42 protein-coding genes (1 of these 42 running past the window's edge) are annotated in these 57,671 nt (G+C 54.7%); 27 read left to right on the top strand and 15 right to left on the bottom strand.

Annotated elements, in window-relative coordinates:
* Both RID21_RS24895 and RID21_RS24900 read left to right on the top strand, forming a co-directional pair.
* The coding region (locus RID21_RS24895) for a hypothetical protein (RefSeq protein WP_350193644.1) at positions 1-252 on the top strand (252 nt) is incomplete at its 5' end.
* A gap of 73 nt (positions 253-325) precedes the next feature.
* Positions 326-538 (top strand): hypothetical protein, encoded by a 213-nt coding sequence (locus RID21_RS24900; RefSeq protein WP_350193646.1) that lies wholly within the window; start codon positions 326-328, stop codon positions 536-538.
* Between the two features lie 89 nt (positions 539-627).
* Here RID21_RS24900 and RID21_RS24905 read toward each other — a convergent pair whose 3' ends face one another.
* The 3 genes from RID21_RS24905 to RID21_RS24915 all read right to left on the bottom strand — a co-directional run bounded on the left by RID21_RS24905 (position 628) and on the right by RID21_RS24915 (position 6,142).
* Positions 628-1,443, bottom strand: coding sequence for a hypothetical protein (locus tag RID21_RS24905; RefSeq protein WP_350193648.1), 816 nt, complete (start codon positions 1,441-1,443; stop codon positions 628-630).
* 457 nt (positions 1,444-1,900) lie between these two features.
* Positions 1,901-3,247 carry a DUF1501 domain-containing protein gene (locus RID21_RS24910; protein ID WP_350193650.1) on the bottom strand — a complete coding sequence of 449 codons (1,347 nt, stop codon included), beginning with the start codon at positions 3,245-3,247 and terminating at the stop codon, positions 1,901-1,903.
* Positions 3,248-3,448: 201 nt separating this feature from the next.
* Complete coding sequence (locus RID21_RS24915) at positions 3,449-6,142, bottom strand: arylsulfatase (protein ID WP_350193652.1); 2,694 nt, start codon at positions 6,140-6,142, stop codon at positions 3,449-3,451.
* A gap of 854 nt (positions 6,143-6,996) precedes the next feature.
* Here RID21_RS24915 and RID21_RS24920 point away from each other — a divergent pair.
* Both RID21_RS24920 and RID21_RS24925 read left to right on the top strand, forming a co-directional pair.
* Positions 6,997-7,839 (top strand): YybH family protein, encoded by an 843-nt coding sequence (locus RID21_RS24920; protein WP_350193654.1) that lies wholly within the window; start codon positions 6,997-6,999, stop codon positions 7,837-7,839.
* Between the two features lie 57 nt (positions 7,840-7,896).
* Positions 7,897-9,420, top strand: coding sequence for a protocadherin (locus RID21_RS24925; RefSeq protein ID WP_350193656.1), 1,524 nt, complete (start codon positions 7,897-7,899; stop codon positions 9,418-9,420).
* A 72-nt stretch (positions 9,421-9,492) separates the two neighbouring features.
* Here RID21_RS24925 and RID21_RS24930 read toward each other — a convergent pair whose 3' ends face one another.
* Positions 9,493-10,923: a carbohydrate porin gene (locus RID21_RS24930; protein ID WP_350193658.1), complete on the bottom strand. Its 1,431-nt coding sequence runs from the start codon at positions 10,921-10,923 to the stop codon at positions 9,493-9,495.
* 404 nt (positions 10,924-11,327) lie between these two features.
* On the opposite strand from RID21_RS24930, the gene RID21_RS24935 reads away from it, so the two are divergent.
* The 6 genes from RID21_RS24935 to RID21_RS24960 all read left to right on the top strand — a co-directional run bounded on the left by RID21_RS24935 (position 11,328) and on the right by RID21_RS24960 (position 20,697).
* Entirely contained in the window at positions 11,328-12,299 is a 972-nt protein-coding gene (locus RID21_RS24935; RefSeq protein ID WP_350193660.1) for a magnesium transporter CorA family protein, read from the top strand.
* Between the two features lie 313 nt (positions 12,300-12,612).
* A complete protein-coding gene (locus RID21_RS24940; protein WP_350193662.1) occupies positions 12,613-13,866 on the top strand; it encodes a sodium-dependent bicarbonate transport family permease in 1,254 nt (417 codons plus the stop codon).
* Positions 13,867-13,942: 76 nt separating this feature from the next.
* On the top strand, positions 13,943-14,254 hold the full coding sequence (locus tag RID21_RS24945; RefSeq protein ID WP_350193664.1) for a P-II family nitrogen regulator: 312 nt from the start codon (positions 13,943-13,945) through the stop codon (positions 14,252-14,254).
* 327 nt (positions 14,255-14,581) lie between these two features.
* Positions 14,582-15,985, top strand: a complete 1,404-nt coding sequence (locus tag RID21_RS24950) for a DUF1501 domain-containing protein (RefSeq protein WP_350193666.1) — start codon at positions 14,582-14,584, stop codon at positions 15,983-15,985.
* A gap of 366 nt (positions 15,986-16,351) precedes the next feature.
* Positions 16,352-19,072, top strand: a complete 2,721-nt coding sequence (locus RID21_RS24955) for an MGH1-like glycoside hydrolase domain-containing protein (RefSeq protein WP_350193668.1) — start codon at positions 16,352-16,354, stop codon at positions 19,070-19,072.
* A gap of 215 nt (positions 19,073-19,287) precedes the next feature.
* Positions 19,288-20,697, top strand: coding sequence for a carbohydrate porin (locus RID21_RS24960; protein ID WP_350193670.1), 1,410 nt, complete (start codon positions 19,288-19,290; stop codon positions 20,695-20,697).
* 41 nt (positions 20,698-20,738) lie between these two features.
* Here the strand turns inward: RID21_RS24960 and RID21_RS24965 are convergent, their stop codons facing one another.
* Both RID21_RS24965 and RID21_RS24970 read right to left on the bottom strand, forming a co-directional pair.
* Positions 20,739-21,776 (bottom strand): sodium:calcium antiporter, encoded by a 1,038-nt coding sequence (locus RID21_RS24965; protein WP_350193672.1) that lies wholly within the window; start codon positions 21,774-21,776, stop codon positions 20,739-20,741.
* A gap of 139 nt (positions 21,777-21,915) precedes the next feature.
* Complete coding sequence (locus tag RID21_RS24970; RefSeq protein ID WP_350193674.1) at positions 21,916-23,355, bottom strand: sigma-54-dependent transcriptional regulator; 1,440 nt, start codon at positions 23,353-23,355, stop codon at positions 21,916-21,918.
* Between the two features lie 310 nt (positions 23,356-23,665).
* Between RID21_RS24970 and RID21_RS24975 the strand changes: the two genes are divergently transcribed.
* From RID21_RS24975 to RID21_RS24990, 4 genes are all read left to right on the top strand, one after another.
* On the top strand, positions 23,666-24,769 hold the full coding sequence (locus RID21_RS24975; protein WP_350193676.1) for an NAD-dependent epimerase/dehydratase family protein: 1,104 nt from the start codon (positions 23,666-23,668) through the stop codon (positions 24,767-24,769).
* Positions 24,766-25,407 carry a vitamin K epoxide reductase family protein gene (locus tag RID21_RS24980; RefSeq protein ID WP_145188651.1) on the top strand — a complete coding sequence of 214 codons (642 nt, stop codon included), beginning with the start codon at positions 24,766-24,768 and terminating at the stop codon, positions 25,405-25,407. Before RID21_RS24975 ends, RID21_RS24980 begins: the two co-directional genes overlap by 4 nt.
* A gap of 19 nt (positions 25,408-25,426) precedes the next feature.
* Positions 25,427-25,783: a hypothetical protein gene (locus tag RID21_RS24985; protein ID WP_350193678.1), complete on the top strand. Its 357-nt coding sequence runs from the start codon at positions 25,427-25,429 to the stop codon at positions 25,781-25,783.
* A 179-nt stretch (positions 25,784-25,962) separates the two neighbouring features.
* Positions 25,963-27,915, top strand: coding sequence for an aconitate hydratase (locus tag RID21_RS24990; protein ID WP_350193680.1), 1,953 nt, complete (start codon positions 25,963-25,965; stop codon positions 27,913-27,915).
* Positions 27,916-27,936: 21 nt separating this feature from the next.
* On the opposite strand, the gene RID21_RS24995 is transcribed toward RID21_RS24990, so the two are convergent.
* Positions 27,937-29,001 (bottom strand): sodium:calcium antiporter, encoded by a 1,065-nt coding sequence (locus tag RID21_RS24995; RefSeq protein WP_350193682.1) that lies wholly within the window; start codon positions 28,999-29,001, stop codon positions 27,937-27,939.
* A gap of 321 nt (positions 29,002-29,322) precedes the next feature.
* Here RID21_RS24995 and RID21_RS25000 point away from each other — a divergent pair, with 321 nt between their 5' ends.
* Positions 29,323-29,658 (top strand): rhodanese-like domain-containing protein, encoded by a 336-nt coding sequence (locus tag RID21_RS25000; protein WP_145441834.1) that lies wholly within the window; start codon positions 29,323-29,325, stop codon positions 29,656-29,658.
* 171 nt (positions 29,659-29,829) lie between these two features.
* Positions 29,830-30,342, top strand: coding sequence for a pyridoxamine 5'-phosphate oxidase family protein (locus RID21_RS25005; RefSeq protein WP_350193684.1), 513 nt, complete (start codon positions 29,830-29,832; stop codon positions 30,340-30,342).
* A 106-nt stretch (positions 30,343-30,448) separates the two neighbouring features.
* Here the strand turns inward: RID21_RS25005 and RID21_RS25010 are convergent, their stop codons facing one another.
* On the bottom strand, positions 30,449-30,937 hold the full coding sequence (locus RID21_RS25010; RefSeq protein WP_145188670.1) for a hypothetical protein: 489 nt from the start codon (positions 30,935-30,937) through the stop codon (positions 30,449-30,451).
* Between the two features lie 822 nt (positions 30,938-31,759).
* On the opposite strand from RID21_RS25010, the gene RID21_RS25015 reads away from it, so the two are divergent.
* The 11 genes from RID21_RS25015 (at position 31,760) to RID21_RS25065 (ending at position 50,013) form a co-directional block, all read left to right on the top strand.
* Positions 31,760-33,400, top strand: coding sequence for an SPFH domain-containing protein (locus RID21_RS25015; RefSeq protein ID WP_350193686.1), 1,641 nt, complete (start codon positions 31,760-31,762; stop codon positions 33,398-33,400).
* 59 nt (positions 33,401-33,459) lie between these two features.
* Positions 33,460-35,088 (top strand): SPFH domain-containing protein, encoded by a 1,629-nt coding sequence (locus RID21_RS25020; RefSeq protein WP_350193688.1) that lies wholly within the window; start codon positions 33,460-33,462, stop codon positions 35,086-35,088.
* Positions 35,089-35,313: 225 nt separating this feature from the next.
* Entirely contained in the window at positions 35,314-35,733 is a 420-nt protein-coding gene (locus tag RID21_RS25025; RefSeq protein WP_350193690.1) for an Hsp20/alpha crystallin family protein, read from the top strand.
* Between the two features lie 26 nt (positions 35,734-35,759).
* Positions 35,760-38,234, top strand: a complete 2,475-nt coding sequence (locus RID21_RS25030) for a Lon protease family protein (RefSeq protein WP_350193692.1) — start codon at positions 35,760-35,762, stop codon at positions 38,232-38,234.
* A 376-nt stretch (positions 38,235-38,610) separates the two neighbouring features.
* Positions 38,611-39,612, top strand: coding sequence for a DUF1559 domain-containing protein (locus tag RID21_RS25035; RefSeq protein ID WP_350193694.1), 1,002 nt, complete (start codon positions 38,611-38,613; stop codon positions 39,610-39,612).
* A gap of 93 nt (positions 39,613-39,705) precedes the next feature.
* Entirely contained in the window at positions 39,706-40,155 is a 450-nt protein-coding gene (locus tag RID21_RS25040; protein ID WP_350193696.1) for a hypothetical protein, read from the top strand.
* Between the two features lie 384 nt (positions 40,156-40,539).
* Positions 40,540-42,024 (top strand): circularly permuted type 2 ATP-grasp protein, encoded by a 1,485-nt coding sequence (locus RID21_RS25045; protein ID WP_350193698.1) that lies wholly within the window; start codon positions 40,540-40,542, stop codon positions 42,022-42,024.
* Entirely contained in the window at positions 42,024-43,013 is a 990-nt protein-coding gene (locus RID21_RS25050; protein WP_350193700.1) for an alpha-E domain-containing protein, read from the top strand. The genes RID21_RS25045 and RID21_RS25050 overlap by 1 nt, the downstream gene beginning before the upstream one ends.
* A 56-nt stretch (positions 43,014-43,069) precedes the next feature.
* Positions 43,070-46,447: a transglutaminase family protein gene (locus RID21_RS25055; protein ID WP_350193702.1), complete on the top strand. Its 3,378-nt coding sequence runs from the start codon at positions 43,070-43,072 to the stop codon at positions 46,445-46,447.
* A 132-nt stretch (positions 46,448-46,579) separates the two neighbouring features.
* Positions 46,580-49,117: a circularly permuted type 2 ATP-grasp protein gene (locus tag RID21_RS25060; RefSeq protein ID WP_350193704.1), complete on the top strand. Its 2,538-nt coding sequence runs from the start codon at positions 46,580-46,582 to the stop codon at positions 49,115-49,117.
* A complete protein-coding gene (locus RID21_RS25065) occupies positions 49,114-50,013 on the top strand; it encodes a transglutaminase family protein (RefSeq protein WP_350193706.1) in 900 nt (299 codons plus the stop codon). The genes RID21_RS25060 and RID21_RS25065 overlap by 4 nt, the downstream gene beginning before the upstream one ends.
* Before the next feature lie 27 nt (positions 50,014-50,040).
* Here the strand turns inward: RID21_RS25065 and RID21_RS25070 are convergent, their stop codons facing one another.
* The 7 genes from RID21_RS25070 to RID21_RS25100 form a co-directional block, all read right to left on the bottom strand.
* Positions 50,041-51,354: a DUF1552 domain-containing protein gene (locus RID21_RS25070; RefSeq protein ID WP_350193708.1), complete on the bottom strand. Its 1,314-nt coding sequence runs from the start codon at positions 51,352-51,354 to the stop codon at positions 50,041-50,043.
* Complete coding sequence (locus RID21_RS25075; protein ID WP_350193710.1) at positions 51,351-53,951, bottom strand: DUF1588 domain-containing protein; 2,601 nt, start codon at positions 53,949-53,951, stop codon at positions 51,351-51,353. Before RID21_RS25075 ends, RID21_RS25070 begins: the two co-directional genes overlap by 4 nt.
* Positions 53,952-54,059: 108 nt before the next feature.
* Positions 54,060-54,377 carry a hypothetical protein gene (locus tag RID21_RS25080; protein WP_145188713.1) on the bottom strand — a complete coding sequence of 106 codons (318 nt, stop codon included), beginning with the start codon at positions 54,375-54,377 and terminating at the stop codon, positions 54,060-54,062.
* 150 nt (positions 54,378-54,527) lie between these two features.
* Positions 54,528-55,472 carry a DUF1559 domain-containing protein gene (locus RID21_RS25085; protein WP_350193712.1) on the bottom strand — a complete coding sequence of 315 codons (945 nt, stop codon included), beginning with the start codon at positions 55,470-55,472 and terminating at the stop codon, positions 54,528-54,530.
* Between the two features lie 126 nt (positions 55,473-55,598).
* Positions 55,599-56,309, bottom strand: a complete 711-nt coding sequence (locus tag RID21_RS25090) for a GntR family transcriptional regulator (RefSeq protein ID WP_350193714.1) — start codon at positions 56,307-56,309, stop codon at positions 55,599-55,601.
* 323 nt (positions 56,310-56,632) lie between these two features.
* Positions 56,633-57,511 (bottom strand): SDR family NAD(P)-dependent oxidoreductase, encoded by an 879-nt coding sequence (locus RID21_RS25095; RefSeq protein WP_350193716.1) that lies wholly within the window; start codon positions 57,509-57,511, stop codon positions 56,633-56,635.
* Positions 57,512-57,624: 113 nt separating this feature from the next.
* Positions 57,625-57,671, bottom strand: the final stretch of a protein-coding gene (locus RID21_RS25100) for a hypothetical protein (RefSeq protein WP_145046390.1). 160 nt of this gene lie beyond the right edge of the window; only the last 47 of its 207 coding nucleotides appear in the window; its start codon lies beyond the right edge, outside the window; it ends in the stop codon at positions 57,625-57,627.

The raw sequence follows: 57,671 nt of genomic DNA on the forward strand, positions 1-57,671 counted from the left end.
CTGGTGGGTGAGGTGAGATTCCTCATCAGACCTCGGAAGAGCATTTTTGTCACCAGTAATCTGGTGGTCTACAAAAAACAGGAAGACGGCGTAAATATTCTTTCTGGTGAGAACGAACTTAAGAGCGGAGTTACTAGCGCCATTCCGCTCACAAAAACGGAGTACCAAAGAGGAACAGGCCCTGGTTTCCCTTCCTGTTTACAAACCACGAACGTCACGAAAGACACGAAAATCCCCTGTGCACAGTATTAATCAACAGGTAGTATTTAAAGGATTGAACCGGACTCCAGGTACCTCACCAGTTCTTTAACAAGGCCCGCTTAAGATGAAACAGCTCAAAGTAATTTATGAGTGTATGATGGGCTGTCTCATTGTCGTGGGTGGCGGTTTCATCATCTATCACCTGGACACAACGAATTATGCAGTTTCGCGCATCGAGAAACTGGGGGGAGGGGTTCGTTCCGACACCGCTTGGGGATCAACCCTCTACGAAATCGTCAATCTCAACGGGTGGAGTAAAAGGTGTCAGGAACCTTAAATCCATTTACATTGTAAATCCGCTCTTCTTCTAAATTCATTTTTAGTTCTATGACCTTCTTCTGCTCATATTATCAAAACCCTCTGCAGCTACTCTTTTTCTTCGTCAGCAGGTTTGATTGCCATCAGAGAAACAAGTGCGAGCACAAGCCCAATCAAACACGATGCACTGACATGCCAAAACAGGGTCAGGAGAGTATTATCAGAGAAGATCAACACGGGAGTCTCCCCAAAGAGCACCCGCCTGATTTCCAATTCATACCAGTTACCCAGTGAGCAAGCGACAAAGCAGGCGACAGGAAACGAATTATAAAGGTGGTATGAAAACCACAGAATGCAAAAAGTGATCAATGAACACAATAGCCAAACCGCGCGAAAACGTCTGGTTTTAATGACCATCAGCGTAACAGGTGCGAAAACAAGGCCCACTAAACACGCTGCAATGACATGCCAGAACAGGACCAGGAGAGTATTATCAGGTGCGATAAACACGGGAGTATCCCCATAGAGAACACGCCTGATTTCCAATTCATACCAGTTACCCAATATGTAACTGTCACTTCCGATAACCGATCTGCCATCTTCAGTTTTATACTCCGATGGAAACGAAGCAGTAATCATGTAGGAATACAACAGAGTGTAAAAAGCGATCATTGAACACATCAGCCAAACCACGCGAAAACGTTTGGTTTCGATCGCCAGCAGCGTAACAAGTGCAAGCACAAATCCCATTAAACTCGCTGCACTGAGATGCCAGAACAGGCTCAGGCGAGTACCATCATAACCGAACGACCCTTTAGCAACCCCAAAGAGAGCCCCCCTTACTTCCAGGACATACAAAGTGATCAGGGCACACAATATCCAGATCACGCTGAAACGTCTGGTTTTGACGAGACTCAAAATCATCTGTACGCCACTCTTGTTAATGAGAACTGCTCCCTTTATTAATTCCAAGGACTTGAAGAAGAATGAACGCTTCCGATTATGGTGACTGGCGAATCACCGGACAGGAAAAATACCTTAAGGACGCCATTTTGGAATTGCGTGAGTATTCCCCACCGAGTTCTGAATGGGAGCACGACCATTGCGAGTTCTGCTGGTCCAAGTTTTGCCGATCTGATGAGCCAGAGTGTCTACACGAAGGGTATGTCACTGAAGATGGTAGACATTGGATTTGTACTAGCTGCTTCCATCATTTTAAAGACCAATTTCGATTCTCTCTAAAATAAATTTAGTCCACCAGACTATGAATTTAAAGCACGAGTTCCTGATAAGTTACAAGAAGGCATAAAAGGGGGTGTGGCAGATCGCTTGAAGCATTGGATCTGCCCCCTTAATTACTTCAAGAAATACCCAACCGCCGTCAGATCAGTTCCCGAATCGGTGCCTGGCGTTCCAGCAGATATTGCGGACGGCCATTGTTGTCCGGGATGGTGGTCGTGGCAGGATCAATGCCCAGGTTGTGATACAGCGTGGCGAAGACCTCCTGCATATGCACGGGGCGGTCGACTGCGGCTTCGGCCCATTTATCCGTCGAGCCGATCACCTGCCCTGCTGGCATTCCGCCCCCCGCCAGCAGGCCCGCATGCACGCGCGACCAATGATCGCGACCGGCTTTGTCATTGATCTTGGGAGTCCGTCCAAACTCGCCCCACACGATGACCGTCACGTCCTGCTCCAGACCGCGTTCATGCAGATCTTCGACCAGCGCCGCCACGCCCTGATCCAGTAACGGAATCACTTTGCGGCCTCTGCCGAAGTTATCGCTGTGGTAATCGAAGTCAGCGAAACTGCAGGTCACCATCCGGGCTCCTGCTTCCACAGCACGTCGCGCCTGCAGGAACCGGGACATCAGCGCCTGGTAGCCCATCTTGGGATCGAAGCCCAGCACTGTCGGATCGTCGATTCCATACCGGGCCCGGACTTGCGGATCGACTTTCTCCAGGTCCAGCGCTTCCACCAGCCGGGACGACGTCAACACGCCCAATGCCTGTTCGGTAAAGTTGTCGCTGGACTCGGCGGCCAGTTTCTGATCGACCTTCCGCCGAAACGTATCGAGTTCTTCCAGCAGCCTGGTCCGCTCGTGCAGACGGACCGTGGAAATCGAATTCAGCGTCATGTTGCTCATCACCTCGCCATCAGGGCGAAACGGTGCATGCGCCATTCCCAGGAAGCCCGGCCCCTTAATGTTATAAGGATCGTGCGCCATCTTCTGCGACAGATCAATATAAGGGGGCACGGAAGGATCAACGGCCCCCTGCAGTTTGGAGAGTGCCGACCCCATGGACGGCCAGCCCCCCTGCGGTTTGGGATCTCGGAACTGATGGCCGGTGCAGCATTGAAAGGAATCGTGCCGGCCTTCGGAACCCACGAGCGAACGGATGATCGAGAACTTGTCCATCATCCCCGCGACGCGAGGCATCAACTCGCTGATTTCAATGCCGGGCACATTGGTCGCAATCGGTTGAAACTCACCGCGAATCTCGGCGGGGGCATCGGGCTTCAGGTCGAACATGTCCTGATGCGGCGGTCCCCCATTCAGGAAGATCATGATCACGGCTTTGTGAGACTGACGCTGCGGATTCTGCTGCTCGGCCTGCAGCAATTGAGGCAGCGATAAGCCCCCCATCGCCAGCCCGCCAATCTGTAGGAAAGAGCGGCGGGAGATTTGATCACAAAATTTCGTGGCACGGCCTTCAATTTTCAGCATGCTGCCTGTTCCGGGAAACCAGGAATAATGAAACCCACACTCCGTTGAGTCTCCCGATGATACACAGACCATGCATAAAATGATACCGATATCTACCGTTCGAGGTGAACCGGAATCCATTCGTCCATTGACGCGTATCTACTCCCAGGATGACCGTAGAGAAAAATGGATCAATACGGGCAATCTCAATCGCGCGTGATACTATTCCCGACCCGCCTCCATTTTCTTCAAACCCTCTTCAAGCTTCTTGATTTCCTCCGGCGACAATTTCGGTCGGTCAATCGTGATTGTCAGTTTATTGAACTGTGCGGTCAACGGGAACGGTGGCGTGTAATCCGCGTCGTTCACGCCGGTAATCGTATCGGAGCCGATGTCGAAACTTTCGTCCCACTGCAAAATGATGGGAATCGTTTTCTCCATCTTCTGCGTGGACACCACTCTACCGTCCACCTTGAGTGTACCGGTTCCGCTTTTACCAATTCCGGAGAAATTGTTATAGGCCATCGTACCCAGGCCGGTGCCATCGTATTTGAAGTCAAACTCCAGAATGTGTCGGCCGGGGGAGAGCGCCTCGGTGGCTTCCCATTTGGGCCGCTGCAGATCCAGTAGATTCCAGAGAAAGACCGGTTTGCCTTCGAGCAGATAGAACCCCCAGCCGGCAAAGCGTCCGCCGGAAGTGACGATCATACCCTCGGCGCCCCCTTCCGGTACGGTGATGTCCGCTTTGACCGTGTAGGATGTATCCAGCAGATAAGGCGCATCCCCCTGCGGCAGCCCTGTCATGGGCCGCGTATAGACCAGTTCCTTTCGCCCCGCGGTCAGGCTCGGTCGCTGGGCCGCAACACGGGCTCCGACTGATGCATTCAACGGTAGAACCTGGTATTTTTTCGCTTCTTCCAGGAACATCGCCCGCATGTTTTTGACCTTCTCGGGATGTTCCGCGGCGATGTCGCTGGTCTGGTTCCAGTCGGTATTCAGGTTGTAGAGCTGAAAGGTCTGGTTATTCAGCGGGTCCGGGTTCGCTGCCGAGAACGCCTGCCAGGGCGCGCGGTTCACTTTCGTACTCATGAACCAGCCATCATGATACATCGCCCACTGGCCCATCATTTCGAAGTACTGGGTTTTGTGCTGAGACGGTGCCTCGGCGTTTGCTTTGTCGAAGGTGTAAGCGAAGCTTGTTCCCTCAATCGGTCTCTGCTTAATGCCGTCCACATATTCCGGTGCAGCAATGCCAGTCACTTCCAGCAGCGTCGGCACATAGTCGATCACATGCACGAACTGCTCCCGCAGCCCTCCCTGGTCTTTAATCCGTTTCGGCCAGGAGATCACCATATTCTGATTGATTCCACCGAGCCGCGACGCATTCTGTTTGAACCAGTCGAACGGCGTGTCAAAGGCCCAGGACCAGCCGGCCGACATATGGTTGTAGGCAAATTCGGTTCCCCAGGCATCATAGAACTTCATCTGCACATCCACCGGTGGTGCCACCCCGTTAAAGAAAGCCACCTCGCTGAAGGTTCCCTCCGGCCCCCCTTCGGCACTGGTGCCATTATCGCCGTTCTGGTAGATGACAATTGTGTTTTCAAGTTTGCCCAGGTCTTCAAACGCCTGGATCACGCGGCCCATTTCATAGTCGTTATACGCCACGTAGGCTGCAAATACTTCGACCTGACGGATAAAGAGCTTCTGGGCTTCCGGTGATAACTCATCCCAGGGTTTCAGCATCTCTTTCGGCCACGGAGTGAGCTCCAGATCCGGTGAAATGACCCCGAGTCGTTTTTGATTGGCGAAGATCCGCTCGCGCAACTTTTCGTAGCCGTCGTCAAACAGATGCATCTCATGAATCTTATCCACCCATTCTTTTTTCGGATGGTGCGGCGCGTGTGAGGCCCCCGGCACATAGTGCATAAAGATCGGCTGACTCGGGTCGCTCTGGTGAATTCGCGTCATCCAGTCGATCGCATCGTCGGCCATCGCGGTGATCAGATTCCACTTGCTCTCTTTGCCGGTGACGGGCCAGACCTCTGCTTTGGGATCGGAGCGATCCATCTTCAACGTCCCTTCGTGCCCCGTCCACGGATAAATCTGCGTCGTATTCCGAAACAGGTTCGGCCCCCACTGGTTGGCGTCGCCTCCTACAAATCCATAGAAGTAATCAAAGCCCATCCCTGTTGGCCACTGGGTGAAGGGACCCACCTGGCTCGCTTCGTAAGTCGGCGTGTTGTGATCTTTGCCAAACCAGGAGGTTGCATAGCCGTTGTCGCGCAGAATCCGACCAATGGTCGCGTTGTTCTGGCCAATCACGCTGTTATAGCCAGGGAACCCGGTGGCCTGTTCTGCAATCACACCAAACCCTACGGAATGATGATTCCGTCCGGTAATCAACGCTGCCCGGGTCGGCGAACATAACGAAGTCGAAAACACACGGTTATAACGCAGGCCCGCTTTCGCAATCCGATCCATCGTCGGCGTCGGAATCACACCACCGAACGTGCTGGGCACACCGAAGCCCGCGTCGTCCGTCATGATCAGCAGAATATTCGGCGCTTCCTTGGGCGGCACAATCCGCGGCGCCCACCACTCTTTCGACTGCAACGCGTTGTCCTTGATCACGCCCTCGAATTTCGGGGCGGGTGCAGGCAGTTGTTTACCGTCAATGGTCGTCGTTGCACTGGGAGAACCGATCACCCCCGTTGTCTGGGGCGTGAACGATTTCGACGATTGCGGAGCGGGGGCCTGTGTCGTGACAGTTTCCGACTGATCAACCTGATCCGCCACCTGGGCAGAGGCAGTACGAGACAGCTCCCCGGAACAACCCACAAATAAGCCGGGCATCCCCAACGTCAGGCAGAATAATACGACGAAAGAATTCAAGTCAGTAAGCAGCGTTTTCATCTTGCATCTCCCCAGGCCCGTAATTCACTGTTGAAAAGTTCTCACAAGCAGCGTTGAGTTGAATACGACATGCATCGAGAACGCAACACGCACGCTTGCTCACATCTCTGATTACTTCCCACCGAATAGCTGGCAGGAGGATCAGAAGTGTCAGACCTCATTCTATCCTGAGCAAAATAAATGACAATTACATCTTGATGTATTTTAGATGAATTAACATTCACACAGAAAAGGAGCAGCAGACATTTGAAGAAATAGAGATAGATTCATTGCGCACAACAAGGTTGAGTCAGGGGAAACTGAGGGAGCAGTCATCCGCAAATTAGAATCGCGGGTCAGATCGAAACAAGATGAAATCGCTGCTAAGTTCATAGTATTCTCCCCTCAGCCCGAGTCATTCCAGATCGCGACAGGCAAATAAACCACTGGAGCAAAGTGCGTCTTTCACTCTCCAGCAATACGGATTCGGTTTACCATTAACGAACAACTACTGGCTCATCTGGAATAGATTGAGCTTGTATTGCAGCAGTTCCCCAGTTTTTTAGGGACTCTGCTTTAGATCGCACTTAAATAGTTTGCGATTCTAATCCGAGAGTGTCATAATTAAAATCTGAGTGACAGGTCCAGTTTTAGCAGGTGCTCTGCTGACGACCAAAACATCTAGTCAATCTCACTTATTCTTTGCTTCATTATCTATGTCATTTCTGAAAGCAGTCTGAATGAATCTTCTGCAACAACTGGTTCGATCCGGGCCGACGCTCTTTATTCTTATTTTACTCTTCGTGCTGTGCAGTTCCGTTTTACAGGCACAGTCACCAAAGAAGCCAGCATCAGGCAACAGCAGAAATCCGACTGTGAAAAAACAGCAGGATCATGCACTGACTTCAGATGCGGAACAAGCTATCAAAAAAATGGAAGCAGCCTTTCAAAAGGCCTTCGAAGAAGGGAATGCAGCAAAAGTAGCCAGCTTCTGGGCTCCAGAGGGAGAGTTGATTGACTCAAATGGTCTGCGACTGGCAGGTAGAGCGGAAATCCAGAGAGCATATACAGACTACTTTACGAAAAACAAAGGGGCGAAGCTTCAGCTTTCAATCGATTCTGTACGACAGATTGGTGAAAATCTGGCGATAGAAGAAGGACGCACAATAGTGACTACGCCCGGGGCAGTTCCGGATTACGGTCACTATACAGCCATACACATGGAGCGGGACGGAAAGTGGCAGACGGTCAGTGTCAAAGAAGAATTCGTGAAGCCTCCGACTGTGCCACAAGACAAACTGATGGATCTGGAGTGGCTTATCGGGACTTGGGCTGTTGAAAATGAAGGAGTGACCTTAATGACAGTCTATCACTGGATGCCTGGTAAAAAATTTATTCAACGAACTTTTACTTCAAAATCGGGTAGCAAAACCCAGGCCGTCGGTATGCAGATCATTGGCGTCGATCCACTTAGCGAAGACATCATGTCCTGGACTTTTAATGCGGATGGGGGGCACGCAGTGGGGATCTGGACGCCGGTCCCCCAAGGCTGGGCAATTGAATCACGAGGGGTAACTGCCAGCGGCGTGTTGACCAGTTCCAATGATATCCTGACAAAGATTGATGAAAACGGATGCCGTTGGCAATCTGTGAATCGATGGGCCAATGGAGTCGAACTGCCGGACGCGCTCGAAGTGGTATCCAAACGCCAAAAGTAATGCTGTACCTGTGAGAACACCATTTGAACATAAACGACTGTTTTGGGGACCATGAATATGAGATTTTTTCTTACTTTGCTAGCAGCCGGAGCGTTCTGTTTTTTGAATCCCGACATTTCACTGTCTTGGGCGCGCGGCTTCGGGGGTGGTGGCTTTCACGGAGGTGGGTCTCGAGGGGGAGGTTTCAGTGGTGGTTCTCGTGGTGGCGGTAGAAGTTTCAGCGGTGGTTTTCAAGGTAGCCGCAGCTCTTTTGGCGGAGGTTCTCGACAGGGGCAATTCGGAGGGAGTCGTGGTTCTCATGAGAACGAGAGTTCTTTCAGAGGAGGTAATTCACGTGGTGGTGAGAATAGTTTCAGTAGCCGGGATTCTACTCGCAACTTTAGTTCCGGGGCCAGAGCATATGGAGGCAACTCTGGCGGGAATCAGTTCTCAAACTATGCCAACCGCTTTCATTCTCCCAGCCAAAGCAGGACAGCTTCCAGTCAAAACAGACCAGATGCCTGGTTTTCAGCAAACCCAGGAAACCAAAGTCGATCGATTCAGCAAAGTAATCCAGCGAATCTTAATCGGTTCAATCAACTGCCGATGAATCAGGGTTTGCATCATTTTCCGGGGCTTCCTTCCGATGCAGGGCAACATACTGTTACAAACGCGCATCCCTATTTCCAGGATTTCAGTGGGCGTGACACTCTCAATCGGTCGCTGACTCCTGGTGCAAGACCAGAAAACTTGCTTACCGATAATGAAGCGGAAAGAGCCAGAGCGGATGAACTTGCCAGAGCTCGTGGAAATTCAACTCCTGTCAAAGAGGCCATTGGAGCAGATGGTAGAGACAGGAACGGGGCAATTGCCCGTAGTGCCGAAAAGGGGTATGCAGCTGGTTTTATGCATGTGCCACCTTCCACCCGGTATTATCATGGAGCGGCGCTACGAGACGGATTTCACAATTATGATCTGTTCAATCCCAACTGGTATCGAGCACATCCCGGAACCTGGTCTGTCCCCAGTTGGCCTGCTGGATATGCCTGGAATACCTGCAGCTGGAATTCGATGCTGGCCTGGTTAACTTTAGTCAATTCGAAACCGGACTATTATGACTATGGAAATACTGTGCAATACCAGAATAACAGCGTCTACGTCAATAATCAGGATATGGGAACTGCAGAGCAATATACACAACAGGCCAGTCAACTGGCTGCCAGCGGAGCAATGGCCAGTTCCAGCGATCAGCAAAACTGGATGCCATTGGGGGTCTTTGCGCTATCACAAACCGGTCAAACTACCCAAACGAATTCTGATTTAGTGATGCAGTTGGCCGTAGACCCTCAGGGAATCATCCGAGGAAATCTGAGTAATACGAAAACCGGCAAATCACAACAGATCCAGGGCGCAGTTGACAAGAAAACGCAACGTGCCGCCTGGACTGTGGGTGATGATCAAAGCAAAGTCTACGACACCGGGATTTATAACCTGACCAAAGATGAAGCGCCGCTATTGTTGCATATCGGAAAAGATAAGACACAGCAATGGTTGATGGTGAGGTTGAAGCAAAAAGACAATGATACGGCCGGGAAGAACTAAACTCAGCTGGAAAACGGATTGCTATGATTTAAGTCAGAAAAACGATTGAGTAATTAGTTCTGATAGTGAACTCTAAAATCTCAAATTGGCCCGCAAGCCTGGCAGAACTGAGGTATCATCCGCAGCGTTGGCGTCTTCCAGCACCTGCAGATCGGCGGTCACATGGAACCAGGGGGTCCACGCCATGTTGTAGTAGAGTTCCACTCCCTGCACATCGCGGGCCGTTACAATGGAGCTGACCAGCGATTTATAATTCCCGCTCAGTGCATCGTAGAAATACCCAATCCCCAATGAGTCCTGTTCGCGACAGCGGAATAATCCATTGGCCTGTAATGCCACATTACCGCTCCAGCTGTACGGATTGGGATTGCCATCGGCGAGCATCCACTGACTCATCAGCCGGACGTTGCGTTGATCATTACAGCAGTCAGACCACAATTCCTGATCGAGAATATAACTCAGTGTCCACGAACCGGTCTGCTGTCCGGCGGCAACTACCCCCTGCCCGGGGATCACGGTCCAGCTGGTAGGATCGACTGAGGTGTAAGTCCGGCTGCTCCAGTTCCCCAGCAGCGCATGTGAACCGGCGTGGCCGCGCCACTCAGTAAAGATCCGCCCGTACCCCAGCACGACGGCCCCTTTATCAAACAGATCATCCAGCCCGGCAGTCGTGGATGAATTGGTCGTATCATAAACCAGCAGGGCACTCTGAATCTGTCCTTCATGCAAACCCAGTGCTCCCGCCCCATTAATCGACAGGTTCGTCGTGCGGACAATCGGCGTCGGGGCAATCAGTGATACGTTCATAAACCCGTTGATTCCCCGACCTGTATTGGGATAGATCATGTTCCACAGGTCGAGCAGGTTATACTTACCTGCTGTCAACGCGAAGTTCTCACTCAATGCCTGGATGAACATCAGATTGGTAATTGCCGTCTGATGCTGACCGGGCAACGGATAGAGCATACTTCCGTTCGGCAGACTCAATGCCCCGGCCGAGGCGTTGATGTCATCGCCAAACCGGGTCTCCGCATGCAGAATTGCCGAGAACCCTTTATTCAATCCCAGCTTCTCACCCTGAAACGTGAAGATATAGTCTCCTTTGCCGCCATACAGAAAATGTCGTCTGCGACCGCCACTGGCAACCCCCTGGTAGAACTGCGTCAACTGAATATCCGCAATCACCCCATGCTCTGCCAGCCCGGAACGCGCACCAAACAGATCACCCGTCAGATATTCTCGTGACAAAAGAGACTCGGAACATTCATAGCCACAATCGGTAGCCCCCACACATTCGTCGCCCAGGCAACCGCCGTCTGTCGATTCGCAGCAAGCCTCCTGCCCCGCAAGATGACTGATCGGCGTCAGCGCAGAATCATTCAGCAGATCATTGCCCTCCAATGCTGCTTCTGATATCAACAGCGGCGCAGGCTCGTCCGCGCGAACAGAAACACATGCCAGACTGATCGACAGCAGAACCACACTGATTACACCGGACTTCATAATTCGCTTCTTCTGAAATGGGCCAGCATGAAAATCGTTTCGCTGAGAAACAGCAGAGAGCCTTGCCCCTCTGTTGTACGAAACCGATAACTTCACTTAAATCGACAGAATTAGACCTGAACCAGTGCACCGGAACCTGATTTCACACAGCATTCACAGTCAGTAGTCTGGTTATATCGGTTGTAACGGTTATCATCTGGCTGGCGGCAAACCGAAATGTACAGATATAGACACAACAGATAATATTACTACCGTTCCGAACCTGGTTGTGCTTTGAATCTGCTTATGTCATCTTGACCGAAACACAAGACTCCAATTCACAATCCATCGGGTTACCTGAAACAGTCCCCCCGTCCTGATCGCGAAACTGAAAACTGTACTGTTGGAACACTGGGAAAATAACCATGAAAATACGCGTGTTTGGCATCAGCGATAATTCCACACTGCTTCCGTTACCCGAAACCACTCTTTCCGCCTCCTGGGTAGAAGATGACGTGCATCGCTGGATCGATATCGAGGCCGCGACTCCCCAGGAACTGAATCAACTGCTCACTCCGTTTCATTTGCGACCGGAAGTGCTGGCAGCCTGTCTCACACCGGAACGTAGCGAACGTTTCATGTCGCAAAAAACAGCCCTCTACATGGAAGTCCCCACGCACCTGGGCTGGGACCAGACGGAAAAACCTTACGTTTCTTTTCTCTGCCTGCAGTCGACAGTCATCACAATCCATCGAGATAAACTGCATACAATTGAGGACGTCATTCGGGACCTGGATGGCGATGTCCCCCTCTACTCCAATAACTCTTCGGCTCTGCTCTACTATCTGCTGGTCGAAATCGGGAAACAGACTGTGAACGCGGCCCTGCGGGTCCGCGCAGAATCAGAACAGCTGGATCAGGCCTGCCATGAAAATCCGGATGCCCTCGATCCCCAAAAAATTGCCGTGCTCCGCCGAAAGATCAGTCATTACGCTGCAGTCCACGATGACCACGCTTATTGTGCAGGCGTCCTGCAAACCGTCGAATCGGCTGCCTTTCGCTTCAGTGAGCAGTCCCGGTTCTTCGGCGATACGTTGCAGCTCTCGGGACTTGCCGGACAGATCATCGCCGGCACAGCCGACCGGGTGAACAGCCTGCAGCGGGATTATGACGCCCTCGTGCAGAGCCGCGTCGAAAGCCGACTGCAGTTCCTGACGATCCTTTCTGCAGTTTTTCTTCCCCTGACATTAATCTCCGGACTCTACGGCATGAATTTCAACGATCTGCCGGGGATGGGAATCAAATCCGGATACCTGATCGTCATCGGAATCATGCTGGCAACGGCTTTCATCACAGCCGGTTACTTCTATCTCCGTGGCTGGTTTGACAAAAGCTGATCACATCACTTCCCCCCGCCCCTTACACGCAAGATGCTGCACGCACCCTGCAAGTCTTTGCACGCCCTTGCTGCAAAATCTGGTTCACTCCTCTCCCTTGCGAAAAATTATTTCAGATAACTGGATCTGTATCTCAGGCAGAAAACCGGCCAAAACCCTCTCTCTACGTGCCAGCCCCGATTATTTTTCCTCTGCGGCACACTGCTTGCATCTCCCCCAGTCATACTCGCCACGTTGGTCAGTCAACGTGCAAATAAATGCGCCCCCCAGCGGCACTGACGCCGACCAAACCCGCCCCCCAAGGAACACAACCATGTTAGAGGCCTTTCTGGACAATTTCCTGCATAACCTCTTTAAACCGCTGCTGCTTTTCTTTTACATGGGCTTTCTGATTCCTATCCTCAAAGTTCCCTTTGAGTTTCCCAAAGCCGTCTATCAGGGTCTGACCCTCTACCTGCTGATTGCCATTGGCTGGCACGGCGGTGAAGAACTGGCGTCCCTCTCGATCTCCGAATTCGGGCAGGCACTCGGATTCATGGTCATCGGCTTTTTCGCAAATCTCATGATCGGGATTTTCGCCTATATCCTCCTGCAAAAAACCACCAAGCTGCGTCAGATCGACGCCGCCACCGTGGCCGGTTTCTACGGATCCGACTCAGCCGGTACCTTCGTAACCTGCCTGGGTGTCATCACTGCAGCACAAATCGCTTACGCGGCTTACATGCCTGTGATGCTGGCGGTCATGGAAATTCCCGGTTGTCTGGTCGCCCTCTATCTCGTCTCGCGTCTGCGACAGAAAGGGATGGATGCTCACGGAAACATGCCTCATGAAGCAGACTATCAGCCTCCGCATTCCGCACCGGTCCTGGAAGGTACCGACGGAGAAGAAGTCTCTGTCAGTAGCGAAGGTGCATCGGTCGGCCACCAGTCTACCGGAACGACTCACACTCAGACCGCCGTCGCCGCGAAAACGGCAGCCCGTCGCGAACTGGCTGCTCAACTGGACGTGGAAGTCGCAGAACAGAAAAAACCGATCTTCAGCAAAGAACTCCTGCACGAAGTCTTCCTGAACCCGGGACTCTACCTCCTGTTCGGTGGGATTATCATCGGCTTCCTCGGACGCCTGCAGGGCAAAGCAGTCACCAGCCTGGATGACACCCTGTTTGTGAATATCTTCCACGGAATGCTCTGTCTCTTCCTGCTGGAAATGGGCATCACAGCCTGTCGTCGCCTGAAAGACCTCAAAACAGCCGGCTGGCGGTTCATCATGTTTGCACTGCTCTGCCCCAACCTGTTTGCTTTGTTCGGCATTCTCGTGGCTCACGGCTACAGCATGGCCCTGGGACAGCCCTTTGATCTGGGAACCTACGCTCTGTTCTCAGTCCTGTGTGCCGCTGCCTCGTACATCGCAGTACCCGCGGTCCAGAGACTGGCCATCCCTGAAGCCAGCCCGACGCTACCCCTGGCAGCTTCGCTTGGTCTGACCTTCACTTACAACGTGACGATCGGAATCCCGGTTTATATGCTCATCGCCGAGCTGGTCATGAAAACCTTACCCGTAGCATAACCAACTTTACCCCACTGATTAAATCACCGTTGAAACCAGAGAAAGTATCGAGCCCAGTCTCACAGGAAACCACGACATGGCTACCACCACCGAATTAACCAAAGTCATTGTCATCACCGAAACCCATTTCGAACAGGAACTCTTAAACGCGTTCCGCGAACTGGGAATCAAAGGCTTTACCTGTATGAACTGCTGGGGACAGGGTCACCACCAGGTCTACGACGAGCCCTTTATCGGACACTCCCAGACCCGCATTGAAATTATCACCACTGAAGAGATCGCCGAATCGATCGTCGATTACTGTCGGCAGCCTCGCTTCGAATCCCATGCGATTTCCGCCTACCTGGAATCCGTGCGTGTCCGAGACCCTAACAAATTCATCGCCTGAAACGGGTAAACCAACCCTTTCGCGACGGCAGATTTCGTAGTTTGCCAGTCACCTTCATGTGCTTACTTTGGCGGGTAGCTAGCATGACAGGTGACTGGCGACTACGAATTTTAAATATCTTACCCCCCACTCCAGCCGCAGATCACCCATCCTGGAGAACGGCACCCTTCCTCAAAACCCGTGCTGGACAGACACACTATCACATGTTAGCATATTGATGCGTTCAGTCTGCGCGCCACGGCCACGTCTCAGTTCACGCGTCCCTGGTTCGCTGCAATCACATTCCAGGCCAGCAACAGGCCTGAAGTTCAGAGTGAGGAACGGGTTATGCAACGGCGTCAATTTCTGGTCGCGTCCGGTCTCGGCTTTGCCGGGATGACATTCGGCTCTCCCACCCCCGCCGTTTCCGCTGCTCCGGCTCCCACAACCCCAGGCAGAAAACCCGCTAAATCAACGATTCTGTTCTTCCTGTGTGGTGGTGCATCGCATATGGATATGTGGGATATGAAGCCGGAAGCCCCCCTGGATTACCGAGGCCCGTTTCAACCGATCCAGACTTCCGCACCGGGAGTCCACCTCTCCGAACACCTGCCCCTGCTCGCCAAACAGGCGCATCATCTGGCACTGGTCAATTCGGTCGGAGGCACCGTCAACACCAACGATCACCACGCCGGATATTACTACAACCTCACCGGACATATTCCCGATCAGACCTTCGTCACCAAAGGGAACAACCGCACGCCCCAGCCGGACGACTGGCCTTACATGGGTTCCGTGGTCGCCTCCCGGCGCCCCGCGCATCCGAATCTGCCCAACGCCATCTCGCTGCCGCACATGCCCAGCCGCGCCCCGTATACCCGCCCCGGTCAGTTCGCTGCCCGCCTGGGCGTCGAACACGATCCGATGTATATCCAGGGCACACGTGAAGAACCTCTGAAGCTCCGCGGTCCCGCACTCTCGCTGGAAGGCGGCATCACCGCAGACCGGCTCACCGATCGCATTTCCCTGCTCGAACAGCTCGATTCCGCCCGGCGGCAGTTCGACGACTTCGCCAGCATCTCCACGATGAATCAGCACCAGGAACGCGCCCTGTCGCTGTTGATGTCTGCCCAGTCCACCTCCGCCTTTGATGTGCAGCAGGAAAAACCGGCCACACTCGAACGCTACGGCAAAACCATCAACGGCATGAGCCTGCTCGTTGCCCGTCGTCTGGTGGAAGTCGGTGTCCCCTTCATTACCGTCTTCTGGAAAGGCGATCTCAGAGCCCTCGGCAAGAAGTGTAAGAGCGCCGGCAGCTGGGATACCCACGGCAACAATTTCCAGTGCCTCAAAGAAGACCTGCTGCCCGAATTCGATCGTGCCTACTCCGCACTCATCGAAGACCTCGCCGAGCGGGGACTCATCGATGACACGCTGGTCCTCGTCACCAGTGAAATGGGTCGCAAACCAAAAATCGGCGATCCCCGTTCCGGCGGCAAATCGGGCGCGGGCCGTGATCACTGGACGCACTGTCTGACTGATGTCCTCGCGGGCGGCGGTATTCAGGGGGGACAGACCTTTGGTGCCAGCGACAAGCATGGAGAATATCCCAAAGACAAACCGGTCACCCCCGCCGACATCACACATACGGTCTACCACGCGATGGGCATTCACGACCTGACCGCGTACGACAAACTCGGCCGACTCTACTTCCTGCTCGACAAATCCAGACCGATCACCGAACTCTTCTGAGTTCGCCCCGGGATCTGCAGGTTCATACACCTCTTTGCATTCCCGGGCCGTTCTGCTAAATTCCAGCCAGACAGTCAATTAGCGACTGTCCAGCGGCACGCAGATCACCTGCCCGCTGCGATTATGGATTACCTTATCAAATTCTCCCCCTGCAAATGCAGGCCTGTCCAGTGAATTGATTTTTGCCCAAATCTGACCGCAAAATCAGAGATAGATGGGAACAGGATTCGCATTGTGACTATCATCAGTGTGTAACTGGTGCCGAAACACCTGTTCTACAGCAGGGGAGCATTATTCCTGCGCACATTCTGCAAATTTAACAGGCACGCCTGCCTCTGCCTGAATGGAAAAGAGTTAATAGAGTCTATGGCTGAAGTAGAATGGGATCGTCTTGCCGCTGAAGCAAATCGTGAACCGGGTGCGAACTGGAAACGCTGGGGGCCCTACCTCGCAGAACGACAGTGGGGAACCGTGCGCGAAAGTACGGCCGATGGCGATCCGTGGCTCAATTTCACACACGAAGAGGCTACCTGGCGCACCTATCGCTGGGGAGAGGACGGGCTGCTGGGTATCTGCGACCGTCAGTGCCGACTCTGTTTCGGGCTCGCCCTCTGGAACGGCGAAGACCCGATCCTCAAGGAACGTCTGTTTGGCCTGACCGGCCCGGAAGGCAATCATGGCGAGGACGTCAAGGAAGCCTATTACTACCTCGACTCAACCCCCTCGCATTCGTACCTCAAGGCACTCTACAAGTATCCGCAGTCAGAATTTCCCTATGCGGAACTCCGCGAGGAAAACGCACGTCGCTCCCGTCAGGAACAGGAATACGAACTCACCAATACCGGCATCTTCGACGAAAGCCGCTACTTCGACGTACAGATGGAATACGCCAAGGCAGCCGACGAAGATATTCTGATCCGCGTCACCATCTTCAACCGCGGACCGAAATCAGCGCCCCTGCACTTCCTCCCCTCCTGGTGGTTTCGCAACACCTGGAGCTGGGGACCCACACTCGATCGCCCCAGCGAAAAACCAAGCATGGAACAGATCGCTGACACCTGCCTGAAAGCAGAGCACGAAACCCTCGGCGAATTCCGACTCTTTACCGATCTCGGTCCGGATGGAGAAACCCCCGACTGGCTCTTTACCGAAAACGAAACCAATACCTGGCGATTTGAAGACCCGAACAGCCGCCGCCCCTCCTGCAAAGATGCCTTTCACCTGGCAGTCGTTGATGGAGTCGAAGGCGTTATCAATCCACGCCCTAAAGGCACCAAGGTTGCCGCTCACTTCAAACGCGTCATTCCCGCCGGCGAATCGGTTGAATTCCGTCTGCGTATGTCCGCCATCGATAAATTACCGGAAACCCCTTTCGGACCGGAATTCGATGAAGTCTTTGCCCAGCGAATTGACGAAGCCGACCGTTTCGCCGATTCTCTCGTCGAACCGGGACTCTCGCAGGACGAGCAGCAGATCCTCCGCCAGGCCAATGCCGGCCTGCTCTGTACCAAACAGTTTTATCACTACGTGATTCCCCGCTGGCTCGAAAATGCCGGTAACGGAGACAAGGAACCGGTCCGCCGTCTGCCCGGCATGCCCAGCCCCCGCAATGCAGACTGGGGACACCTTTACAACCGCAATATCATCTCCATGCCCGACAAGTGGGAATACCCCTGGTATGCGGCCTGGGACCTTGCGTTTCACCTGATCCCGTTTTCCAAAATCGATCCCTACTTCGCCAAAGAGCAGGCCATCCTGTTCCTCCGCGAATGGTACATGCACCCCAACGGTCAACTGCCCGCTTACGAATGGAATTTCAGCGACGTCAACCCGCCCGTGCACGCCTGGGCCTGCTGGCGCGTCTACCAGATGACCGCCTCCAACGGAGATCGCGATCGTAATTTCCTGGAACGTGTCTTCCAGAAACTCCTGCTCAACTTCACCTGGTGGGTCAACCGCAAAGACATCCGCGGCAAACACGTCTTCAGTGGCGGCTTCCTCGGACTGGACAACATCGGCATCTTCGACCGTTCCAAACCGCTGCCCACAGGCGGCCACCTGGAACAGGCCGACGGCACCGCCTGGATGGCCTTCTTCTGTTCGAGCATGCTTTCCATCGCCTTTGAACTGGCCGATGATAATCCTGCTTACGAAGACATGGCGTCCAAGTTCTTCGAACATTACGTCTCGATCGCCGAAGCGATGAACTCACTGGACGGCACCGGTCTCTGGGACGAGGAAGACGGTTTCTACTACGATCACCTGCACCTTAACGGACGCAGCATCCCGCTCAAAATCCGTTCCATCGTCGGGCTGATTCCCCTGTTTACCGTCGACGTACTCTTCGATCATACCATCGAAAAACTCCCGGCCTTCCGCAAGCGAATGGACTGGTTCCTCCAGAGCCGCCCCAATCTGCAGAAGTTCATGACCTACATGGAACGCGATTCGGAAACATCCGCAGGCGGACATCGCCTGCTGGCGATTCCCACGCGCGACCGACTCTTGCGCCTGCTCCGCTACCTGCTCGATGAAGACGAATTTCTTTCCGACTACGGTATTCGCTCGCTCTCCAAGTTCCACGAAGAACATCCGTTCGAATACGAACTCAACGGCGAAATGTTAAGGGTCCAGTATCTGCCCGCCGAATCGGACAGTGGCCTGTTCGGTGGCAACTCCAACTGGCGGGGGCCCATCTGGTTTCCTCTCAACTACCTGTTGATCGAAGCTCTCGAACGCTATCACACTTTCTACGGCAAAACACTCCGCGTCGAATGTCCGACCCGTTCGGGCAACTACATGGACCTGCAGGAAGTCGCCGACGAAATCCGCCGGCGTCTCGCCCGTCTGTTCCTCTCCGACGAAGCCGGCGATCGTCCCAGTTATGCCCGCACCGATGTCCTGCTCAATGATCCGCACTGGCGTGACCTGGTTCTGTTCTACGAATATTTCGACGCAGAAACAGGACGCGGACTGGGCGCCAGCCATCAGACCGGCTGGACCGCATTGATCTCTCCCATCCTGGTCACACTGGCAAGTCGCTGTCGGCAACAATCAGAAACCGGCCAACCCGCTGCCGCTGAATAACGGAATTCGATCCTGTGACAACTCTGGGCGATTCCCGGAAAGATTGGAGACTTCCCAGATAGCATATAGCCCAACCGGCATAACCGTTACAAACTGACCGCCGCCGTTCCGTTTATTCCAGTCTTAACGAAAAAAATATTCAGCAGGTGCCGCCAGACGACGAAAAGTATCCAAAGGGTCAGTTTCCTTATACGCTCTACTTTTCGAGAACAACCATGGTCCCAGGCTCAACCGAAATAGGCTGGATCCTGGAACGCAGTCGCTTAACCGTCTCGATCTTCTGCCTGATTTACTTCTGCTGCTCTGCTTCCCTCAGTCGATCCGCTTTCGCCGACGATGCGTTGCCAGTCTCCCTCTACGAAGAAATGCAGCAGACAGCCGAATCCGACCTGCTCTGCACTGAGTCAACCTGCGCTGAAAACACCGGTTCCTGCGTCTATTGTGATGGCCCCGACTTCTGGTACCAGACAACGATGACACAGAACCTGTTTCCCCGTCGCGCCTGTCTGGCTGAGCAGGGAATCACCTTCGATGCCGACCTGATTCAATATTACATGGGAGTCGCCTCGGGAGGCCGGGAACAGGAATTCCGCTACTCGGGTCATGGTGATTACATCATGAATATCGACTCGGGCAAGCTGGGTGGACCTCAAGGCCTGTTCGTCAAACTGCGTGCCGAACACCGTTTTGGCGAAACCATTAACGAAGCGACCGGCGCAATTATTCCCGCAACCCTGGCCCCCGATTTGCCGGTTTCCTACAGTGATGAACTTTACCTGACCAACGTTCTGTTTACTCAAATGTTTTCCGAATCGTTTGGTGTCTTCGCCGGGAAACTGGACACCCTCGACGGTGACATGAACGCCTTTGCCCACGGACGCGGCAAAACCCAGTTCTCCAACACCGCCTTTATCGCGACGCCCATCGGTCTGCGAACCATCGTCTATTCGACACTCGGCGCCGGCTTCCTGATTCTTCAAGAAGGCGAACCGATCTTCACCTTCAGCGTCCTCAACGCAACAGATACCACCCGCACCAGTGGCTTCGATGAACTGTTCGCCCACGGTGCTGCCATCGTTCCTGAACTGCGTCTCCCCACGAATCTCTTCGGTAAACCAGGACACTTCCTGTTCGGAGCCAGTTACAGCACTCGATCATTCGCTTCGCTGGAACAGGACCCCCTGTTCGTGCTGCCCACTGTGCCCATCGACCGCGAATCGGAATCCTGGTCATTCTACTGGAACTTCGACCAATACCTGGTGGTCGATCCCGACAATCCCCAGCGTGGCTGGGGGCTGTTCGGCCGTGCCGGGATCGCCGATAAGCAGACGAATCCCATCGAATGGTTTCTCAGCCTCGGGATTGGCGGCAGCAGCCCCATTGCCAGCCGCGAAGCAGACACGTTCGGTATCGGCTGGTACTATTCCGCCACCAGCGACCGCCTGACCCCCTTCATCGACAAGGTGCTGGGAGGCGTGGGTGACGGATACGGCGTTGAACTGTTCTACAACGTGGAAGTCACCAAATGGTTCCACCTGACCACCGACATGCAGGTCATCCGCCCCGCCCGACAAACCGTCGACACCGCCCTGCTCGTCGGCTTACGTGCCGTGATTGATCTCTGATCCCCCCCTGGAGATTGATCTCGCTATATTTAGCAAAAACATCACTGCATCAGCGACAGCACAATGAAACCAGCCAGATAAATCACGAGCATCAACAGACTTTCGAAACCGATATTACCCGGGCCATGCTTCTGTCGGTAGATCAATCCGGAAAGCAGAACCACATTCAGCAACAGCGTGATCGTTGTCAGCAGAATTTCGCGTGTCCCCATCCCCGGGCCGTGATAGATCGAACCGCTGAGAAATGCGAAATCGGCAGCCGCGATGAACAGCACATCAAAGAAATTCCCGCCGACCACATCGCTTACGGCCAGCGTCAGTGCGCCGCGCCTGACCGCGGCCAGGCAGGTGACCAGTTCGGGGAGTGACGTCGCCCCCGCCATCAAGAGACCACCGACAATGGGCGCGGAAAGATTCGTTTTATCCTGAATGTTCCCCGCCGACTCTGCGACCACGCTACCACTGATTAATGTAAGCAGTCCAGAAAACACCAGTCCGGTCCACAACAGCCAGAGCCGTTCATGCTGTGAACCGGGCGCAGGTTTATCGAGTACGGTCTCGGAGGTATGCCGCGGATGCCACATCGGTTCTTCCTGTACGCGATAGGTCAGCCAGAACGCCATCACTGCACCCGCCAGCAACAGCAGCGTTGCTGGATGCACGGGCCCGATCACCACATCCGGACTACCCAGACCGAGCAATACAATTGTGATCAGCAGGATCAGCATGATCGTCTGAATCATCGTCGTCGCAGAAGCAGCCGCATGTTCCAGATTCGCCTTACGATGTAGCACATCCGCCAGCGCGAGCACCGTCGTCTGAAAGGCAATGCCTCCCATCGCATTACTCAGCGCGAGCACCGCATGTCCCTGCAAAGCTGCCGTCACAGAAGCCGCCAGCCCGGGCAGCGCGGTGATCAGCCCCAGCATAATCGTCCCGGTGATCGCTTCCCCCAGGCCGGTCCGATCTGCCAGCCGATCAGCGTATTCCGCCAGCTTCACTCCCGAAACACCGATCACCACTGCCGCCATGATAAACACGGTGACATCGCCCCAGAGTGGCAGGTTCAATTCAAACATGGTGCAGTGATTCTTTTAGCGAAAGTTCGACAGCAGAATTATTCAGCGCGTCAGGTTGATTTAACTCATACTCTGTTGTAACGGTTGAGTAGCACGCTGGCAACGCGGCGTCGCGTCGACCTCTCGCTTCAGACAGACCTCACTGTGAAGTAGACATGGTCCCTGATTCGTGCAAGCCTTTCTTCGTGGCATCAGAATGACCATTCCCGCGATTATCCCCGATCACCCCCCAGGCTTTCAACTTCCTCTGCAGCGTCCTCACGGATACTCCCAGTGAGCGGGCCGACTGAGTCCGGTTTCCCCGATAGCGTTTGAGTGTCTGTTCGATCGCCGTGCGTTCCAGGTCTTCCAGCCGGGTCCCTGCCGGAATCGGAATCTGGCCTGAAGTCAGTTGCTCGTCGTGCATCATGTCGGGCAGCTCGGCCAGTGTCAGCACTTCTTCACGCGACAGCACCAGCATACTCTCCAGACAGTTACGCAGTTGACGAATATTGCCTGGCCAGTGGGCATTCCGCAACCAGGCTTCCAGCTCAGGATCCAGCAGCGGCACATCGCGCTGCAGATCATGGCAAATCTGTTTCAGGAAAAAGTTCACCAGCATCGGAATATCAGCCCGTCGTTCTCGTAATGGCGGTAACACCAGATTAACGACATTCAGCCGATAGAACAGGTCTTCGCGAAAGTCTCCCGTCTGTACCATCTGATGCAATGGATGACTGGTCGCCGCGATGACGCGCACATCCACATCCCGGTCCTGATTACTGCCGATCAGGGTCACACGATGATTTTCCAGTACCCGCAGCAGCTTGGCCTGAGACTCCAGTTTGAAGTCACCGATCTCATCGATGAACAGGGTTCCGCCATGTGCTGCTTCAAAACGTCCCACTCGGGATTCGCTGGCACCGGTAAAGGAACCTTTCACGTGTCCGAACAGTTCACTTTCCACCAGGTGTTCCGGCACCGCAGCCATGTTGATCGTCACAAAAGGATGTTCTGCACGCAGGCTGTTACGATGAATCGCTTCCGCCAGTAGTTCCTTCCCGGTTCCTGATTCACCCGTAATCAATACCGTACTGTCCGTACCGGCGACGCGTTGCACCCGTTCAAACAGCTGCTGCATCACCTGGGTCGTCCCCACCATCTTTTCGAATCCCACGTAACGCTCCAGCCGGGCAGAGCTGGATCCGTGCTGATCTTCCACAGCAACACGCGATTGACGGGCCTGCAGATATCCCTTGATCAACTTTACCAGGGACTCAGGCTGCAACGGTTTGACCAGAAATTCGTCTGCCCCCTCTTTCATTGCGGCGACAGCTGTAACCACATCACTGGTGTGTGACAAAATCAGAAAAGGCACATCGGGTGCCTGTTGTTTACAGAGATAAAGCAGCTCGAGAGAGATACTGACATCCTCTCCGGTATCGCAGAGAATCAGATCGACTCTCTGTTCCAGCTGTCGGGATACCTCATCAGGCACGCAACACGTAATCTGACAGAAATCCTGTTTTGACAGCCAGTTGTATATTTCTGAGTCTGAAGATTGTTCTTCTGATATGAGCAGTAAATGGTTGTTAGACATGTTTGTTCTCCCCCTTATGAACAGACTTGCGTTACTTTTCAGTTTCGCAAAGCCCGTGCCATGGAGAATTACTCATATAATCGTTCCTTTTAGCGTTTCTCCGCCCTGATTTCGGGCTGGTCAGCAAGCAGCCTGACGGCTCAGCGATCAGTGGGAAAGTCAATCTGACATACCGAAAGTCATAAGTACGGCAATATGACTGCATTCTCAGCAGATTGTTGCAATCCAGAGGAAAAATCCCGGGTTGGCATTCCAATTGCGGCACTATTTCTCTGAATTTCAATCGAAACCGACAGAAGGGAGGCAGAGCATGAATGATACATCAATAGAAAAACCGGTTATTCTGGTCACCGGAGCAGCCGGGCTGATCGGCACACGACTCGTTCAAGCGTTCTCTGAACAGTTCCAGGTAGTCGCATTTGACGTCAAGCCACTGCCCGAAGAGCAGCATTCCGCAGAATGGATTTCCTGTGATCTGACAGACGATGATTCGGTCGCCCGCGCATTGTCAGACCTCAAGGCTCAGCACGGCAGTAAAATCGCCAGCGTGGTCCATCTGGCCGCCTACTACGACTTTTCCGGCGAGCCCAGCCCGCTCTACCAGGACCTGACCGTAGCGGGAACCCGGCGACTCTTACAGGGCCTGCAGGAGTTCGATGTCGAACAGTTTATCTTCTCAAGCTCTCTGCTGGTACAAAAATCAGTCGACGACGGGGAGCTAATTAAGGCATCATCACCTGTCGAAGCGGAATGGCAATATCCTCAGTCCAAGCTGGAAGCCGAATCCACCATTCGACAGTACGCCGGATCGATTCCGACCGTCATTCTGCGTCTGGCCGGCGTCTATGATGAACAATGCCACTCGATTCCTATCGGCCAGCAGATCTCTCGCATCTTCCAGAAGAAGCTGGAAAGTTATTTCTTTCCCGGCGACAAAACACACGGCCAGGCCTTTCTGCATCTGAACGATCTGGTCGGCTGTTTCGAAGCAGTCATCGGTCATCGCCGCCGACTTCCGGAACACAGTCTGTTCGTTATCGGTGAAGAAGATGTCATGAGCTACGAAGAACTGCAGGAAAAAATCGGACTCTATCTCCATGGGGACCAGTGGCCCGCCATTCGGATTCCCAAAGCAGCCGCCAAGGCAGGTGCGTGGGTGAAAGATCAGCTCGCAGCTGATTCGGACGCTCCGTTCATCAAACCCTGGATGATCGATCTGGCAGACCAGAACTATCCGGTCAGCGCGGAACGGGCCCGGGAACAGCTTGGCTGGGAGCCCCGACATCTGCTCCGCGAAACACTGCCCGATATGATCGACGCGCTGCTCGACGATCCCCAAGCCTGGTATGAAGAAAACGGCCTGCCGGTCCCTGATGAACTACCGCAGCTCGAAGCCACGGGAGCCCGGAAATGAGCCAGTTATCGCTCAAAGGGTATCCCGCAGAACAGGCTGACCTTGAGGTCGCTGTTCCGCCGTTCGACTATAACCCGTCCACCTGGAGTCAGCGGATCCCGATCTGCATCCTGGCCAGCATCGCCTTCTTACTGGCAGGGCATATGGCCCTCTTTCAGTGGGGGCTGATCGAAGCCCCCTGGGATCCGGTCTTCGGCGAACAGACGCGCAAGGTACTGACCTCAGATGTCGCTTTGAAAATGCATTACTGGTTCGGAGTGCCTGACGCAGCCTTGGGTGCGCTCGCGTACCTGGGTGATGCGATCTTCGGTTTGGCTGGTTCGACCCGTCGCTGGCAATACCGTCCATGGCTGGTCATTCTGTTTGGGATCGATGTCATTCCGCTGGGGATCGTCAGTGCGATTCTCGTCGTCTGCCAGGCAACGATTGTCGGCAACTGGTGTCTGCTCTGTCTGATCACCGCTGTCATCTCACTAGTACTGGTCGTGATGGCTTATGACGAAGTCTACGCCTCACTCAAGCTGCTCTATCGCGTCTGGCAGCGGACGCACGATAAAAAAGTGCTCTGGCAGGTCCTCTGGGGACGGCCCACAAAAATCGCCGACGAAATCGCCAGTGAGATGGTTCAGAGAACCTGAGTTATCGAGGGAGAATCGCATGTGGTCGCGCGTTATTGAATTCATGCTGGGCTGCTGGCTCGCTATCTGTCCCTTTATCTTCACTGCGGGAGAACAGGTGCCTGCATTGACGACTGTGACCTGGGCTTCTGCCCTATTGGTCATCTGCCTCAGCCTGGTTTCGTACTGGCCGCCACTGCGCCACGCACATTTAGCAACCTTCTTCCTCGCGCTGGCGCTGATCGGCTATGGACGTTTCGCCGTCCCGGCTCCGATTCCCCCCGCACTCCAGAATCTGATCATGACCGGCTTATTATTATTGATGTTTGCCCTGGTACCCAACCGGGCCAGTCAGCCTCCCCGCTGCTGGTACAAACAATCTCCGGGGATGTCTTAACTACAGCAACACAAGACTTCAGGGAGACAAATCAGCTCTGCGGCTTCTAAGACAGGGTCCGGCCCGGGTGCAACATTTAATTACAACCAATTTTTAAGCGGGTTCACTGAATCAAAGCACGACACACTCGCGCCAAGATCAAGGGGCTCTCAGCGCCCGCCCTATCCAAGGAGTCAGTCATGGCCGCTAATCTTGCTCAAAAGCTCATCCGCTCGCATCTGGTCGAAGGTACTATGGAACCGGGAGAAGAAATCGGTCTCCGCATCGATCAGACTCTCACCCAGGACGCCACCGGCACCCTGGTCATGCTGGAACTCGAAGCGATGCAACTCGATCGCGTGCACACCGAAGTTTCCGTGCAATACGTCGATCACAATCTCTTGCAGGAAGATTTCAAAAACCCGGATGACCACCTCTTCCTGCAGAGTGCCTGCCAGCGCTTTGGACTCTGGTTCAGTCGTCCCGGAAATGGCGTCAGTCATCCCCTGCACCAGGAATATTTCGGCAAGCCAGGCAAAACGCTGCTCGGTTCTGACAGCCATACCTGTTCCGCCGGTGCACTCGGCATGCTGGCCATCGGCGCGGGCGGACTCGAAGTTGCGATGGCCATGGCAGGTTTTCCGTTTTATCTCAAGATGCCCGAAATCTGGGGCGTTCATCTCACAGGCATGCTCCCCGACTGGGTCAGCGCCAAAGACGTGATTTTAGAAATGTTGCGTCGGCACGACGTCAAAGGAGCCGTGAATCGCATCATCGAATATCACGGTCCCGGTCTGAAACAACTCTCGGCCATGGACCGCCATGTGATCGCGAATATGGGCGCAGAGCTCGGCGCGACTGCCACGGTCTTCCCGGCTGATAAAGAAATTCAGCACTTCCTGCACGAACAGGGACGCACAGACGATTATTCGGAACAGACAGCAGACGCGGATGCCAGCTACGACATCGAGGATGAAATCGATCTGGGGACCCTGGAACCATTGATCGCTCTCCCCTCCAGTCCGGGCAATGTGCACACTGTCCGCGAACAGGCCGGCGAACCGATCTACCAGGCCTATATCGGTTCCTCTGCCAATCCCGGCTATCGCGACTTCGCCATCGCCGCCGAGATCGTCCGGGGACGCCAAATTCATCCGCGCGTCTCCCTCGACATCAATCCCAGTTCACGCCAGACCCTGATGTCCCTGGTCGAACAGAGTGCCCTGGGCGCGTTAATTCAGTCCGGTGCCCGTATCCACCAGGCGGGATGCAATGGCTGCATCGGCATGGGACAGGCCCCCGCCACCGATCAGATCAGTCTGCGTACCGTCCCCCGCAACTTTCCCGGGCGGAGTGGAACCCGGGAAGACAAGGTCTGCCTGGTCAGCCCCGAGACAGCCGCCGCTTCCGCATTATCCGGATGCATCACCGATCCCCGTAACCAGGAAATGCCCTGCCCTTCAATTGAGATTCCCCGGGTCCGGACCAGCCGTGACGAACTCTTTCAGGCACCACCCACGGATGACGACCTCACTCAGTTCGAACTCCGCAAAGGACCAAATATTCAATCCATCCCCGAATTTGAACCCCTGCCAGATGAACTTGAGGTTCCCGTCTTACTCAAAATGCGCGATAACATCTCGACGGACGAAATCCTGCCCGCGGGTGCCCGGGTACTGCCTTATCGCAGCAATATTCCCGAAATCAGTAAGTTCGCTTTCGAACAAATCGACTCCAGCTATGCAGAACACGCCCTGCATATCCGCGAAGCGGGCGGTCATTCAATTGTCGCCGGAGAAAATTACGGACAGGGTTCCAGTCGCGAACATGCAGCGCTCGCTCCACGCTATCTCGGATTGCGACTGGTCATCGTCAAAAGCTTTGCCCGCATCCACTGGCAGAACCTCGTCAACTTCGGCATTCTCCCCCTCACGTTTGAGAACCCGGACGATTACGCTGAGATTGAGCAGAACGTACTGTTGCATATGGAATCACTCAGGCACCAGGTCGCAGATCAGCCGACAATCCAGGTCCATATCAATGGTCACAACACCATCACAGCCCGGCATGGACTCTCAGAACGTCAGCGCGAAATCCTGCTGGCAGGCGGGTTGATCAACTGGGCACGTTCGTCCCGTCAGAAACAGCCCTGACAGACATCGCCTGAGTACCTCTCAAAGCACATAGTAATACAGCCCCATGCCGCCGACATAAACCAGTAGAATCATGGCCGAATCGTAGCCCATCCCCAGGATGGTCTTATCGCGGCGTTCGAGTATCCCCCACAGATACAGTCCAGTGCAGATGATTCCCAGCGCCGCCAGGAAACTCGCTGAGGGATCCAGACTGTCAATAATCGCCCCATCCCGATACGCCAGGTCGGCAGGCAGAAACAGCGCGACTTCCAGCAGGTTCGTTCCCAGAATATTAGCCACCGCCATACTGTAAGCACCGAAACGGACTGCCGTCCACGTAGTACTGACCTCCGGCAGACTGGTCGCCAGCGCCACCAGCGTTGCCCCGATCAGGCTTTGACCGAGTCCGCTCTGATCCGCCAGCACTTCCCCCGTCCGCGCCACCACAAATCCACTCACCAGCACGCCACCCGCTGCCAGTACAAAGCGTATCACCAGTTGCCGGGTACTCAGATCACAATATGCGGGATGCGCATCTTTTACATCGCGAGGCGATTCAATCGGCTGTTTATCCTCACCCGTCGGCTCCCAGCGCGGCGCCCCTTCATAACGATGAAACACCCCCAGGCAAAACAGATAAGCCAGAAACAGCAACACGGGCCAGAGCCCTACTCCCCAGACCACCACCAGTTCGCCGGTCACCAGCGTAATAATACCGAAGCTCAACATCAGGATCAGAAACACTCCCTGCACCAGCAGCGTCGCCTCAGGAGAGAACAGGGTCAGAGGTTTGTTTCGAAGGAAAATCGCATCCAGTACGGCCAGCACTGCGATCTGCATCACCACCCCGCCCAGCAGATTGTTACCCGCCATCTCCGCGGCACCGGAGACTGAGGCACTGAGTGTAGTCCCCAGTTCGGGTAGGCTGGTCGCACCTCCCAGCAGCAACGCCCCGGCAAACGCTTTCCCAATCCCCGTGCGTTCCGCGATCTGATCAACGTAAAAACTCAGCCTGGAACCACACAACCAGACTCCCCCGGCTGCGAGACTGAACAGGACCAGGTTCAACGCCAGCGGATTTGTCTGCAACTCGAACAATGACATTGAGTCAACAACCTCTTTCCAGTTGGAATAACTTAGCTTGCGATAAGACAGACGAACGACCAGAACGAACGCTCAGACAACAGTCCACCCCACTAAAAACCAGGACAGTCTGTCACACAGGTGCGACAGACTGTCCGGTCAACTCATCAGGCCCGAGATGAATCCCTGATAAATGAAACTCATCTCTGCTGAAGCAGGGGCATTCATGGTATTAACCAGCCCTTCCTCAATATCAGCAAAAGCGGTACCGTCGTGGTATGCGTTTTGCACTCTTCTCCGACTGCTACTGTAAAAGTTTTTAATCAATTCAGGAGGACGATCATGCAAACGATCTCGACCGAAGAACTCCGCGGCAAAATGCAGCGCAATGAAAAAGGTATTCTGGTCAACACCCTGTCACAGGATGACTTCCAGAAGGCGCATATCCCGAATTCCATGAACATCCCTCAACAGCAGGACGATTTCGTCTCGCAGGTGGAACAGGCGGCTGGCAGTAAAGAACAGACCGTTATCGTTTACTGTGCGAGCGAGGATTGCGGTTCCTCCGAGCAGGCTGCACAAAAGCTGGAAGAGGCAGGCTTCTCCAATGTCTATGACTACGAAGGGGGATCGAAGTCATGGAGCGAAGCCGGAGAAAAGCTCGTTGCAGGAGCGTAATTCGAGTGATCCTTACTCAGTGAGATGCACTGGTTACTCAAATGCCATCAGTAACCAGCGCATCCGGTGATCACTCGTCTTACGCTTTACCGCTGGCCGATGGAAATGTTTCCTGCCAATTCATTCATTCTCATCGGTCAGCTTATTATTAAAGAATCAACAGGTGAATCAATGAATCAGCAAGAACCGAAACAACAGGAACGTCAGCAGTCCATCGAGACACTGCGTGAACTGATCCGCGATATTAAAATCTGCATGCTTACAACCCACTCTTCTGAAGCAGGCCTGAGAAGCAGACCCATGATCACAGCCCGGCATGAGTTCGATGGTGAACTCTGGCTGTTTACCCACGCAGATGATCCCAAGGTCAAGGAAATCGAACGAGACCCGACCGTCAACCTTGTTTACTCAGAACCGAAAGAAGACCGATACATCTCTATCGCTGGCCAGGCACAACTCATCCAGAACAAGCAGAAAGCAGAGCTGCTCTGGACCGACAGCCTGAATGAATGGTTTTCAGGCGGCCCGGAAGACCCCAGCCTGATGCTGATTTGTGTGCATGTCGCAGAAGCCGAGTACTGGGATGCGAATGTGCAAAACCTCTCCGATGCGGTAAGAGCACTCTTCTTCACTTCGACGGCACCGAAACATGATAAGCTGGAATGGTCAGACACACCATCCTGATCTGATTGAAGCTCAGTCTGCAAAGTCCGGCAGATACAAAAAAGCCCCGAAAAGCAACACAACCTGCTTCCCGGGGCTTTTTTAGTTTCATTCAATCATGAGCCGATCATGATGACTGTGAGCGAGGCAGACTTTCTGCATCTACCAGGTCCGATTCGCGTGACTTCTGACTCTGGTCTGCGATCACCGACTTTTCATATTCCAGCAACTGCTCAAACAGTTCTTTAACACGCGGTGCAGAAGAACCGTTGGCCAGCGATTCGTACAACTGAATCAATGCCTGGCGAAACCGGATATTCATATCGTTCAACTCATCCAGCGTCATATCACGCTGTACCCGAATTGAATCCAGCTGCTCGCGCACATCCTCATCCGGGATATACTGCAACCAGGTATCCAGCACACCTTCTGCCACCCGCTTCCCGTAACCGTTCAATGCTGCCTGCCAGTGCAGCTCATGCGCCCGTAACTCTTTGGAGAGCCATTCCACGCTTTCGGATCGGGATTCCACTTCCACGCGTTCCAGCGCCTGACGCATCCGTTTATGAAAAGACTCGACAAGTCCTAAAATATCTTCGACTTTGCGATATGCCATGATGGGTTCTCCTTAATAATGGACCAGCCAGACTAAGGTGCAATTCATATGCCAGTGTCTGAAATCGCTCATACAGTCACCAGAGCCGCTTTAACAACCATGATCGCAGAATTCTGGTCGCTCAGCGCCCACACTGGAAGCTCATCGGGCAGCGACGATCCAGCACAGGAACATTGAGAAACAAATTAGAGAGCCACACTGTCATCACGCAAGGATGACGTACCGCGCATAAAAAAAGCTGCTGCCCTTCCCGGCACCAGCCACTCAGCTCCATAAGCGTGCGAATCGCAGTTCCCCGTATGCAGGATGCCTCGGCCCAACGACCTCAGCCCACTTATCGCGAAATTCACCCTCGATTATGGAGCTGCCTTCCAATTTAGATATGAGGTACTAACAGCCAGCCTCCTTTCTCACACTTTCAACAGGCGAGGTGGATGACGAGTCCAACCCTCGCAACCCTTTCGGATCCTCATGATCCCTTTTTTCCTTCCATACTTAATACGTTTTTATGGCGATTTGAGAGAGAAAAATTCGCACTTTTTTCGGAAATCCTGTAGCTGGAAACAACCTGTTCCCTTACCTCAGACGGGTATTCAGGTTAGCGAAATTCGACCGAAATCAGGCTTCTGGAGAACCGATTTTTTGATCTCTCCGAAATCCCCTGCGTTTTCAATAGCAGCAGAGGCATGCTTCAGATTCCTGACAGCATTGTCTGTGGCAAATCCAGCAGATCAAAACACCCTATCTTCTACATTGATAGTGAATTGTAGAAACACATTGCTTTCATTCTCGGTCGAGACGGACTCGATCAAAGGAGCAGAAATGAGCGACGAACGATTCAAAGCCAGACTTCTTTTGCTGAAATTCGGGATCACCGGCCTCTTCGTCGGCGGTTTATTCCTGATGATTTTCGGGTACGTGGTCTACTCCCAGTTTCGCATCGACGTCCCCGCCCGGCACTTTGCCGTCCTGACACGCAAGACCGGTAACGACCTCAGCAACGATCAGGAAATTTCGCCTGACCTCACACTCAAGGACGCCACCCACAAAGGGCTCCAGCGGGAAGTCCTGCCCGAAGGACGCTACTTCTACAACTGCTACACCTGGGACTGGGAAATTTATCCGATGGTCGAAATCCCCGCCGACGCGATGGGCGTCCGCATTCGACTCTATGGCGAAGACCTGCCCCCCGGCGACTTCATGTCGACCAGCGAAAAGCACAAAGGCATCATCCAGGAAGTGCTCAAACCAGGTCGCTATGCCATCAACGCCCTGGTCATCGATCGTAATTCCAAGCAACCCGTGGGCATACCCCGTCTCAAGAACGACTACATCGAAATCATCGAGCTCTGGGAACCCAAGGTCATTCCCGCCGGTTATAAAGGCATCGTCACGAACCTGGCCGGCCCCATGCCCAAGGATCCCAACCAGTTACTCGTCGATAACGGCCACCGTGGCCCTCAGAAAGAAACCCTGGACGAAGGTACGTACTACTTGAACCCGTATACGATCCGCATCAACGCCATCGATACGCGTTCGCTCCGCTTCGACCTCTCACAGGGAGGCGTGATGATGTTTCCCAGTAAGGACGGTTTCCCGATTACCCTCGACGGCGTCATCGAGTTCCGCGTCATCCCCACCACCGCAGCTCAGACGTACGTAACCTACAACGACGTTTCGAACGACGAAACAGGTTCGACAGCGATTGCCGACGAAATCATCAACAAGGTCATCATGCCCAACGCCCGGGCCTTCTGTCGCCTGCGGGGTTCTAACACCAGTGCCCGCGAATTCATCGGCGGCGAAACCCGTGCGGCTTTCCAGAAGGAGTTCCAGACCAAGATCACCGAAACCTGTAAAGAACAGGGCATCGAAATCGTGCAGGCCCTGATCACCACAATCACACCTCCGGAAGCCATCGCGGAACCGCTTCGAAACCGCGAAATTGCCGTCCAGAAAAAAGGACAGTACGGCCGGGAAACGCTGCAGAAAGAACAGGAAGCCGTCCTCGCCACCGAGACGGCTCTCATCGAACAGAAGACAGCCCTCGTGACTGCAGAGCGGGAGATCATCAAAAAGATCACCCTCGCCCGCCAGGAACAGGGCGTCGCCCTCGAACAGGCGGAACGGGATAAGGAAGTCGCCCAGGAACAGTTGGAGGCAGCCAAAGACAAAGCCCAGGCCATTCTCGCCAAGACACGTGCAGAAGCGGCCGTGATCGGCTTTGAGAACGTTGCGGACGCCGCGGGCTGGAAACGGGCCGTCGAAGCCTTCGGCGGCGACGGTTCCAGCTTCGGACGCTATGTCCTCTACCAGAAGCTGGCACCCGGATTCAAAAAGATCATGACCAACACGGCAGACTCACCGCTGATGCGAATCTTCGATCACTTCGCCGATTCTGCACCAGTCACACCGCAACCAGCGAAGACACAACCGGTGACCGCCGTGTCGACAGAAAAGTGATTTAACAGAAACACACTCGATTCAGAAATAACATCCACTCCAGAATGGAGAGAAAACCAATGCAACGCAGTAAACTGATCATCATCCCTGTTGTCGTGCTGTCGCTGATGCTGGCCATCGCCGCCTTCCTGTTCCACTGGACCATCGACCGCATTTACGTCCCCGAAGGACAAAGCCTGCAGCTCCGCTACAAAGGTCCGCTGATCTTTGGAGATCGAATTCAGGCCGAGCCCGGTATGTGGGCCAAAGAAGGCCAGATGGGCATCCTCGAAAAAATGCGTGGCCCCGGACGGCACTTCTACTGCCCCATCTGGTGGGAACGCAAACTCGTCGATGATGTCGTCATCAAGCCGGGTGAAATCGGGGAAGTCACCTGTAAACTCGGAAAGAACCAGGAAGGTGCCAACTTCCTCGTCGACGGCGACATCGGTCATACGGAATATAAAGGGGTACTCCGCAAAGTACTGCATCCGGGCCGCTATCGCGTGAATCCCTACGGCTACACAGTCGAAGTCAAAAAACGAATCGACTTTACCTCGGGACAATCCCAGAAAGTCGCTGGCTGGGTCGAAATCCCCACCGGTTACGTCGGTGTGGTCACGCAGCTCTCTGACAATCAGGCGACCGGCGTGAAGAAAGGCGTTCAGGACAAAGTGCTACCCCCGGGTAACTATCCCGTCAATGGTCGCGAACAGCAGATCGACATCGTCGAGATCGGCTACCGTCACAGTACTATCTCCGTAGAAGTCAAACATGACGAACTGGGGGAAACGGTTGTGGACGAAAACGGAGAACCACAAATCTCCGATCCGCGCAGCGGAATCGCCTTCCCCAGTGCGGACGGCTTCCCGATCCATATCGACTTCACCGGGATCTGGGGGTTGATGCCCGACCAGGCGGCTCACGCTGTCCGAACATTCGGAAACGTCGACCAGGTCGAAAAGAAAGTCGTCCTGCCCCAGATCGAATCGATCTGTCGTAACAACGGTTCGGAATACAAGGCAGTCCAGTTGCTGGTCGGCAGTGATCGTGAAGTCTACCAGAAGACCTGCCTCGATCAGTTCCACAGCGTTCTGGATGATAAGGAGATCACCCTGCTCTACGGCCTGGTGCGACATGTCTACATTCCCAAACAGGTCCGCGAACCGATCCAGCGGGCCTTCATCGCCGATGAATTAAAACTCACCCGCGAGGAGGAACAGTCCACCGCCAAAGAAGAAGCCCGACTCCGGGAAGCCGAAAACAAAGTTGAACTGGCCACTGACACCGTGGACGCCGACACGGAAAAGCAGGTGGAAGAAGCCAAGGCCGGCGGTCAGCGTGAAGCGGCCAAGATCGAAGCGGAAACCGAAAAGCTGGTCGCCGCCATCGACAAAGAGACCGAAGAACTGAAGGCCCAGGCTGTAACCATTCTGGGGGAAGCGACCAACGAAGGCAAGAAGATGGTTGAGGAAGCCAAATCAGACCGTTTCCGCCTGGCCGTCGATGCCTTCGGTTCTCCCCAGGCATACAACAACTGGTTCTTCGCCACCAACCTGCCCGACAATGTCGAACTGAACTTTCTCTATGCCGGCGAAGGAACACTCTGGACCGACATGAATAAAGCCAACGGTGGTTTCGGCGTCCGAGGCATCATTCCACTCAAGTCGGATTCAACCGCTCCGACGCAGCAGCGACCAGCCCGCTAAGGCCTGCCCACGGGAAACAGACAGGCGTTTTCGATCAGGAACTCGCCTGCTCTGTTTCCCGTGTTTTCATTTCCAGCTTAAGCCCGGCGTTGCCCCTTTGCCGCTCAACGTGGGTAGCTCTCTCCCTTCCCGATTCTGGACGAAGTCTTCTCGAATGGGTAAACTGAACAGTATGTCGGCAGCGACTTACTTCTCACGTACTATCGAAAATCGACAGGTGCTCTCATGTCACAACTTCCCTGGAAACCCATCCGGGTCCGCAACCTCGAACAGCAGATCGATCAGGCCTTCGACGATTTACTCCACGGCCAGTGGGGCATCTGCGGCCCCTCGGGAGGCTGGCAACCCGAAATCGATATTTATGAAACCCCGGACTCCTATTTCGTGGAAGCCGATATCCCCGGTGTCCCCACGGATGAAATTCATATCGAAGTCACCCCGCATACCCTCAGTATCTCAGGCTGGCGTCAGTCCGGCTGTGTCGAGAAATCTGCCCAGGGGGTCAGCATCGAACGCCGCAAAGGCAGTTTTTTCCGTCGCTTCCCGCTCGAACACGCCGTCGACCCGCATCGGGTAGAACGCGAAAACAAAGCGGGAACTCTGACATTGAGAATCCCCAAACAGAAGCTGAAACAACAACCCTAGTCTTTGACTGATCTGGTGAGGAATGCATGACGGACACTCCGCAGTATCGCGCGCTCAGCGCTGACGAAGTCACTCTCGATATCGATCCCAAGTCGTTCGGATTCAAAACCACGAAAGAACTCGAACCGCTAACCGATATCATCGGCCAGCCCCGCGCCTTGCGGGCCCTTGACCTGGGAACGGGAATCAAACATCCCAATTACCACATCTACATCTCCGGGCTGGTCGGCACCGGTCGGACCGAGCTCATCACCCATGCCGTCCGGCAGCGCGTACTCGATGATTCAATTCCCGACGACTGGGTCTATTTGAATAACTTCGATGAACCCGATTGCCCGCATGCCATCAACCTCCCCGCCGGCCAGGGGATCCAGCTGCGTCAGGAGATGGAAGACCTGATCGAACAGCTGCAGGAACTGCTCCCCAAGGCGTTTAAAGAAGAAGATTTCGGCAAGGAAAAAGAGCGACTCCGCCAGGTCTACCGCAAACGGGGTGACGAAGTTTTCGACAAACTGCAGAAGCTGGCCGGTGAACACAACATGACCGTACAACAGCTCCCCGACGGTCAGATGCTGTTTATCCCGCTCACCGAGGGTCGCCCCATGACCCAAGAAGAGATTGAGAAGCTCACTCCCGAGCAGATGCAGGAAATCGAAAGCCATCAGGATGAACTCGTCGAGATGGCCGGTCGGGTCCTGCAGGAACAACGGGAAATCCAGCGACAACTGTCGACGGACGTTCGCGAAGTCGCCCGTAAGTTTGCCACACAGATTATCGAACCGATGGTCACGGACCTGCAACAGAAATTCGAGTCCCCGCGACTCGATGAATGGTTCCCCCGTTTCAAGCAGCACGTCATCGAACATCTCAACCTGTTCCGCGACATCTCCGACATGCCTCCCCAGATGGCGCAGATGATGGCTGGTGAAGGACAGGATGCGCAGCAGCGCTTCCTCGAATATCGCGTCAACGTGGTTGTCGATAACAGCCAGCTTAAAGAACCGCCAATCATCGTTGAGGATGCTCCCAACTACCGCAACCTGTTTGGTACCATTGAACGCATCGTCGACCGTGCCGGCCGCATGATGACCAATTTCACCCGGATCAAATCCGGCAGCCTGCACAAAGCCAACGGGGGTTACCTGGTCATCAATCTCATGGATGCCCTGGTCGAACCATTCGTCTGGAAAGAACTCAAACGCACGCTCAAAAGCCGTTCCCTGGAAATCCAGATCCAGGACCCGTTTTCCATGTTTTCCTCTTCCGCCCTGCAGCCCGAGTCGATCCCCCTCAATATCCGACTCGTCGCGATGGGGGAACCGCTGATCTACCATCTGCTCTATCTGCACGATGAAGACTTCCGCGAGATTTTCCGCGTTAAAGCCGAGTTCGATACCGAAATCGACCGGAACGGCGAAACCGCACAGATCTACGGCATGCTCGTGCGCCAGTTAAGCGACAGGGAAGGTCTGATTCCCTTCAATGCGGGTGCGGTCGCGGAACTGGTCCGCGTCGGTTCGCGTCTGGCAGACGATAAGAAAAAAGTGACATCCATCTTCAGCCACGTCGCCGATGTCGCCCGCGAAGCCGGCTTCTGGGCCGAACAGGATAAGCAGAAGGTCGTCAAAGCGAAACACGTACATCAGGCGGTCCAGGAACGCATCTACCGTTCCGATCTGGTGGCCGAGAAGATCCGGGAGCTGATCTCCGATGGTACACTGCTGTTTCAACTGGAAGGTTCCGAAACCAGCCAGATCAACGGGCTCGCCGTCGCCGATCTGGGAGACTACGCTTTCGGCCGCCCGTCTCGACTGACGGCCAGTGTCGGCGTCGGTACCGCAGGCATCATCAATATCGAACGGGAAAGCCGCTTGAGCGGGAATACCTATGACAAAAGCATGCTGATCCTGGAAGGGCTCCTGCGTAACCTCTACGCCAGCGAACAGCCGCTGACCCTCTCCGCGAGTATCGCCATGGAACAAAGCTACGGCGGTATCGATGGTGACAGTGCCACCGTCGCCGAGTTCCTCTGCCTGCTCAGCGCCATTGCGGAAGTCCCCCTGCGCCAGGATCTGGCCGTTACCGGTTCTGTCAACCAGTGGGGTGAAGTCCAGGCAATCGGCGGCGTCAATGAAAAGGTCGAAGGCTTCTTCGACGTCTGTCGAGCCCACGGGCTCACCGGAACTCAGGGAGTCTGTATCCCCGTCTCCAATGTGCAGAATCTCGTCCTGCGTTCCGATGTTATCGACGCCGTTCGAAAGAAACAGTTCCACATCTATGCCATCTCAAATGTGAACCAGGCCATCGAACTCTTTACCGGTCTGCCCGCCGGCGAGATTTCCAATCCCAAGACATTCCACGGCAAAGTCATGGACCGGCTGTCAGAAATCGCCGAGCTCCTGATCGAACAGAAAATGACCGACACCGGACGGCTGCTCTGGATCCCCGGAACGCCGCTCGACATGCCTTCAGATCCCCGTCCCCCTCTCCCGGGAAATTGAACGGACTCAATGACGCAGAGAGAACGATTGATCAGAACCCTGATGCCAAAATCCGCGCAGTCTCTGATTAGAAAACAGGCACGCTGCGCCCCTCTCTTCAGTCAGTGGCGATCAAACCCTGTTTTGCTCTTTTGAACAGAATCGGAATTCACTGATCTCACCTAAACACCTTCCAATAAATGTTTTAGCATATGTATGACAGCACCAGATCACATCAACCACTTTGCATATAATCAGTAAATTCGGTCCTCATAGAATCTCATGACGCTCAATTTAACTTAATTTTTTAATTATCGTTATTTATGGCATCCGCTTTGCATTTATATTTCAGCAACTGAAATTTTCCCGCCTCATTTTCTTTCCCAGGAACCCACCAATGTTAAAACGTACCCTCCCGAAACGTGGTTTTACGCTCATTGAGCTGCTGGTCGTGATCGCTATTATCGCGATTCTGATCGCCCTGCTCCTGCCGGCTGTCCAGCAGGCCCGCGAAGCAGCCCGTCGTTCTACCTGTAAGAACAATATGAAACAGCTGGGACTCGCACTCCACAATTACAACGATAATTTCCTGGCGCTCCCCATTGGAACACAAACCGGTTCCTACTCTAACTGGCGTGCTGCCATCCTGCCCTACATTGATCAGGCCAATGTCTACTCGCAGCTGACCCGCCCCAACGGTTACTGGGCCCACTCCGGTTTTCCGGGAAACACCATTTTGTATTCGGTCCGTATTCCCGTTTACAAATGTCCGTCCAACCCCTACGGCATGACCAACACGACTGACTACACCCTGTCTGACAGCAACTCCGACCCCAGTCTGCAGAGCATGATCATCGACTACGTTGGCATCTCCGGTGCCACACCCGATCCCGTAGGCCGCACCAGTGTCTGTACCGGTGATGTGCTGGCAAGCAGTTCCAGCAACTGTAACACCGGGATGATGATCCCCTACAAGAGCGTACGTTTCCGCGACTGTACCGACGGAACATCGAATACCGTGATCCTTGCTGAACAGTCCGGTCAGGTGAATGGAGCTCAGAAGGGTGCCAATGCACTGGGTGCCTGGCACGGCTGGGCCAACGCCAGTCTCTCCACCTGGAATGCAGGCACGCCGCTGCCCCTCAGCGCGGGTGGCTACTGGTATGCAGCCGGAACCACCACCGTACGGAATCCTCCCAATGCTTTCTGGACTTCCGGTGCACCGACTTACGCCAACAGTGCCTATTCTGCTAACACGGTACTCAACTCGCATCACGTGGGTGGCATTCACGCCGTGCTGACCGATGGCTCCGTTCGCTTCCTGTCTGAAAACATTGACATGAACACACTCCGTCAACTGTGTGTACGTGACGACGGACAGGTCATCGGAGAATTTTAATCCACACCTGTGACCAAACCCCCTCCCCCGAGGCTCCGGTCCGGGGGAGGCTTTCCCGCATGAGACCTCCCTTTTAATCTCCCTGGTATCACGATGAACAAGTCCATCCTACGACATAGTGTCCGTTACACCGCATTAATCGCCGTCAGTCTGTTTCTGATCACCCTGAATACGGCCTGTAGTCGTACCCCGGGTGCAGACAAGCCCCGCGGTGAAATCTCAATCACAATCACCAACGGCAACGCCCCCGTCCCCGAAGGGCAGGTTGACCTGGCCAATGAAGAGACGGGAGAAGGCGGAGGAGGCCCGCTGGATGAATCGGGAACTGCCACGATCGAAATGGTCGCCGTGGGTAAATACACAGTCACAATCAATCCGCCACCGCAGGAACCAATTGCTCCCGGCATGGATCAACCCGCAGCACAACCCAAAGAATACCCGAATATCCCTGCGAAGGTTCGCAAGATTCAGACCAGCCCATTGACCGTCGATGTGCAATCGGGGGCCAATGAATTCACCTTCGATCTCAAAGAGATCCAGTAAGCAGACTGGCATTCCGTTTTCGCAACAGCACGAATAATTGTCTGCATCTCTGTAAGATCGCACAGCTGGTCTAGCCGAATTGGATTTCTCTGGTAAGATAGGTATCGTCAATCGAGACAGCTCACTCTGTGATCCCAGTTTTGGAGTCGGCAATTACGGTTTTTGTTTAATAGCTTGCTGCGCGATAAATAGGCATGACATTCTTCGCCTGCTGACTTCCTGCGCTAGATTTTAAACAACCGGGCACCAAAAGCTGTGATTTCATCATAGATTCAGGCAATCAACGATTACTTGCTGTGTACGGCACGCAATCTGCTTAAAACTTAAAGCAGACACAAAACCCCGTAGCAATTCCAACTAGAAGGCTCGTTGAGGAATCGTCAGATGAGGTTAGCTCCCTATCAGTCTATAGACTGTTTCGATGAAATGTTTGCGCCCGATGGCCAGCCCCGGCCCAGCGGCAAAAAGTTTGTGGAACGTCTGCAGACCCTGACCGAAGGCAGTCTGCAGCAACGCCAGAAAGCGGCCGAGCTCTCCCTGCAGAACATGGGGATCACCTTCAACGTCTACGGACATGAAGCGGGCACCGAAAAGGTCTGGCCCTTCGATCTGCTCCCCCGCATTATCGACGCCCATGAGTGGGAGGTCGTAGAAAGCGGACTCAAGCAGCGCATCCACGCCTTGAACCTCTTCATTAACGATGTCTACAACGATTGCAAGATCTTCAAAGACAAAGCCGTTCCCGAAGACCTGATCCGCAGCTCGAAAACACTTCGCCAACAGTGTCAAGGCTATCAGCCTCCCCAGGGAGTCTGGTGCCACATCACCGGCGTCGATCTGATCCGCGATGCTGATGGACAGATCTACGTTCTTGAAGACAACCTCCGCTGTCCGTCTGGCGTCTCCTACGTGCTGGAAAACCGCGAACTGATGAAGCGGACCTTCGCCCCCGTCTTTCAGGGCATGTCCGTCGCCCCCATCGAAGACTACAACGAACAGCTGCTCAAAACACTGCTCGACTGTGCCCCCGTAGGCGTCAGCGATCCCACCGCGGTCGTACTCACACCGGGCATCTATAACTCGGCCTATTTCGAACACACCTTCCTCGCTCAGCAGATGGGCGTGGAACTTGTTCAGGGTACCGACCTGTTCGTGGAAGACGGCTATGTCTTCATGAAGACCACACAGGGACCGCGTCGCGTCGACGTCATCTATCGCCGCATCGACGATGACTTCCTGGATCCGAAATGTTTCCGTTCCGATTCCTCCCTCGGCGTCGAGAACCTGATGGAAGTCTGTCGCGCCGGTCGCGTCACCCTGGCGAATGCACCGGGAACAGGCGTCGCTGACGATAAAGCCGTCTACGCCTACGTGCCACAGATCATCAAATACTACCTGGGGGAAGAAGCCATTCTGCCGAATGTGCCGACTTACCTCTGTTCTGATCAGAAACAGCGCGATCACGTACTGGGGAACCTGGACCAGCTGGTTGTGAAACCCACCAATGAATCAGGGGGCTACGGCATCCTGATGGGGCCTCAGTCCTCCCAGGCGGAACGTGATAAATGTGCCGACGCCATTCGTGCCAATCCCCGCGAGTGGATTGCCCAGCCCATGTTGAAACTCTCAACCGTCCCCACCCTGATCGGCGATGAACTTTGCCCCAGACATGTGGACCTGCGACCGTTTGTGCTCTGCGGAAAAGATATCTATGTAATGCCGGGAGGCTTGACGCGAGTAGCGCTGCGAGAAGGATCAATGGTCGTTAACTCTTCACAGGGGGGAGGCAGCAAAGATACGTGGATTCTGCGAAACGGACACACGCTGTCTGATCCGCATTTTTCGCCCGCAGCTCTGGAGAAGATTTGATGCTCAGTCGTGTCGCTAGTTCCGTATACTGGTTAAGTCGCTATGTCGAACGTGCAGAAAACGTCGCGCGATTTATTGACGTTAACTACAACCTCACCCTCGGAGAAACGGACACCCTCGCCAATCAGTGGGCGCCGCTCGTCTATACCACCGGAGATCAGGCTCCCTACGAAAAACTCTACGGCGAACCCACGCGGGAAAACGTCCTCAAGTTTCTCTCGTTTGATAAGAAAAATCCGAACTCGATCATCTCCTGTGTCTCACTGGCGCGGGAAAACGCCCGCACCATTCGTGAAATTATCCCCACGGTCGTCTGGGAACAGCTAAATCAGTTCTACTTCATGGTCCGCTCGGCAGCCAGTCAGCCCGGCCTGATGGATCAGCCACAGGAATTCTGTGAACGTGTCCGCCTCGCCAGCCACATGCTGGTTGGAGCCACGGATGCCACCATGTCGCATGGAGAAGCCTGGCATTTCTCCCGCACAGGTCGCCTGATTGAACGGGCCGACAAGACCTCGCGCATTGTCGATGTGCAGTACTACATTCTACTCCCCGATGCCCGGGACGTGGGAAGTGCCCTCGACGTAGTCCGTTGGTCCGCCCTGCTCCGCTCCGCCAGTGCCCTGGCCATGTACCGCAGACAGTACGGCAAAATCACCCCCTCGCGCGTTGCAGACTTTCTGATTCTGGATACTCAGTTTCCCCGGGCAATGCACTTCTGCCTGCGGAAAGCTCAACAGTCACTGCGCTACATCACCGGCAGTACCGCGGGCACATTCCAGAACCTCGCCGAACAAAGGATGGGGCTCTTATGCTCCAATATGGATTATACCAGCATCGATGACATCATCGATCAGGGACTGCACCAGTATATCGACGGGTTCCAGAAGCAGCTCAATCTGGTAGGCGTAGCGATTCAGGATGTGTTCTTCACGCCTCAATATCAGTCACAGGCATCCTCTACGCAAACGCAATCACAAACGGGTTGATTTCTGCCCTCTGTCTGGCAGCACCGTTTTCAGTTAACACCGAATGATAAACCAACATGATCCGCGTCGCTCTCAACCACAAATCAGTTTATAAGTACGACCGCCTCGTCGAACTGGCGCCCCAACTCGTACGACTCCGTCCAGCACCTCACTGCCGCACACCAATCTGCAGCTACTCCCTGCGGGTCGAACCGGAAAAACATTTCATTAACTGGCTTCAGGACCCGCATAGTAACCATCTGGCGCGGCTGGTCTTTCCCGAGAAGACACGTAACCTCGAAGTTGAAATTGATCTCGTCGCCGAGATGACGGTCGTCAATCCGTTCGACTTCTTCCTCGAACCCGATGCAACCCAATTCCCCTTCACCTACGAACCGGGGCTTGCCAAGGATCTGCAACCGTTTCTCGATCCGATCACACCCGGCCCAGAACTGACGGCTCTACTCGAATCCATCGATCGCAGCGAATGCAAAACCATCGATTTTCTCGTGCAGATCAACCAGCGTCTGCAAGAAATGATCGGTTACGTCATTCGCATGGAACCTGGCGTACAATCCCCGGAAGAAACTCTGAAGCTGGGCCGCGGTTCCTGTCGCGACAGTGCCTGGCTGCTGGTGACGATCCTCCGCCATCTGGGGATGGCGGCCCGCTTTGCATCGGGCTACCTGATCCAGCTCAAGCCCGATGTCGAATCTCTCGATGGTCCCTCTGGTACAGAAGTGGACTTTACCGACCTGCATGCCTGGACAGAAGTCTTTCTCCCCGGTGCCGGCTGGATTGGTCTCGATCCGACCTCAGGACTGCTCGCCGGCGAAGGACACATTCCTCTGGCCTGCACGCCTGAACCACTCAACGCGGCTCCGATCAGCGGAACAGTCGAACAATGTGAAGTTGAGTTTCACCACGAAATGTCGATCTCACGGGTCTACGAAGATCCGCGCATCACCAAACCCTACACCGAGGAAGAATGGCAGCAGATCAAACAACTCGGACACCAGGTTGACGTCGATCTGGAAAAACATGATGTCCGACTGACCATGGGCGGCGAACCAACGTTCGTCTCCATCGACGACATGGATTCGGACGAATGGAAAACCGCTGCCGTCGGCCCCACAAAACACATTCTGGCAGGCGAGCTGATTGAACGCCTCCGCGAACGCTTCGCTCCCGACGGCCTGATTCACTACGGTCAGGGAAAATGGTATCCCGGCGAATCACTGCCCCGCTGGGCACTCACCTGCCTCTGGCGGACCGACGGACAGCCCATCTGGAAAAACACGAAACTCCTGGCCGAACCAGGTAAAAACTACGGACACGACATCGATCAGGCGGAGCAGTTCTCGCGACTGCTGTCCGAACGACTCGACCTCAACCCGGATCACGTTTCGCGGGCATACGAAGACGCGATGTACTACCTCTGGAAAGAGCGTCGCCTGTCCGTGAACGCGGATGTACTGAATGCAGACCTCGACGATGCAGAAGAACGGGCTCGCCTGGCCCGCGTCTTCGAACGGGGACTCAACAACCCGGTCGGCTGCATGCTCCCCCTGACGCATCAGTGGTGGAACGCCCGTCCCCGCTGGAAAAGCGGCACCTGGCCTGTTCGCTCCGAACACATGTTCCTGATTCCCGGCGACTCACCGATGGGACTCCGTCTCCCCCTGGATTCGCTGCCTCCCGCACTGGAAGGCGAATACCAGTCCGTGCCCGTGGTTCCTTTCGAAGCAACTGAACCACTGCCCGACTACGAAGGACTCAAACAGCAGGCCGTCTCTCACCGGACCACCAGGCAAACCAGTAACCTGGTCCAGCATCAGGTACTGGAACGTGTCGGCTCATCCGGAAATGGAGACGGAGACAAGCACAGCCCCCTCGAGGGCACTCATTCTGATGAAACCAAATCTGACGAACTCTCCGAGATCATTCGCACCGCGATGTGCTTCGAACCGCGCGACGGATGTCTGCACATCTTCATGCCGCCGGTCGACAGGCTCGAATGCTACCTCGAACTGCTGACCGCCATCGAGCAGACGGCGGAAGAACTGGAAATGCCCGTCATCATCGAAGGGTATCTGCCGCCCCCCGATTACCGCATCAAGTACATCAAGGCCACACCGGATCCCGGCGTGATTGAAGTCAACGTACATCCCGCCAGCAACTGGGAGGAACTCGTACAGATCACTTCCGGCGTCTACGAAGACGCCCGCATGTCGCGACTGGGAACCGAACAGTTCGACCTGGACGGAACCCATACCGGAACCGGAGGCGGAAACCATATCGTCATGGGCTCTCATACTCCTGAAGACAGTCCGTTTCTGCGGCGTCCCGATCTGCTGCGGAGCCTGATCGCCTACTGGCACAATCATCCTTCATTGTCTTATTACTTCTCCGGTCGCTTTATTGGTCCCACCAGTCAGGCGCCCCGTGTCGATGAAGGCCGCCGCGATGCGATCTACGAATTGCAGATCGCCTTCGAACAGATTCCCGAATCGGGTCCCGTTCCCCCCTGGCTCGTCGACCGTGTCTTTCGACACCTGCTCGTCGACCTGACCGGCAACACCCACCGTGCCGAATTCTGTATCGACAAACTCTATTCTCCCGACAGTGCCACCGGCCGACTGGGGCTGGTCGAGTTCCGCGGTTTCGAAATGCCTCCGCACTGGCAGATGAGTCTCACACAGCAGTTGCTGCTCCGGGCACTCGTCGCCCGTTTCTGGAACAATCCGTATAACATCCCGCTGATGGACTGGAACACCTCGATTCACGATCGCTGGCTGCTCCCGCATTTCATCCAGCAGGACTTCGAAGATGTCATCGCGGAAATGCAACAGGCAGGCTATCCCCTGGAAAGCAGCTGGTTCGGTCCACACTTTGAATTCCGTTTTCCCCATATCGGAGAAATCGAATATCGAAGTGTCCATATCGAATTACGGACTGCGATCGAACCCTGGTACGTCCTCGGCGAAGAAGCGGCAGGGGGTGGAACCGCCCGCTATGTCGATTCCTCCGTCGAACGTCTGCAGGTGAAAGTACAGGGATTAGCCGCAGGTCGGCACGTCCTGCTCTGTAACGGCCGCCGCATCCCCCTGCATCCGACTGGAACCGAAGGAGAGGCCATCGCCGGCGTCCGCTATCGTGCCTGGCAGCCACCCAGCTGCCTCCATCCGACCATTCCCGTCGATGAACCGCTGGTTTTCGATCTGGTCGACACCTGGAATCAACGCTCCATCGGCGGCTGCACCTACCATGTGGGCCACCCCGGCGGGTTGAATCCAGGCACTTTTCCAGTGAACGCTTATGAAGCAGAGAGCCGTCGGGCCACCCGATTTTTCAAAATGGGACATACAGGCGGTTTCCGATCCGTTCCGGAAGAGGAAAAAAACGCACTGTTTCCCTTCACGCTTGACCTTCGCCGAAACCGGGGCATCGTGTAAAATAGTCTGATCCCATCCGGGCCGCCGGGAGCAAACCGCTCCCGTATTATAAATACCGACACACGATCAGCGATGAGATATACTTCAATAGAACACTTGAGGTACATCTCAACTTGAGGAATAAAGACTACCGTGACAACCTCCCCACTCTCTGTGAACCATCTGTTTCAAGGATACACGCCGCCCCCCGGCGTGTTTGATGAGTTCCTGCTGGATGGTGGGCAGCCCCGCCCGCAAGCCAAACTCTTTCTGGATGCTCTCTCCCGTATCGGCCGCGAAGAATTCGATCACCGCTGGGAACAGGCACAACGCACTGTCCAGGCCAATGACTTCGCCTACAGTGGACATATTACCCCCGGCGATCAGCCCCGCCCCTGGGAACTCGATGCCATCCCTTTTCTGATCTCGTCTACCGAGTGGGATGTGATCGCAACCGCGTTAAAACAACGGGCACGCCTGGTGAACCTGGTGTTGAGCGACCTGTATGGACAACAGACTCTGCTCACACAGGGAACACTGCCTGCCGAAATCGTATTCTCGCACCCGGGCTTCCTGCGGGCCTATCATGGACAGGTCCCCCGCGATAACTGCTTCCTGCACTTTTACGCTGCCGATCTGGCTCGTTCACCCAATGGAAAATGGTGGGTACTGGCCGATCGCACCGAAGCGGCATCGGGTATCGGCTTTGCACTCGAAAATCGTATTCTGACATCGCGGATGTTTCCGGAGCTGTTCAACCAGTGCCATGTCAAACGACTGGCCCCCTTCTTCATCGCCGTTCAGGATCGTCTGCGCAGCCTCGCACCTCAGGGAATGGAAAACCCCCGCGTGGTTCTGCTTAGCCATGGCCCCCAGAGTCCGAACTATTTCGAAGACGCCTACCTGGCACGCTACCTCGGGTACACACTGGTGGAAGGTGGTGACCTCGCGATTCGCCGTAATCAGGTCATGCTCAAAACACTCGGAGGGCTGATTCCCGTTGACGTCATATTCCGGCGACAGAACAGCAGCGACTGCGATTCCCTGGAATTGAGATCCTCGTCCGGCCGGGGCATTTCGGGGCTGACCCAGGCGGCCCGCTCCGGACAGGTCGGCATCGCTAATTCCCTGGGTAGTGGACTGATCGAATCTGCTGCGTTCATGTCCTACATGCCCCGTCTCTGCAAAGCGCTGCTCGGGGAAGAACTCAAAATGCCCGGCGTCGCCACCTGGTGGTGTGGAGATCCACAGGGACTGAGTTACGTATTGAAGAACCTGGAGAAGCTGACCATTCAGTCAGCCTTCCGCATTCGGGGACAGGATCACCCCGCCATGGAAAGCTGGAATCAGCTCCCCCTCAAGAAACGGGCCGAGCTGATTCAGGCCAACCCCAAACAGTTTGTCGCCCAGGAAAAAGTCATCCGCTCCAGCGTCCCGGTCTGGAAAGGGGAAACAACGCCCGCCCATCTCTCGCTCAGAGCCTATGCGGTCTCCGCAGGAGATTCTTACACCGTGATGCAGGGCGCCCTGGCCCGGACTGCCAAGGCACTCGATCCGCTGGAAGTCTCGATTCGCAAAGGGGAAGGCAGCAAGGATACCTGGATTCTCTCCGACCAGCCTGTTGAACATATTTCGCTCCTCAAAGAACAGGGCCGCACGATCTCCCTCCGTCGCAGCGGATCGGAATTACCGAGTCGCGCGGCAGACAACCTCTTCTGGCTGGGACGACAGCTGGAACGGGCAGAATCGCTGGCCCGGCTGTTGCGCAGCCTGGTCAATCGGCTCGGCGGTGAAACCCGTTCGAACAGCGATCTGGAAGTCCCTATCCTGCTCCGCTGCCTGGCCGACGAGGGACAGATTGAACCCGGTTACGCCATCGAAAAAATGCGGAACCAGCTGCCCGATATCGAACATGTTCTGCCCACCGCGGTCTTCGATGAAACCCAGTCGGCTTCGCTCCGTTCGATCATCAATGAACTGTTCCGTCTGGGCTCGATAGTCCGCGACCGGGTCTCGCTCGACACCTGGCGGATCATCCGTCGCATCGACAAAGGCTTCCAGCCGGCCCGCTTTGGCGTCACCAACCTCTCTGACGTACTGACAATGATGAACGACCTGATTACAGAACTCTCTGCTTTCAGCGGGATCATCATGGAAAGCATGACGCGAACCCAGGCCTTCCGCTTCCTCGAACTGGGACGCCGGCTCGAACGTTCGCTGCAGATTATCAGCCTTGTCAAAAACAGCTTTATCCCGATGCCTGATATCCAGGCGCCGGTTCTCGAAACCGTACTCGAAGTCGCCGACAGCCTGATGACGTATCGTTCGCGATACCTCTCAAATCTGCAACTGGCGGCTGTTCTGGATCTCCTGCTGACCGATGAAAGCAATCCACGGTCGCTCGTCTTCCAGTTCATGCAGCTCTCCAAGCAGGTCGAGCGTCTGCCGCGCAACCGGGAACTGCCCGGTTACTCAGCCGAGCAGCGTCTGGCGATGACGCTCCTGCATTCGGTTCGCATGCTGGATATCCAGGAAGTTTCGGACACGCACTGTCTGGGTGAGTACCAACCACTGGAGCAATTGATCGAAACCTGGGACGCTCAGCTGCCCAAACTCTCTGAAGCGATCTCGCATCGTTATCTGGTTCACGCGGTTCCCTCTCATCAGCTGGCAGATATCAGTCCGCAATGAAATACAAAATCACCCACATCACGAAATATGCCTACTCCGAGGCGGTGCCGGTCTGTCAGAATGTGGTCCACCTGGCGCCCCGCGTATTGCCTTACCAGATGTGTGATGATTTCCAGCTGCTGATCCACCCCGATCCCTATAATATCAGTCATCGCGAAGATTATTTCGGGAACAATGTCTCATTCTTCTCCATCGACCAGCCTCATACGGGACTCAGCGTGACGGCCACCAGTCAAGTCTCCGTGCTGGCAACACCGGCAATCCCTCCCGCCAGTACGCCGGCCTGGGAAACCATCTCCCTGGCACTGAAAAGCGATCATAGTCCCGCATTACTCGACGCATATCAGTATGTGTTTCAGTCTCCGGGAGTGAAGCTGTTTCCCAAACTCATTGATTATGCAGAAGTCTCGTTTACGAAGGGACGTCCGATTCTGGAGGCGGTTCTTGATCTGACCGCGCGGATCCACAAGGAATTCCGCTATGATCCCCGCGCCACGAACGTCAATACGCAAATCGATGAGGTCTATGCACAAAAGCATGGCGTCTGTCAGGATTTCGCCCATTTCCAGATCGGCTGCCTGCGGATCCTGGGCCTGGCCGCCCGCTATGTCAGCGGTTATCTGCGCACGATCCCCCCTCCGGGCAAGCCACGCCTGGTCGGAGCAGATGCCTCCCACGCCTGGCTCTCAGTTTACTGCGGAGAGAAAGCAGGCTGGATCGATGTCGACCCGACGAACAACGTACCAGCTTCCACAGATCACATCACGGTTGCCTGGGGCCGCGATTACTACGACGTCTGTCCCATCCAGGGCACGATCGTGGGTGGCGGCGAACATCGCATGACCGTCTCTGTCGACGTCGCACCGGAAGAACCGGTAACTCCCGCCGCAAAGTAATCATAACGAGTAAGTGTTACGCTGGTCTCAACCTTTCAGGCCTGTCAGCGTACTGCTGCTGGAACCGAAGCGATCGGTTTCCACTCCCATCCTTTGCAGCATACTCAGATACAGATTGCACAAAGGTGCGTTCGCTTCCCGGTTAAACGCGAGGTGCTGGCCATGTTGAAAGCCGCCTCCTGCCAGGAGAATCGGGAGATTCGTATTATCATGGGTATTCGCATCACCCATGTTACTGCCATACAGCACCATCGTACTGTCCAGCAGTCGTCCCGTATTTCCCTGCACGGTCTGCAGTTTCTCAAGCACCCGCTTCAACAACTGCATCTGGCGGCGATCCGCTTTTTCCAGCTGCGCCAGGTGATGAGCCCGCATCCCGTGATGGCTCAGTGGATGATAACTCGTCAGACTCTTTTCCTGTTCCGACAGTTGAAAGACGGGCGTCGCGAAGGCATCCACCATCAATGTGACGATCCGCGTCGAGTCGGACTGCAGTGCCAGCACCGCCATCGCCAGCATCTGTTCCAGCTTGTCGAACAGCAGCCCCCGATCCAGAATATCTTCCGGCAATTCCGCCACGATTTTCGGCTTGGGGCTCTGCTCCCATTCCCCCGCAGTCACCAGTCGCTGTTCCAGTTCGCGGATCGATGTAAAATACTGATCCAGACGCGAACGGTCCTCCGGCCCCAGTTCACGATTCAATCGCTGCGTCGACTCGGAAACCGCATCCAGAATACTGCCCCGCCGTTTCAGATGTTCCAGCCGCCGCTTAATCTGCGCCGAGTCTCCCTGAATGAACATCTTCTGAAACAACCGAGCGGGACTGTCTTCCGCAGGTAACAGAACGCCGTCCCGCGTCCACGAGAGACTACGATTCGCCTTGTCGATATTCACTCCCAGGTTCAAAGTGGCGAACCGGGTCTGGCGTCCCAGATGCTCGGCCGCATATTGATCGAGAGAAACCGTATTGCGAAAACCGCTGCTCGTCGGATGTTTGGCTCCAGTCAGGAAACAGTTCTCAGTAGAATGTCCTCCTTCGCAGGCCGGATGCGATAAACCACTGAAGACGGTGAAATCAGAAGTCAACTCCTTGAGCTCACTCAGATAAGGAGAGAGCTGGTACTTGGCGCCGCTCTCTTTGGGAAAAAAGTGTTGCGGCAAGACTCCCAGATTATTCGAAATCAACAGCATGCGACCAGGCATCGCAGCGGAAGACTCCTTCCCCAGCGCAGGTCGCTGCAGACTCTCCAACAGGGGAAGTGCGAGAGCCACACCGGCACCGCGTAAAAAACGCCGGCGAGCATCATCCACTGTCCGTCGTCGGGCTGAGTGATTTCTCATGATTGGCTTCCCTTCGCTGCTGCAACAGGTTCGGTTCCCAGAAAAATGCGGCTCTGAACCAGCGCCAGCAGTAAATCGCGAACCCGATATTGATCGGCCTTGCATTGATCGAGAATGGATTCAATCACGGGTCGATCCGAAAAGCGAACCGGGGTGCCCGTGGCATAGAGGGTCAACTGCTGTAGAAAGTTCCGGGCCAGCTGCCGCGGGTTCTGCACCAGCAACTGTTTTAATTCCTGGATGTTCTGAAACGCACGACCATCGCGCAACTGACCACCGGCGTCTACGGGACCAGCAATGAAATAAGCATAATCGTGGCCGGCTCGATCGATGCCTGTCACTTTTTCCCCCCGCCCGAGACTGCGATACCGATTCCGCCAGGCCCCCATGATATCGTAATTTTCCAGTGCAAAGCCGACCGGATCAAAGCGGGCATGGCAGTTCGCACAGACCGGATCGCGCGTGTGTTGCGCCAGTTGGTTGCGGATGGTCTTCGCCCCCCGAATGTCGGGTTCGACCGCAGGCACCGACGGCGGTGGCGGAGGCGGAGGTTCGCCCATAATTCGCTCCATGATCCAGGCGCCCCGAATCACAGGTGAGGTCGTCGTCCCGTTCGCTGTCACTTTCAGGATCGCCCCCTGGGTGATCAATCCGCCGTACGGGCTCTCTGCAGGTAACGCAACACGACGGAGCCTGGATCCTTCCAGCGGCGGCAGATCGTAATGCCGGGCCAGTCGGTCGTTCGCAAAGATAAAATCGGTCTGCACCAGCGCAGTAATCGGCAGGTTCTCTTCAAGCAGATAGCGGAAGAAAGCACGCGTCTCCAGCGCCAGGGAATCGATCAGGTAATCATCGAAACGATATTCGGGATAGAGCCGCGCATCGGGTTCATCCTGCCGGATGTCTTTCAGCGATAGCCAGTAATCCGTGAAGTTGTTCACAAACGCCTCGGATGATTCCGCCTTCAGCAGGCGTTCTGTTTCTGAGCGCAATACCGTCGGCTGCAGCAGATCACCGTCAGCCACATGCGACTTCAACTCGCCATCAGGACAGGTATTCCCCAGGAAGTGTGACAACCGGGACGCCACCGCGTAAGGTAACTGCTCAGAATTCTGCTGGGGCTCAGGCAGGTACAGGTACTGTCCCGAACAGAGAAAGGCGCTATACCCCGAGAGCAGTGACTCTGCAAGCGGTTCCCCCCGCTTCAGTTCTCCCAGCACCAGTCGTTCATAAACCTGGATTACCTCTTCCGGAGTGGGCTCCCGCTCGGCCTGTTTAATAAATCGTCTGAGCAGCCTGCGTGCTTCCTGATCAGGTTGCTCTGTCACCAGTTCTACAGGCAGAGCTCCTTTTTGTGTCGCACGAATCGGTAGATCTCCAAACAGCCGACGATGTGAAGCGGGCGGCCAGACTTCGGAATCGAGGGGGCCGGTAATCTCCAGCCACTGAAAGGCAACACCGGGGTGCCCGCCTTCCGGCCGTGGGGGAAAGTCATAGTAGAGCGGTGCATTGGGTGGATTGATCGCCCGGGGAACCGGCAGTCCCAGCAGACTGTACTCGAAGGTCTCGTTCTGTTTCAGTCGGATCGTCGTCTCATAGATCGTGGGCTCCGGTTGAATGTCCAGAATCTCTTTTGTGGCCCGCACGTCGCCGGAGACATCCGCCCCCGACCGTTTACGCGCGCGGAAGTTCATGGGAATCGAAGACTGAGCCGGCTTGAGACTGAAATCCCGTAACTGTCGCACCGCACGGGCTGAAAATCGCAGTCGATAAGTGCCGGGCTGTACCGCTTTGAACTGATCGGGGTAACCATAGTAAGGCCAGGAGGCAGAACGAAAGATGGCAAGTTCCATTGCCGGATCATGGCTGTTCTCCTTGCGGATCCGGTTCAGGTCCGCCATCGAGAGAGGCACCAGTTTCGAATCCTTCGCATAGAACATCGCCTCCCGTTCCCCAAAGGTTTGTGCAGTTAAAAACATCCGCGTGGCCGGCAATCGTTCCTGTTTTCGGGGCCGGGGTTTGACTCCTGAAGCGACCGCCTGCCGCAATGCAGCATCGGCGGCATCGAGATAGGCTTCCAGTTGAATCCGGGACATGTCCAGCACTTCCGCCACCTTGTTACAATGCAGACGTTCCCGGTCGGCGGGCAGCATGTCGCGGATATCCAGTTCGGGTAACCGGAGCAGATCACGCAGGTTCTGTTCATACTCCTGACGCGTCAGCCGCCGCATAGGTCCCCGTCCGTGGTTACTGACTTCCGCCTGATCAACCTGCAGCAGCGCTCGCGACAACGACTCAAGTAACGCCTGCCGATTCTCCGCGGACAGGTCTGCCGGATCGGGGGGCATTTCCCCCGCCGCGATTCGATCATAGATCTGAACCCAGCGGTGGCGAGCCGTTTTGTCTTTCAGGTCGAACGAGATCTGCTGCAGATCCAGTTTTGCCTCTGCCGATTCTCCCGAATGACAGTCCACACAGGTTGACTTCAGCAGTGTACGCTCATTTTGTCCAATACCAGCCGGGACCGCATCAGCAGCCTCGGCTTCACAATACGCTGTTATTATCAGGAAAGCACACGCCAGAAACCACGCGAACATAGACGAGACTTCAATCATAGTCCGTGTTCCCACAGCGCATTTACATTGGTCCAGAGAGCGGTCAGGCAGAACCCGGGATTCAGGATACGAATGAAACACGGACACAAATCACTCCCCCGACGGTTGAGAATCGGACTTTAATTCAAAGTCCAGTTGCAGACTCTGATCGGCTTTGATATCTGCAGTTAACTGACTCTGCTCGTTATAAATCGCAGGCAGGTATTGTTCGGTCTCCTTTATACCGTACTTCTCATACGGCTTCCCTGTCCAGCGGGAGGCGTGAATTTCCACCCGCTTATTCCCGATCGGAACGTTGACGAGATACTCTCCCTGTTCAATTTTACCCTGGGCAGAATGCGTCGAATTATCTGCGGAAACAAAGGTAATCGTCCCCTCAGGCAGGGGTTCTCCATCCAGTTGAATCATACCGCTGACCTCCGACTCATTCGGACCGGCCCCGCCGGAACAGCCGCTGATCAACAGCAGACACAGAAGGGAAACCGGCCTCACAAAACGCCTGTTGAATCTCGCGCTGAACAACATTTCGTTTAATGCTCCCATGTGAAAGAGACCTGCTTAAAATTCGTTTATGACTTCCTGACCGGCGCGGGTTCCCAGCCCCTGGTAGGTGGCGCGATCAATATTTTCAGAAATAAAGCGGACCGCACCATCGGCCAGCAGACCATGTACTCCCCCTGTATGATAGCTGCGGGCAAACGTGCGACTGTTCGTGGTACTGTCCGCCCCGCAGGGAGCATGCGGAATTTCCAGACAGGCGATTAACACATCACCTACATTCGTATTCGGCGTTTCCAGTGTTGTGATAAACGTTCCCATGCAGCGGGGATTCATCAGTCGGCCGCGCACATCATGCTTGGAACTGTCGGCTGAGAGAATAATCTCGCTGGCCATCAGGGTCGTAGAAGCACCATCGGTCAGATCACGCAGCCGCGTACGGGAACGCGAATAAAACATGCCATTCAACTGCGTGTAACTGTTTACGGGTCCAAAGTGCGTCGATCCGGAACAGACTGCATAATTTCCGTGGAATCCCTGTGAACCGTTACTGGTGGGACTCGTCTGACCATAGGTCACATTTTTCGGCCCTGCCGGATCGCTGGGACACATCATCATCGGTACGATCGACTCTTTCCTGCTCCAGTAGATGGCACCGGTCCGCGCTGAGTTCTGCTGCTCTTCCATGAATTCGTTGTACAAGGCCCCCTGTTCGATATAGGGCAGAATCATCGGATACCAGCCGGTATTGTCTGTCGGTGGACGGGGGGATCCCGGCAGATCTCCATTGGTCGGGTTGATCATGCCAAAGGGAAACACCTGGAAGGTATCGTGGTAATTGTGCAGCGCCAGTCCCAGTTGTTTCAGATTGTTCTTACACTGACTGCGACGTGCCGCTTCCCGCGCTTGTTGCACAGCCGGAAGCAGGAGCGCAATTAATATGGCGATGATGGCAATCACCACCAGCAGTTCGATCAACGTGAATCCTCGTCTCCCGCGAAACATGAGCGTCTCCTTGATGAATAGAAGATAAATTCCTTAGCCGGCTGCAGGAACAGCAACGAAACGTATGCGGCTGATATATGAGATGACAAATCGAATCTGATCTGGATTCAGTACGTGCTCCTGCTTTCAATTTTGTATAGCTTCAGTTTCCGGTATCCGGCGCACAAAAATGCCTTCGACGGCCCGCTCACACGTGCCTTTCAAATGACGCTCCATCGCCGCCCCGGCCGCATCTTTATCACGTTGCAGTATCGCTTCCAGAACCTGCAGATGCTCAGTGAGAATCTGATCCAGGTAAGGCTCCCAGTCTTTGAGCAAAACGCGAATCATATGCATCAGTCGATCGTAGCGCTGCAGTTCGGTCTTCAATCGCCTGATTCCGGATGCCTTGACGATCGCGGTATGGGTACGCTGGTCGTTGTCCGAACAAAGCAGACTCCAGTCCGCTCCGCGCGGTCCCTGTTGTAATGCCTTGGTTTCCTCCAGCAACTGTCGAATTTCCTCCAGGTCGGCGCACTCACAGGCACAGCGGGCTGATTCCACTTCGAGAATCCGCCGGATATGGTACATCTCGCGTATTTCAGAAATCCCCAGAGGTGTCACAACTGCCCCGCGATTGGGAATCATCTCGACGACTCCAATCCCGCTCAATTCAACAATCGCTTCGCGAACCGGCGTGCTGCTGACGCCAAACCGTTGTGCCAGGTGCTGTACTTTGAGTCGCGTTCCCGAGGGGTATTCGCCTGTAAATATCGAGAGCAGTATCTGACTGAAAATATCCAGTCGTAACGTGCTGACGGGCAGGAGCCGGGTTGCTTCAGGAGTCGATGTGCTCATCTGGTTTTGCCTGTTTTTCCTCGTGTAGAGGGGTTCCGCATTTCCGTAACCCCTCTCGAAACGTGCGTAGCCTGTTCATTTCTACGCATAATGCATTATGCATTATATATAATATTAACTTTCGGACTGTCAATCATAAATTAGAAAATCAGCGGGCAACCGGGAACGGAATTACCGGAAGTGTAGACAGGGGAGAATCTTCAGACGATTCCCGGAAGCACATGAAATCGTCATATCCCAAGAACGATGAACACAACGGGTGCGATGAAAAGCTGCAGAGAGCCGCTTTGAGCAGGTGAGGATAAATTTCACACTGCGGGCTGTTATGCAGCCTTCGATGAGAAATCAGCAGACCCTTCGAACTGCTGTTCGGCCTGAAGCGCCAGCTCCTGTGCCTTCTTCTTCATGCGTCGACGGCGGCCGAATCGAAAAGCAAGATCCAATGACCAGGGCGCAATCCGCTTCAGATAATAAAGCACATAGGCCACCCAGCCCACCAGGCAAATTCCCTGATCACGGTAGATGGCTTTGACCGCTTTCTGCGCCACCAATTCGGGGGTCGTACAAATCCAGCGGGGAGGAATCGGGGTCTGCTTGCCGTCTCGTCCTGACGGAGCCACTTCAAACAGACGTGTCGTCACCGGTCCGGGACAGATGGCGGAGACGCCCAGTCCCTGTCGGCTGTATTCGGCGCGAAGTGCTTCACTGAAACCCAGCAGGCCATATTTACTGACCTGGTAAGCACTGAATCGATTGCCTTGAACGAGGCCGCAAATGCTGGAAACGTTGACTATATGAGCTTCGGGGCGGTTTAACAGACTGGGAAGTAGCTCTCGTGTAATCTGGATTGGTGCCAGCAGATTGATACCCAGAAGCCAGTCCCACTGTTCTGCGGTCATCGTGTGCGTCGGACCGTAGAAGGCAACGCCCGCGTTATTCACCAGAATATCGACACCGTCCCAGGTACTCAGCACTTCCTGCATCGTGGCGGTAATCTGATGTGAGTCGGTCAGATCACAGCGTCGGCTGATGACCTTCACGCCCAGCAAAGATGCCGTTTCCTCCGTATCTGCTAGACCACTTTCATCGACATCCAGCAGAAACAGATCCACACCTTCCGCAGCCAGCTGCAATGCAATCTCTCTGCCGATCCCCGCAGCGGCACCGGTGATGAGTGCTGTTTTACCTATTAAATTCTGCATCGCTCCATTCGCCTCGTTTAACCGAAACCCTCCCTGTTTCGAGAAGCGGGAGTTTACGCGATCGGGCGAAATGGGTAAAGACATCTCCGCAGGCCCAGACAATGATCATTCAGTCACTCATCAACGCCGGAATCTGCTTCGATCACTTCATGCAGCTGTT

This window comes from Gimesia sp. (assembly GCF_040219335.1).
Classification (GTDB): Bacteria; Planctomycetota; Planctomycetia; order Planctomycetales; family Planctomycetaceae; genus Gimesia.

Bases quoted from the DNA above. Each gene is read 5' to 3' on its own strand.
- RID21_RS24960 (WP_350193670.1), top strand. From the start codon at position 19,288: ATGGTCCCAGGCTCAACCGAAATAGGCTGGATCCTGGAACGCAGTCGC.
- RID21_RS24985 (WP_350193678.1), top strand. From the start codon at position 25,427: ATGTGGTCGCGCGTTATTGAATTCATGCTGGGCTGCTGGCTCGCTATC.
- RID21_RS25020 (WP_350193688.1), top strand. From the start codon at position 33,460: ATGCAACGCAGTAAACTGATCATCATCCCTGTTGTCGTGCTGTCGCTG.
- RID21_RS25090 (WP_350193714.1), bottom strand. From the start codon at position 56,309: ATGAGCACATCGACTCCTGAAGCAACCCGGCTCCTGCCCGTCAGCACG.
- RID21_RS24975 (WP_350193676.1), top strand. From the start codon at position 23,666: ATGAATGATACATCAATAGAAAAACCGGTTATTCTGGTCACCGGAGCA.
- RID21_RS25040 (WP_350193696.1), top strand. From the start codon at position 39,706: ATGAACAAGTCCATCCTACGACATAGTGTCCGTTACACCGCATTAATC.
- RID21_RS24925 (WP_350193656.1), top strand. From the start codon at position 7,897: ATGAGATTTTTTCTTACTTTGCTAGCAGCCGGAGCGTTCTGTTTTTTG.
- RID21_RS24940 (WP_350193662.1), top strand. From the start codon at position 12,613: ATGTTAGAGGCCTTTCTGGACAATTTCCTGCATAACCTCTTTAAACCG.
- RID21_RS25030 (WP_350193692.1), top strand. From the start codon at position 35,760: ATGACGGACACTCCGCAGTATCGCGCGCTCAGCGCTGACGAAGTCACT.
- RID21_RS25095 (WP_350193716.1), bottom strand. From the start codon at position 57,511: ATGCAGAATTTAATAGGTAAAACAGCACTCATCACCGGTGCCGCTGCG.
- RID21_RS24900 (WP_350193646.1), top strand. From the start codon at position 326: ATGAAACAGCTCAAAGTAATTTATGAGTGTATGATGGGCTGTCTCATT.
- RID21_RS24955 (WP_350193668.1), top strand. From the start codon at position 16,352: ATGGCTGAAGTAGAATGGGATCGTCTTGCCGCTGAAGCAAATCGTGAA.
- RID21_RS24980 (WP_145188651.1), top strand. From the start codon at position 24,766: ATGAGCCAGTTATCGCTCAAAGGGTATCCCGCAGAACAGGCTGACCTT.
- RID21_RS24995 (WP_350193682.1), bottom strand. From the start codon at position 29,001: ATGTCATTGTTCGAGTTGCAGACAAATCCGCTGGCGTTGAACCTGGTC.
- RID21_RS24965 (WP_350193672.1), bottom strand. From the start codon at position 21,776: ATGTTTGAATTGAACCTGCCACTCTGGGGCGATGTCACCGTGTTTATC.
- RID21_RS25025 (WP_350193690.1), top strand. From the start codon at position 35,314: ATGTCACAACTTCCCTGGAAACCCATCCGGGTCCGCAACCTCGAACAG.
- RID21_RS25010 (WP_145188670.1), bottom strand. From the start codon at position 30,937: ATGGCATATCGCAAAGTCGAAGATATTTTAGGACTTGTCGAGTCTTTT.
- RID21_RS25050 (WP_350193700.1), top strand. From the start codon at position 42,024: ATGCTCAGTCGTGTCGCTAGTTCCGTATACTGGTTAAGTCGCTATGTC.
- RID21_RS25045 (WP_350193698.1), top strand. From the start codon at position 40,540: ATGAGGTTAGCTCCCTATCAGTCTATAGACTGTTTCGATGAAATGTTT.
- RID21_RS25015 (WP_350193686.1), top strand. From the start codon at position 31,760: ATGAGCGACGAACGATTCAAAGCCAGACTTCTTTTGCTGAAATTCGGG.
- RID21_RS24935 (WP_350193660.1), top strand. From the start codon at position 11,328: ATGAAAATACGCGTGTTTGGCATCAGCGATAATTCCACACTGCTTCCG.
- RID21_RS25065 (WP_350193706.1), top strand. From the start codon at position 49,114: ATGAAATACAAAATCACCCACATCACGAAATATGCCTACTCCGAGGCG.
- RID21_RS24950 (WP_350193666.1), top strand. From the start codon at position 14,582: ATGCAACGGCGTCAATTTCTGGTCGCGTCCGGTCTCGGCTTTGCCGGG.
- RID21_RS24910 (WP_350193650.1), bottom strand. From the start codon at position 3,247: ATGCTGAAAATTGAAGGCCGTGCCACGAAATTTTGTGATCAAATCTCC.
- RID21_RS25070 (WP_350193708.1), bottom strand. From the start codon at position 51,354: ATGAGAAATCACTCAGCCCGACGACGGACAGTGGATGATGCTCGCCGG.
- RID21_RS24970 (WP_350193674.1), bottom strand. From the start codon at position 23,355: ATGTCTAACAACCATTTACTGCTCATATCAGAAGAACAATCTTCAGAC.
- RID21_RS25000 (WP_145441834.1), top strand. From the start codon at position 29,323: ATGCAAACGATCTCGACCGAAGAACTCCGCGGCAAAATGCAGCGCAAT.
- RID21_RS25055 (WP_350193702.1), top strand. From the start codon at position 43,070: ATGATCCGCGTCGCTCTCAACCACAAATCAGTTTATAAGTACGACCGC.
- RID21_RS24990 (WP_350193680.1), top strand. From the start codon at position 25,963: ATGGCCGCTAATCTTGCTCAAAAGCTCATCCGCTCGCATCTGGTCGAA.
- RID21_RS24905 (WP_350193648.1), bottom strand. From the start codon at position 1,443: ATGATTTTGAGTCTCGTCAAAACCAGACGTTTCAGCGTGATCTGGATA.
- RID21_RS25005 (WP_350193684.1), top strand. From the start codon at position 29,830: ATGAATCAGCAAGAACCGAAACAACAGGAACGTCAGCAGTCCATCGAG.
- RID21_RS24930 (WP_350193658.1), bottom strand. From the start codon at position 10,923: ATGAAGTCCGGTGTAATCAGTGTGGTTCTGCTGTCGATCAGTCTGGCA.
- RID21_RS24945 (WP_350193664.1), top strand. From the start codon at position 13,943: ATGGCTACCACCACCGAATTAACCAAAGTCATTGTCATCACCGAAACC.
- RID21_RS25075 (WP_350193710.1), bottom strand. From the start codon at position 53,951: ATGTTCGCGTGGTTTCTGGCGTGTGCTTTCCTGATAATAACAGCGTAT.
- RID21_RS25085 (WP_350193712.1), bottom strand. From the start codon at position 55,472: ATGTTTCGCGGGAGACGAGGATTCACGTTGATCGAACTGCTGGTGGTG.
- RID21_RS25080 (WP_145188713.1), bottom strand. From the start codon at position 54,377: ATGATTCAACTGGATGGAGAACCCCTGCCTGAGGGGACGATTACCTTT.
- RID21_RS25035 (WP_350193694.1), top strand. From the start codon at position 38,611: ATGTTAAAACGTACCCTCCCGAAACGTGGTTTTACGCTCATTGAGCTG.
- RID21_RS24915 (WP_350193652.1), bottom strand. From the start codon at position 6,142: ATGAAAACGCTGCTTACTGACTTGAATTCTTTCGTCGTATTATTCTGC.